Origin of the sequence: Actinoplanes sp. NPDC051470, from assembly GCF_040682035.1 — a bacterium.
Taxonomy (GTDB): Bacteria; Actinomycetota; Actinomycetes; order Mycobacteriales; family Micromonosporaceae; genus Actinoplanes.
In genome coordinates this window covers 1-49317 of sequence record NZ_JBFBAA010000020.1, presented here as the reverse complement: position 1 = coordinate 49317, position 49317 = coordinate 1, and the positions used below count along the sequence as shown (strand labels likewise).

At 71.4% G+C, this 49317-nt stretch carries 42 protein-coding genes; 20 read left to right on the top strand and 22 right to left on the bottom strand.

The window, feature by feature from the left end; genetic code table 11:
* Positions 1 to 1143: 1143 nt before the first annotated feature.
* Entirely contained in the window at positions 1144 to 1878 is a 735-nt protein-coding gene (locus AB0M54_RS30340) for a hypothetical protein (protein ID WP_364475067.1), read from the top strand.
* A 40-nt stretch (positions 1879 to 1918) separates the two neighbouring features.
* On the opposite strand, the gene AB0M54_RS30335 is transcribed toward AB0M54_RS30340, so the two are convergent.
* Genes AB0M54_RS30335 through AB0M54_RS30320 form a run of 4 tightly spaced genes read right to left on the bottom strand, consistent with a single transcriptional unit; the run spans position 1919 to position 6879 of the window.
* On the bottom strand, positions 1919 to 2749 hold the full coding sequence (locus AB0M54_RS30335) for a carbohydrate ABC transporter permease (RefSeq protein ID WP_364475194.1): 831 nt from the start codon (positions 2747 to 2749) through the stop codon (positions 1919 to 1921).
* Between the two features lie 50 nt (positions 2750 to 2799).
* Positions 2800 to 3705 (bottom strand): sugar ABC transporter permease, encoded by a 906-nt coding sequence (locus tag AB0M54_RS30330; RefSeq protein ID WP_364475065.1) that lies wholly within the window; start codon positions 3703 to 3705, stop codon positions 2800 to 2802.
* Positions 3705 to 5117 carry an N-acetylglucosamine/diacetylchitobiose ABC transporter substrate-binding protein gene (gene ngcE / locus AB0M54_RS30325; protein ID WP_364329025.1) on the bottom strand — a complete coding sequence of 471 codons (1413 nt, stop codon included), beginning with the start codon at positions 5115 to 5117 and terminating at the stop codon, positions 3705 to 3707. Before ngcE ends, AB0M54_RS30330 begins: the two co-directional genes overlap by 1 nt.
* A gap of 10 nt (positions 5118 to 5127) precedes the next feature.
* On the bottom strand, positions 5128 to 6879 hold the full coding sequence (locus AB0M54_RS30320; RefSeq protein WP_364475063.1) for a serine hydrolase: 1752 nt from the start codon (positions 6877 to 6879) through the stop codon (positions 5128 to 5130).
* A 244-nt stretch (positions 6880 to 7123) separates the two neighbouring features.
* On the opposite strand from AB0M54_RS30320, the gene AB0M54_RS30315 reads away from it, so the two are divergent.
* Positions 7124 to 8287: a DUF1343 domain-containing protein gene (locus tag AB0M54_RS30315; protein WP_364475061.1), complete on the top strand. Its 1164-nt coding sequence runs from the start codon at positions 7124 to 7126 to the stop codon at positions 8285 to 8287.
* A 107-nt stretch (positions 8288 to 8394) separates the two neighbouring features.
* Here the strand turns inward: AB0M54_RS30315 and AB0M54_RS30310 are convergent, their stop codons facing one another.
* Positions 8395 to 9537, bottom strand: a complete 1143-nt coding sequence (locus AB0M54_RS30310; protein ID WP_364475059.1) for a BadF/BadG/BcrA/BcrD ATPase family protein — start codon at positions 9535 to 9537, stop codon at positions 8395 to 8397.
* A 38-nt stretch (positions 9538 to 9575) separates the two neighbouring features.
* Between AB0M54_RS30310 and AB0M54_RS30305 the strand changes: the two genes are divergently transcribed.
* From AB0M54_RS30305 to def, 4 genes are all read left to right on the top strand, one after another.
* Positions 9576 to 10454, top strand: a complete 879-nt coding sequence (locus AB0M54_RS30305; RefSeq protein ID WP_364329013.1) for a MurR/RpiR family transcriptional regulator — start codon at positions 9576 to 9578, stop codon at positions 10452 to 10454.
* Positions 10451 to 11350 carry an N-acetylmuramic acid 6-phosphate etherase gene (gene murQ / locus AB0M54_RS30300; protein ID WP_364475057.1) on the top strand — a complete coding sequence of 300 codons (900 nt, stop codon included), beginning with the start codon at positions 10451 to 10453 and terminating at the stop codon, positions 11348 to 11350. Before AB0M54_RS30305 ends, murQ begins: the two co-directional genes overlap by 4 nt.
* Positions 11351 to 11481: 131 nt before the next feature.
* Positions 11482 to 12042, top strand: a complete 561-nt coding sequence (locus AB0M54_RS30295) for a DUF3455 domain-containing protein (RefSeq protein ID WP_364329007.1) — start codon at positions 11482 to 11484, stop codon at positions 12040 to 12042.
* Positions 12043 to 12254: 212 nt separating this feature from the next.
* Positions 12255 to 12788: a peptide deformylase gene (gene def, locus AB0M54_RS30290; protein ID WP_364329004.1), complete on the top strand. Its 534-nt coding sequence runs from the start codon at positions 12255 to 12257 to the stop codon at positions 12786 to 12788.
* On the opposite strand, the gene AB0M54_RS30285 is transcribed toward def, so the two are convergent.
* Together AB0M54_RS30285 and AB0M54_RS30280 are read right to left on the bottom strand one after the other, a co-directional pair.
* The gene (locus AB0M54_RS30285; RefSeq protein WP_364475055.1) at positions 12775 to 15570 is read right to left on the bottom strand and encodes a BTAD domain-containing putative transcriptional regulator; all 2796 of its coding nucleotides are present in this window, start codon (positions 15568 to 15570) and stop codon (positions 12775 to 12777) included. The two genes, def and AB0M54_RS30285, sit on opposite strands and share 14 nt — an antisense overlap.
* A 74-nt stretch (positions 15571 to 15644) precedes the next feature.
* A complete protein-coding gene (locus tag AB0M54_RS30280; RefSeq protein WP_364328998.1) occupies positions 15645 to 16106 on the bottom strand; it encodes a MarR family transcriptional regulator in 462 nt (153 codons plus the stop codon).
* A gap of 314 nt (positions 16107 to 16420) precedes the next feature.
* On the opposite strand from AB0M54_RS30280, the gene AB0M54_RS30275 reads away from it, so the two are divergent.
* From AB0M54_RS30275 to AB0M54_RS30265, 3 genes are all read left to right on the top strand, one after another.
* Positions 16421 to 16867, top strand: coding sequence for a YciI family protein (locus AB0M54_RS30275; protein WP_364328995.1), 447 nt, complete (start codon positions 16421 to 16423; stop codon positions 16865 to 16867).
* 10 nt (positions 16868 to 16877) lie between these two features.
* The gene (locus AB0M54_RS30270) at positions 16878 to 18149 is read left to right on the top strand and encodes an RNA polymerase sigma factor (RefSeq protein WP_364475053.1); all 1272 of its coding nucleotides are present in this window, start codon (positions 16878 to 16880) and stop codon (positions 18147 to 18149) included.
* A 66-nt stretch (positions 18150 to 18215) separates the two neighbouring features.
* Positions 18216 to 21386, top strand: a complete 3171-nt coding sequence (locus AB0M54_RS30265) for an RHS repeat-associated core domain-containing protein (RefSeq protein ID WP_364475051.1) — start codon at positions 18216 to 18218, stop codon at positions 21384 to 21386.
* Here the strand turns inward: AB0M54_RS30265 and AB0M54_RS30260 are convergent.
* On the bottom strand, positions 21383 to 22639 hold the full coding sequence (locus tag AB0M54_RS30260) for an MFS transporter (protein WP_364328986.1): 1257 nt from the start codon (positions 22637 to 22639) through the stop codon (positions 21383 to 21385). The two genes, AB0M54_RS30265 and AB0M54_RS30260, sit on opposite strands and share 4 nt — an antisense overlap.
* 11 nt (positions 22640 to 22650) lie before the next feature.
* Entirely contained in the window at positions 22651 to 23361 is a 711-nt protein-coding gene (locus AB0M54_RS30255; protein WP_364328983.1) for a laminin G domain-containing protein, read from the bottom strand.
* 349 nt (positions 23362 to 23710) lie between these two features.
* Between AB0M54_RS30255 and AB0M54_RS30250 the strand changes: the two genes are divergently transcribed.
* On the top strand, positions 23711 to 28060 hold the full coding sequence (locus AB0M54_RS30250; RefSeq protein WP_364475049.1) for a S8 family serine peptidase: 4350 nt from the start codon (positions 23711 to 23713) through the stop codon (positions 28058 to 28060).
* A 79-nt stretch (positions 28061 to 28139) separates the two neighbouring features.
* Here the strand turns inward: AB0M54_RS30250 and AB0M54_RS30245 are convergent, their stop codons facing one another.
* Positions 28140 to 28403 (bottom strand): DUF6343 family protein, encoded by a 264-nt coding sequence (locus tag AB0M54_RS30245; protein WP_364328977.1) that lies wholly within the window; start codon positions 28401 to 28403, stop codon positions 28140 to 28142.
* A gap of 118 nt (positions 28404 to 28521) precedes the next feature.
* Between AB0M54_RS30245 and AB0M54_RS30240 the strand changes: the two genes are divergently transcribed.
* Positions 28522 to 29307 (top strand): S1 family peptidase, encoded by a 786-nt coding sequence (locus tag AB0M54_RS30240; RefSeq protein ID WP_364328974.1) that lies wholly within the window; start codon positions 28522 to 28524, stop codon positions 29305 to 29307.
* 51 nt (positions 29308 to 29358) lie between these two features.
* Here AB0M54_RS30240 and AB0M54_RS30235 read toward each other — a convergent pair whose 3' ends face one another.
* From AB0M54_RS30235 to AB0M54_RS30215, 5 genes are read right to left on the bottom strand one after another with little or no spacing between them, the layout of a single operon-like run.
* Complete coding sequence (locus AB0M54_RS30235) at positions 29359 to 30303, bottom strand: ABC transporter substrate-binding protein (RefSeq protein WP_364329328.1); 945 nt, start codon at positions 30301 to 30303, stop codon at positions 29359 to 29361.
* A gap of 8 nt (positions 30304 to 30311) precedes the next feature.
* Positions 30312 to 30914, bottom strand: coding sequence for an ATP/GTP-binding protein (locus AB0M54_RS30230; protein ID WP_364328971.1), 603 nt, complete (start codon positions 30912 to 30914; stop codon positions 30312 to 30314).
* Positions 30898 to 31230, bottom strand: coding sequence for a DUF742 domain-containing protein (locus AB0M54_RS30225; protein WP_364329325.1), 333 nt, complete (start codon positions 31228 to 31230; stop codon positions 30898 to 30900). The genes AB0M54_RS30230 and AB0M54_RS30225 overlap by 17 nt, the downstream gene beginning before the upstream one ends.
* A gap of 47 nt (positions 31231 to 31277) precedes the next feature.
* On the bottom strand, positions 31278 to 31703 hold the full coding sequence (locus AB0M54_RS30220; protein WP_364328968.1) for a roadblock/LC7 domain-containing protein: 426 nt from the start codon (positions 31701 to 31703) through the stop codon (positions 31278 to 31280).
* The gene (locus tag AB0M54_RS30215) at positions 31693 to 34152 is read right to left on the bottom strand and encodes a nitrate- and nitrite sensing domain-containing protein (protein ID WP_364328965.1); all 2460 of its coding nucleotides are present in this window, start codon (positions 34150 to 34152) and stop codon (positions 31693 to 31695) included. The genes AB0M54_RS30220 and AB0M54_RS30215 overlap by 11 nt, the downstream gene beginning before the upstream one ends.
* Positions 34153 to 34798: 646 nt before the next feature.
* Here AB0M54_RS30215 and AB0M54_RS30210 point away from each other — a divergent pair.
* Positions 34799 to 35560 (top strand): hypothetical protein, encoded by a 762-nt coding sequence (locus AB0M54_RS30210; RefSeq protein WP_364475048.1) that lies wholly within the window; start codon positions 34799 to 34801, stop codon positions 35558 to 35560.
* Between the two features lie 9 nt (positions 35561 to 35569).
* Positions 35570 to 36226, top strand: coding sequence for an NAD(P)H-binding protein (locus AB0M54_RS30205; RefSeq protein ID WP_364475046.1), 657 nt, complete (start codon positions 35570 to 35572; stop codon positions 36224 to 36226).
* Here the strand turns inward: AB0M54_RS30205 and AB0M54_RS30200 are convergent.
* Together AB0M54_RS30200 and AB0M54_RS30195 are read right to left on the bottom strand one after the other, a co-directional pair.
* Positions 36219 to 36947 (bottom strand): FAD-dependent oxidoreductase, encoded by a 729-nt coding sequence (locus AB0M54_RS30200; RefSeq protein WP_364475044.1) that lies wholly within the window; start codon positions 36945 to 36947, stop codon positions 36219 to 36221. The two genes, AB0M54_RS30205 and AB0M54_RS30200, sit on opposite strands and share 8 nt — an antisense overlap.
* On the bottom strand, positions 36883 to 37791 hold the full coding sequence (locus tag AB0M54_RS30195) for an FAD-dependent oxidoreductase (protein WP_364475042.1): 909 nt from the start codon (positions 37789 to 37791) through the stop codon (positions 36883 to 36885). The genes AB0M54_RS30200 and AB0M54_RS30195 overlap by 65 nt, the downstream gene beginning before the upstream one ends.
* A 77-nt stretch (positions 37792 to 37868) precedes the next feature.
* Between AB0M54_RS30195 and AB0M54_RS30190 the strand changes: the two genes are divergently transcribed.
* From AB0M54_RS30190 to AB0M54_RS30170, 5 genes are all read left to right on the top strand, one after another.
* On the top strand, positions 37869 to 39206 hold the full coding sequence (locus tag AB0M54_RS30190; protein ID WP_364475040.1) for an acyl-CoA synthetase: 1338 nt from the start codon (positions 37869 to 37871) through the stop codon (positions 39204 to 39206).
* Positions 39207 to 39210: 4 nt separating this feature from the next.
* Complete coding sequence (locus AB0M54_RS30185) at positions 39211 to 40902, top strand: acyl-CoA dehydrogenase (RefSeq protein ID WP_364328950.1); 1692 nt, start codon at positions 39211 to 39213, stop codon at positions 40900 to 40902.
* Positions 40903 to 40957: 55 nt separating this feature from the next.
* Positions 40958 to 41686 carry an alpha/beta fold hydrolase gene (locus AB0M54_RS30180; protein ID WP_364475039.1) on the top strand — a complete coding sequence of 243 codons (729 nt, stop codon included), beginning with the start codon at positions 40958 to 40960 and terminating at the stop codon, positions 41684 to 41686.
* A 346-nt stretch (positions 41687 to 42032) separates the two neighbouring features.
* The gene (locus AB0M54_RS30175; protein ID WP_364328944.1) at positions 42033 to 43061 is read left to right on the top strand and encodes a HAMP domain-containing sensor histidine kinase; all 1029 of its coding nucleotides are present in this window, start codon (positions 42033 to 42035) and stop codon (positions 43059 to 43061) included.
* Positions 43058 to 43741 (top strand): response regulator transcription factor, encoded by a 684-nt coding sequence (locus AB0M54_RS30170; RefSeq protein WP_364475037.1) that lies wholly within the window; start codon positions 43058 to 43060, stop codon positions 43739 to 43741. Before AB0M54_RS30175 ends, AB0M54_RS30170 begins: the two co-directional genes overlap by 4 nt.
* Before the next feature lie 350 nt (positions 43742 to 44091).
* Here the strand turns inward: AB0M54_RS30170 and AB0M54_RS30165 are convergent, their stop codons facing one another.
* Positions 44092 to 44940, bottom strand: coding sequence for a class II fructose-bisphosphate aldolase (locus tag AB0M54_RS30165; protein WP_364475035.1), 849 nt, complete (start codon positions 44938 to 44940; stop codon positions 44092 to 44094).
* Between the two features lie 10 nt (positions 44941 to 44950).
* Complete coding sequence (locus tag AB0M54_RS30160) at positions 44951 to 46000, bottom strand: 1-phosphofructokinase family hexose kinase (protein ID WP_364328936.1); 1050 nt, start codon at positions 45998 to 46000, stop codon at positions 44951 to 44953.
* A 142-nt stretch (positions 46001 to 46142) separates the two neighbouring features.
* Here AB0M54_RS30160 and AB0M54_RS30155 point away from each other — a divergent pair, with 142 nt between their 5' ends.
* On the top strand, positions 46143 to 47045 hold the full coding sequence (locus AB0M54_RS30155; RefSeq protein ID WP_364328933.1) for a sugar kinase: 903 nt from the start codon (positions 46143 to 46145) through the stop codon (positions 47043 to 47045).
* Positions 47046 to 47195: 150 nt separating this feature from the next.
* Here the strand turns inward: AB0M54_RS30155 and AB0M54_RS30150 are convergent, their stop codons facing one another.
* The gene (locus AB0M54_RS30150) at positions 47196 to 47666 is read right to left on the bottom strand and encodes a DUF1772 domain-containing protein (RefSeq protein ID WP_364475033.1); all 471 of its coding nucleotides are present in this window, start codon (positions 47664 to 47666) and stop codon (positions 47196 to 47198) included.
* Positions 47663 to 48085 (bottom strand): ester cyclase, encoded by a 423-nt coding sequence (locus AB0M54_RS30145; RefSeq protein ID WP_364328927.1) that lies wholly within the window; start codon positions 48083 to 48085, stop codon positions 47663 to 47665. Before AB0M54_RS30145 ends, AB0M54_RS30150 begins: the two co-directional genes overlap by 4 nt.
* 110 nt (positions 48086 to 48195) lie before the next feature.
* Here AB0M54_RS30145 and AB0M54_RS30140 point away from each other — a divergent pair, with 110 nt between their 5' ends.
* Positions 48196 to 48777, top strand: coding sequence for a helix-turn-helix domain-containing protein (locus AB0M54_RS30140; RefSeq protein WP_364475031.1), 582 nt, complete (start codon positions 48196 to 48198; stop codon positions 48775 to 48777).
* Here the strand turns inward: AB0M54_RS30140 and AB0M54_RS30135 are convergent.
* A complete protein-coding gene (locus AB0M54_RS30135; RefSeq protein ID WP_364475029.1) occupies positions 48709 to 49200 on the bottom strand; it encodes a hypothetical protein in 492 nt (163 codons plus the stop codon). The two genes, AB0M54_RS30140 and AB0M54_RS30135, sit on opposite strands and share 69 nt — an antisense overlap.
* Positions 49201 to 49317 lie beyond the last annotated feature (117 nt).

The following is a 49317-nucleotide window of genomic DNA, read 5'->3' as shown; positions in this document are numbered from 1 at the left end:
TGGCCATCCGTGCTGGCCATCCGTGCTGGCCATCCGTGCTGGCCATCCGTGCTGGCCATCCGTGCTGGCCATCCGTGCTGGCCATCCGTGCTGGCCGGGCTGCGCTGGTGCCCGTCGTCGTTGTGGCCGGCGGAGTGTCGGCGCTCGCTGCGTGCCCGCCCTCGCGTCGGTGCCTCGCGCTGGTCATGGGAAAGCTGGGCTGCCAGGCGCCCGGACTGCCCACTCACGCCCGCTGCCGCCACCCACCCAAGACGCCCCAAGCAGTGGTAGGTCCTGCGGTGTCCTGGTGAGATCGGCGCGTTCATGTCCGGCCCGTGGGGCGGCGATGCCGTGCTGGGCTACCGCCGTTCGTGGCGGTGGTAGGCCTGGGCGGTATTCGGGGCCGCGATGCCGTGCTGCTCTACCACTGTTCGCGATGGTGGTAGGCAGGACGGCGCGCCGCTCGCGTGTCTGTTGTTGCGTGCCAGGCCTCGCGAGTGAGCGGCGGCAGCGAGGACGGGCGGGCAGCTCGGGCGCCTGGTGCGCTCGAAGCTCAGCGGCCGGCGGCTTCGAGGTGGCGAAGCAGCGCGTGGACGACGCGCGGCGCCCGACGGTGTTACCGCCCGGCAGGGTCCGCTCGCTGATCGCTGTCGAACGGCCGCGGCAGGGTAGGTCCGCGAATAAATCTGTGCCAACTTCCGGAGGCGCTTCACGGCGCGATTCACCCCGGGGAAGCCGAGTACCGCGTGTGTTGCCGATGTCGCGCGCGGTGGGAATGGTCTTGATTACAAGGTTGTGTATTGCACGTAACATCGTGATCGATTACTGAGCGTTACCGCATAACGCGTTATGCAGATCACGTCGGATGGGGCCGTTAGACATATCACTTTCGCGACCGTGTGCGTTTGTGCGCGTCGCTTTGGGTCACCGGGGCAGGCCTCCGGCCGGGGCCTTGCGGAGGGTGATTCAAGCATGGTGAGCTGCTCAAACGCGCCTTTCGAGTGGGCCCGCGACGCGGTTTTCGGCATCGACCGGCAGAAATTCGGGGGTGATGCGAAATCGGTCCGGATGCGGTTGGATAAGCGTACTTACCGGTGAGTACTGAACCAGTCACGGCTGTTATGCGTGATCACTGAGAGGTACAGCGAAGGAGGAGGGGACTTGATGTCGGACTCGTTCGGAGGGTTCGGGCCCGGCCCAGTGTCCAGGCCGGAACCGGTCGAGCCGCCGCAGCGGTCGGGCGGGGCTCGTGTCCTGCTGTGGATTCTCGTGATCGTGGTGATCGTGGGCGTGGCGCTGACCGGTGGGGCGTACGCCGCGGGTCTGATCGGCGGTGACGATGACCCGGCGGCCGCGCCGAGCAGCCCGGCGCCCACCGGCGTCGCGTCGGCCAAACCGGGCAGCGGCGGCACGGCGGCCAGCACGTCCGGCGCGGGTGACAACGCGAACGGCACGATGACGGTGGCGCTGCCGGCCACGCTGGGCGGCGTCAAGCCGTCGCGGGCCGGCGACAAGGGCAAGAACAAGCCGGCCGCGTCGCCCGACCTGTTCCCGGTCACGGCGCGGGCCGAGGGTGTGTTCGGCGACGACGCGCAGCGCAACATCGTCTACGTCTGGGCCGTGTCCGGCTCCAGCACGTCCGAGGCGGAGCGGGGCGCGCTGTTCAGCTCCGAGATCGACAAGCGCTTCAAGACCGGCACGATGCTGTCGGTCGAGCCGGGCCCGCTCGGTGGCACCGCCCAGTGCGCCGACGGTAGGTGGAACGGGCGCGCGGCCGCCGTGTGTGTCTGGTCGGACGGCTACTCGAACGGCGTCCTGGTCGACAGCCCGGGCAATCCCGAGTCGCTGGCCGGCAAGCTTCCGGCCCTGCGCGCCGAGGTGGAGCGCCCCGCGGCCTGACCGGTGAGACCTGCCGCGGCGGGTCGGATGCGCGGCGGTCTCAGCGCATCTGGCCCGCCGCGAGTCCGTTCTGGACCTGGCGGTGGAAGATGACGTACCCGATCAGGACCGGAAGCATCGCGATCGTCATGCCGGCGAACAGGCCGCTGTAGTCGCCCTGGTAGCCCTCGTTGACCGCCAGCGCGGTCAGCCCCTGCGCCAGCACCCAGCGCTTCTCCGCCCCTTCGCCCTGCATCAGCACGATCGGCAGCACGTACTGATTCCACTGGAACAGGAAGGTGAAGATGGCCACGCTGACCAGGCCGGGTCGCGCCATCGGCAACATCACCTGGAAGAACAGCCGGAAATGGCCGCAGCCGTCGACCATGGCGGCCTCGGCGACCGAGGTAGGCAGGGTACGGAAGAACGCGGTCAGGAAGAACACGGTGAACGGCAGCGAATAGGCGGCGTACACCAGGATCAGCCCGGGAAGCGTGCCCAGCAGACCCAGATTGCGCACCACGAAGAACAGCGGCACCAGGGCCAGGAAGACCGGGAACATCATGCCGCCGACGAACACGAAATAGACCAGCCGCGCCCCGCGGAATCGGTAGCGCGCCAGCACGTACGCCGCCATCGCCCCGAACAGCATGGTGAGCACGAGCGCGCCGGACACGACGATGGCGCTGTTCAGGAAATAGCGCCCGATGTGCGCCGCGCCCCACGCCCGCGCGAAATTCTCCCAGCGCAGGTCGGACGGCAGCCCCCACGGGTCGCTGAGGATCTCGCTGTCACTCTTCAGCGAGCTGACCAGCGCCCACGCCAGCGGCAGGGTGGTCAGCACCGCCCAGCCGATCAGAAATCCGTGCGACAGAATCGAAAGACCGGCGATCCGAGGGGTACGCCGGGAAGGCGCCGAAGTGGCCGGAGGGGAATGGGCCGTCACAGTTCCACCCGTTCGCGCCGCGTCACTCGCAGGAAGACCGCCGCCACCGACAGCGTGAGGAAGAACATCGCCACGCCGATCGCCGAGGCGTACCCGAATTGGGATTCGTTGAACGCGGTCTTGTAGAGCCGCAAACCCACCACGTCGGACGAATAGCCGGGCCCGCCGTTGGTCACGATCTGCGCCACCGCGAACGCGTCGATCGCCAGGATCGCGAGATAGACCCAGGCCACCTGGATGCTGTCCCAGACCAGCGGCACCGTGACGCGGAACAGGGTGGCCCCGCGGCCGGCGCCGTCGAGCAGCGCCGCCTCGTAGATGTCCCGAGGTATCGACTGCATCGCGGCGCTGAACAGCACCACGTAGAAGCCGACGTTGCTCCACAGCAGCACGACGGCCAGGCACCAGAACGAGAACCGCGGGTCGCCGAGCCACGGCTGGGCCAGCGCGTCCAGCCCGACCGCCCGGAGCGCGCCGTTGATCAGGCCGCTGTTCGGGGCGTACATCTCCTTCCACAGCACGCCGACGATGGCCACCGACAACACCTGCGGGAAGAAGTAGACGATGCGGTAGAGGCCCGCGCCGCGTACGCCGTGCACCCCGGCCCGGTCCGTGCGGCCGCCCACGCTGATCATCGAGGCCAGGAACAGGCCCAGCACGATCGTCGCCACGGGCAGCAGCGCCAGCAGGATCGCGTTGTGCCGCAACGCGTTCCAGAACGTGCCGTCACCGATCAGCCGGCGGAAGTTGGCCAGGCCGACGAAGTCGAAGTCGGGCGCCAGGCCACCCCAGTTCGTCGCCGAGATCTGGAAGGCCTGGGCGTACGGCGACACCACGAAGATCGCGTACAGCAGCAGCGGCGGGATCAGGAAGGTGGCGATGAACAGGCGCTTGCCGCGCATCAGGCCCGCTTGTACTTCTTGATGGACGAGTCCTTCGCGATCGAGTCGGCCGCCTGCTGGCACTTGTCGACCCACTGGGCGGCGGTGACGCGCTTGGCGAACAGGTCGGCGGTGGCGGCGTTGACCAGTTCGCGTTCGAGCTTGCGGTAGAACGCGTTGTACAGCCAGTTGAACGTGCCGGTGTCGCCCGCCGTCTCGATCATCTTGGTCACCGAGGTGAGGCCGGGGCCCAGTTCGATGCCGTCGCTCGACCCGGCGACCACGGTCAGGCTGCTGACCTTCTTGGTGAAGTCGGCGGCGCCCTGCTTGGAGAGCATCACGCGCAGGTACTCCAGGCCGCCGCGCGGGTTCTTGGCCTTGGCCGGCACCACGAACGGCTCGCTGCCCGTACCCCGGAAAGCCTCGAAAGGCAGTTTGTCGGCGGACGAGAGGCTGGGTGTGGGGTGCGCGGACATGGCGAAGCCGGGCGGCGTGACCTTCTTCTGCTCGTTCTCCAGCCACGAGCCGCACGAGATGAACGCGGCCTTGCCGTTGCACCACTCGGTCTGCGCCTGGATGTGGTCCATGCCCTCGGCGCCGGCCTGCACGAACCCGTCGGCCGCGAGCTGCGACCAGGCGTCGGCGGCGGTCTTCACGGCGTCGTGCTTCCAGGCGTTCGGCTCGAGGTTGTCGATCGCCTTGAGCACCTCGACGCCGCCCAGCTTGGCCGCCGAGGCGAGGATCGGCCAGCTCATGTAGCGCGCGTGCACGCCGGTGTAGGTCCACGGGGCGATCCCGGCCTTCTTGATCTCCCGGCACAGCGAGATCATCTCGTCCCAGGTCTTCGGGTACTGCCAGCCCCGGGCCTGGAAGAGCTTGTCGGACTGCCAGATCGCGTACGCCGAATAGGCGTAGTTCAAGGACAGGAACTTCCCGTCGTACGAGCCCAGCTCGGCGATCCCCGGCCGCAGCGTGTCCTTGACCTTCTTGGCCGGGTCGTCCAGGCTCGGCGCCTCGAGCAGGTCGCCGAGGTCGGTCAGCGCGCCCTGGGACACCAGCCCGTTGAAGTCGATCTGGTTGCCGCCGGAGTTGTTGACCACGTCGGGCGGGTCACCGGCGACGAACCGCGGCTGCAACGTCTGCGAGATCTGCTGGGTGGCCGAGTGCTTCACCTTCGACCGCGGGTGCCGCTGCTCGTACATGGTCTCGTGGGCCTTGGCGTACTCCTCGCCGAAGCCGCCGTTGAAGATCACCACCTCGAGCGGCAGATCCTCCTTGACCCCCAGCGGGTTCTGCGAGTTGACGTCGCCCTTCTCGCCGCCGCCGGAGTCGGAGTCCCCGCCGCCCATCGCGCAGCCGCCGAGCAGGCCCAGCGCACCCGCCGCGGCACTGCCCCGCAGCAGCCCGCGCCGGCCGAAAGTCGTCCCTGACATATCGCCGCTCCTAGGAATTCGTGAGGGCCCATCCGTCCGCGCGGAAGCCGTCGCCCCGGAACAGCGTCGCGCCGTGATCGTCGACGAGCACGCGGTCGACGTAGACGCCGCGGCCCTGTGAGCTGACATCGGTGGTGTAGCCGAACCGCACGTGCGTCACGCCGGCCGGGAGGGTGGCGACCAGCTGCCACCAGGTCCGGCCGCCGAAGCCGGTGATCGTGCCGGTGCTGTCGTACCGACCCTTCTCGCTCCGGAGGCGGGCCGGCAGCGGCGTCCAGGTGGCCCCGTCGGCGGAGGTCTCCACCCGGACGACGTCGCTGCGCGGCTCGGTGTCGTACCAGAGCTGCGCGCTGAGGACGGCGCCGGCCCGGGACGGGCTCTTGAGCGGCGCTACGAGAGTGGTGGTCGTCAGGTCCTTGTTGAAGGCTCGCCACGATGTGCCGCCGGACGGCGGCCGGACCGGATTCGCATCGGCGAACGCCGCCGCCAGCGCCCGCCGGGCCACGTTGTTGCTGCCCCAGTTCCGGTCCGGGTGCACCCGGTTGCTGAACACGATCAGGAACGAGTGGGCCAGCGGGTCGATCACGATGGTGGTGCCGGTGAACCCGGTGTGCCCGAAGGCCACCGGCGACGACAGGCCGCCCATGTACCAGTGCTTGTTGAGCTCGAAGCCCAGCCCGCGGTCGCTCTCCGGGTAGGCCGTCTCGAGCCCGGCGTTGTAGTTGACCAGCGCCGCCCGCACGGTGCTCTCGGCGAGGATCCGCTTCCCGGCGTACGTGCCGCCGTTGAGCAGCATCTGGCAGAAGACCGCCATGTCGTCCACGGTGGAGAACAGGCCGGCGTGCCCGGCCACGCCGCCGAGGCTCCAGGCGTTCTCGTCGTGCACCTCGCCCCAGACCATGCCGCGGTTCACGTACGGCTCGTATTCGGTCGCGGCGATCCTCGGCTTCTTCGCCTCGCCCGGGTTGTAGCCGGTGTCGGTCAGGCCCAGCGGCGCGATCACGGCGTCCTGGACCGCGGTGGCCAGGCCCTTGCCGGTGACCCGCTCGACCAGCACGCCGAGCACGATCAGCCCGATGTCGGAGTAGACGTACTGCCCGCCCGGCGTCGTCCCGGCGGTGACCGGCGTGGTGATCGCGGCCCGCAGGCGGGTCTCGGGCGTGGGGTACGAGCTGTAGAACGGCAGGAACGCCGGCAGCCCCGAGGTGTGCGTGAGCAGATTCCGTACCGTGATGGTGGGTTTGCCGAACTCGGGCACGTAGGCCGAGACCGGCGCGTCCAGCGACACCCGGCCCGACTCCACCTGCTGCAGCAGCGTGACCGTGGTGAACAGCTTGGAGATCGACGCCAGGTCCCAGATGGTGTCCGGGCGGGCCGGGATGCGCTGCTCCGCCGGCAGTTCGACGCCCTCGCGCGCGGGCGCCGGCCCGACGGCCGAGTAGCGGACCGCGTCACCGACCGCGAAGCGCGACACGATCACGCCGTGGTGGGCCGCGAGCACCGACGCGCCGGCGTACGCGGGCCAGGTGGGGTGATCGAGGGTCGGCGTGAGGTAGGAGGCGGCGATGGCCGGCATCGCGGCCACCCTGTCGGGTATCAGACCGACCTGCCGCGCGGTCCCGGTCCGCAGCACGTCGTCGCGGAAGTCGAGGTCGGCGGGCGTCACCGTGGGCGCCCCCGTGGGGTCGGCCGCCGCCGCAGGTCCCGCCGCGCTAACCATGGCGACGATCAGGCTGAGGGTCAGGGTGGTCGCTCGCCTCATCATTCACACCTCTCCATGCGTCGATAGGATGGAGCTTTCCTTCGGATTCTTCAAGTGGGGCGAAGGTTATTGCCATCAAAGCGAGACGAGGGGTACGGTCGCGGCCATGCGGTGGGGTGTCCAACTCGGCAGGCGCCGTCTGCTTGCAGCCGCCGGCGCGGGGGTGGCCGGTGGAGTGGCGGCGGGGTCCTCGCCTGCCGAGGCCAGACCCGGACTGATACCTCGGATACCGGTCCGGACCGGCATGGACCGCCTCGCCGCATCGGGTTGGGACGCCGTCCGCGGCGAACGCATCGGCGTGATCTCCAACCCCACCGGGGTCGACCGCGGATACCGGCACCTCGTCGACCGTATGCACGCCGATGGCGTGACGATCGGGGGCGTGTTCGGCCCGGAGCACGGCTTCCGCGGTTCGGCCCAGGCGGGCGGCAGTGAGGGCACGGGCATCGACGCCCGCACCGGCCTCACCGTCTACGACGCGTACGGCGCCACGCAGGCCAAGTGGGGCGAGATGTTCACGGCGGCCGGCGTCCGCACGGTGGTCTTCGACATCCAGGACGTCGGCGCGCGCTTCTACACCTACATCTGGACGCTGTACGACGCCATGTGCGCGGCCGCCCGCCTCGGCCTGCGGTTCGTGGTCCTCGACCGGCCCAACCCGATCGGCGGCCGGGCCTACGGGCCGATGATGACGCCCGGCTTCACCAGCGGCGTCGGGCGCAAGGAGATCGTCCAGCAGCACGGCATGACCGTGGGCGAGCTGGCCCGCTACTACAACGGCGAGCTGCTGCCGGCCGAGGCCGGGCGCCCGGTCCGCCTCGACGTGGTCGCCTGCCTCGGCTGGACCGGGCGGCTCCGCGCCGGCGACACCGACCTGCCCTGGGTGCTGCCCAGCCCGAACATGCCGACGCCGGACACCGCGGTGGTCTACCCCGGCACCGGGATGTTCGAGGGCGTCGCGTCGCTCTCCGAGGGCCGGGGCACGACCCGGCCGTTCGAGCTGATCGGCGGGCCCGGCTTCGACTACCACTGGTGCGACCTCGCCTCCTCCTACAACCTTCCCGGTGTCGAGTTCCGCGAGGCGTACTTCGTGCCCACCTTCAACAAGTTCGCCAACCAGACCTGCGCGGGCATCGAGGTCAAGGTCACCGACCAGGGCGCCTTCGACCCGATCCGGACAGCGGTCACGATGCTGGTCGCGGCCCGGACGTTCCCGGCCTTCGCGTGGCGCAACGACGGCGGCGCCCGGCCGTTCTGGATCGACCTGCTGACCGGCTCGACCCGGCTGCGCACCATGATCGACGCGGGCGCCACGCCGGACGAGGTCGTCGGGGCGTGGGGGCCCGAGCTGCGGGCGTTCGACGCGCGGCGGCGGCACTATCTGCTCTATTCGCGGCTGGGCTCGTGACCACGCCGCATCGCGGTTGTGGACAGGCGCCGGAAAACGTCGTACCCCCACGCTACTTTTGCGCCCACCCAGTGCCGGGGTGGGGGCGGGGGCGGCGCGCGCGAGGCTCAAAGTTGATCTTGGCTGGTCAGGCGGGCGTGGACGGCTCTCGGGGCGGGGGCGCCGGTCAGATGCGCGATCGCCATGGCCGCGGCGCCGCCGGCGCCGTCGCGGGCTTCGGACGGCTCGGTCGTGGTGCGGCGGCGGAGTCCTTCGCGCACGGCCCGCGCGACCGGGCCGGGGGAGAGCAGGACCGAGCCGGCCAGCACGACGGCGCTCTTCGGCGGGGGTCCGACCGAGTCGAAGGTGTGCAGCAGGCGGGCGGCCGCGTCGGCGCAGATCTGCCGGGCGACGGGGTCGCCCCGGTCGGCGAGAGCGCTCACCGCGGGCGCCAGGCGGCCGAGCTCGGCGGGTGGCCGGCGGAAGGCGTCGGCCAGGATCGCCTGGGCGAGATCCTCACGGCCGTCACGACCGGCGTCGACAGCACCCGGCGCGGCGGCGGGGTCGAGCGGGCCGGGCAACGCGTGGTCGGTGTCGAGCGGGTCGCGCGATGGGTCGGCGGCGTCGAGCGGGGGAAGCGGCGCGGCGGTTGTGATGAGCGGGGCGGGCGGCGCGGCGGCGCTGGTCAGCGGGTCGCGTGGTGGGGTGGTTATGGCGAAGAGGTCGCGGGTGGCGGGGAGCAGGGCGGTTTCGGGGCCGCGGCCGTCGAGGGCGGCCAGGCAGGCGCGCAGGGCGCGGAGGGCGATCCAGACGGCGGAACCCTCGTCGCCGAGCAGCCAGCCGTAGCCGTCGCAGCGGTGGGTCAGGGCGCCGGACTCGAAGCGGGCCGCCAGGGCGCCGGTGCCCGAGAGCAGCAGGGTTCCCTGCTGCTCCCAGGTGCCGGCGGCGAATGCGACTTCCAGGTCGGTGGTCGTAACCGGGACTCCCGGAAGGCCCATCGTGCGCCACGCTTCCACTGCGGCCGTACCGAAGACTCGTCGCCCGGCTCCGGCCGAACCGGCCGCGCCGAGAACGCCGAGCCGGACCATCGACGGGTCGGCGCCGGCCACGGCCGCGCCCAGCGCGCGCCGGAGGGTGTCGGCCAGGTCGCGGCCGCTGCTGTTGAGGTTGGCGCCACCGGCCCGACCCCGGCCGATCACGTGGCCGTCGGTCGTGGCCAGCACGCTGCGGGTGGTCGTGGCGCCCGCGTCGACACCCAGCACGAGGTCCATAGACTTCCGAACCTACCGACCGAAGGAAATCACTGTCCATGACCGACCGCTCACCCACCGCGGTGCGGGCGCGGGGCCTGCTGCCGTCGCTGTCGCCGGCCGAGCGGCGGGTCGCCGAGGTGATCATCGAGGAGGCGGCCACCGCGGCCCGGCTGACCATCAGTGACCTGGCCGCGCGGGCCCGGTCGTCGGAGACCACGGTGATCCGGTTCTGCCGGGCGATGGGCTTCAGCGGCTACCCGCAGCTGCGGCTGACGCTGGCCGCCGAGGCCGGGCGCGCCGCCGACCTGGCCGCCGACGAGGAGGCCATCGGCGGTGACATCAGCGAGACCGACGACCTCGGGCAGGTGGTGAAGAAGATCGCGTTCGCCGACGCCCGGGCCGTCGAGGAGACGGCCACCCAGCTCGACGTCGCGGTGCTCGAGCAGGTGGTGGCGCTGGTCGCGGTGGCGCGGCGGGTGGACATCTACGGTGTGGGGGCGAGCGCGTTCGTCGCCGCCGACTTCCAGCAGAAACTTCATCGGATCGGCCGGATCGCGTACGCCTGGAGCGACATGCACATGGCCCTGACCAGCGCGGCGCTGCTCGACGAGCGGGATGTCGCCTTCGGCATCTCGCACACCGGCACGACCGTGGACACGATCGAGGCGTTCGCCGAGGCCGGCAAGCACGGCGCCCGGACGGTCGCGTTGACGAACTTCCCCAAGTCGCCGATCACCCGGGTGGCCGACCTGGTGCTGACCACGGCCGCGCGGGAGACCACGTTCCGGTCGGGCGCCATGGCCAGCCGGCTCGCCCAGCTCACCGTCATCGACTGCGTCTTCGTCGGCGTCGCGCAGCGCACCTACCCGGAGACCCGGGCCGCGCTGGACGTCACGTACGAGGCGGTCCGTGGCCGGCACGTGAGGCGCTCATGACCGACCTGTCCCGCACCGAACAGCGGAACCCGCGCAGCATGGCCCTCGACCGGATGTCCACGGTCGACCTGCTGGCCCTGATCAACGCCGAGGACCGGACGGTGCCGCTCGCGGTCGCCGCGGTGCTCCCGCAGCTGGCCGACGCGGTCGACATGGCGGTGGCCGCGCTATCCGGTGGGTGCCGCATCCACTATGTGGGCGCGGGAACATCCGGCCGGATCGCCGTGCTGGACGCGGCCGAGCTGATCCCCACGTTCGGTGTCTCACCGGACCGGGTCGTCGCGCACATCGCCGGTGGCGTGCCGGCGCTGACCCGCCCGTCCGAGGCGGCCGAGGACGACGAGGCCGCGGGTGGTGCGGTGGCCGCCTTCGCCGCCGGCGAGGTGGTGGTCGGTGTCACGGCCAGCGGGCGTACGCCGTACGTGCGCGGCGCCCTGATCGCCGCCCGCGCCGCCGGCGCCGGCACCGTGCTGATCTCGGCCAACCCGGCGTCGCCGCTGGCCCCGCTGGCCGACGTGCACGTGGCGCCGGACACCGGTCCCGAGGTGCTGACCGGCTCGACCCGGATGAAGGCCGGCACGGCCCAGAAGCTCATCCTGAACGCCTTCTCCACGGCCACCATGGTCCGGCTGGGCCGCACCTACTCCAACCTGATGACCGACATGCTGGCCGCGAACGCCAAGCTCCGCGACCGCCGGCTCCGGATCCTGGTCGAGGCCACCGGCGCCGACGAGGAAGCCTGCCGGCGGGCGCTGACCGAGGCCGGTGGCGACGCCAAGGTCGCCGTGGTGACGCTGATCGCCGGGACCACGGCCGACCAGGCGCGGCAGGCCCTGGCGGAGACGAGCGGGCACGTCCACGCCGCCCTGACCTCCCTCAACGGCCACCACGCCTGACGTCTTCCATCAGATGTTGATTCACAGCGCGATCGGATCAACGGTGAGACAAGGATCGCGCTGATCGAACCTTGACGGGCCGCCGCCGTCGGTGGGGATCGCACGGGCAACCGAGAAACAAGGAGCACCCCATGACCCCAGGCCGGAGCACGGTACGTCGGCTCAGCCTCGCCGGCGCCGCCACAGTCGTGGTGGCGGCGGTCACCGCGGTCACCTTCAACGCCTCCGCGGCCGAGACCACCGCCCGACCGCGGCCGCACCCGACCACCACCCACGCCGCGTCCCCGATCGACCCGCCGGCCGGCCTCAAGCGGCTCAGCTCGTTCGACGTCGCCCGGGGCACCCAGACCTACACCTGCACCGGCGGCGTCTTCACCGGCGCCTCCACGCCGGAGGCGGTGCTCGTCGGCCGGACCGGGCGGCTGCACCACTTCGCCGGCCCGAGCTGGCAGTCGGAGCGGGACGGCTCGCTGGTCACCGCGACCAAGGTCGGCGAGCAGACGCGGCCCGGCACCATCAACGAGCTGCTGCTCCAGATCAACAGCCACAGCGGCGCGGCCAACGGTCAGCTCGCCAAGGCGCAGTACATCCAGCGGCTGCGCACCTCGGGCGGCGTGGCGCCGGCCGGGGCGTGCACCGACGGCGCCAAGGCTTCGGTGCCGTACAAGGCGACCTACGTCTTCTGGGGCTGAGAACGGGCTGAGAAGCCGGTTTGAACGATCACGGTCGCCGGCCGTTGTACCAGGATGCCGAGTCCCAATACGGCCCAGCTTCGGCTGGTGGGCTCGGCGCGCCGCCGACCGGCTGTCCGAAAGTCCGGCCGGCGGTCCTCCCGCCCGGCGTCTTTGATGTGCCCCAGGACGCCGGGCGGTCTCCATGTCCGAGACGACCTATCGTGGTGACCATGACGGTGCTTCCCATTCGGCTCATCGGCGACGAGGTCCTGCGGGCCAAGGCCGAGCCGGTTACCGACTTCGACGCCGAGTTGCGTACGTTGATCGGCGATCTGACCGAGACCCTGGAGAGCTCGGGCGGCGCCGGGCTGGCCGCACCCCAGCTCGGGGTGAGCCTGCGGGTCTTCGCGATCAGCCCGAAGATCACCGACGGCGAGATCCACCACCTGGTCAACCCGGTGCTCGACTTCCCCGACGAGGAAGAGCAGGACGGCCCCGAGGGCTGCCTCTCCATCCCGGGGGTCTACCTCGACACCCGCCGGCGCCAGAACGTGATCGCCAAGGGCTTCAGCTCACACGGCGACCCGGTGCAGATCGTCGGGGAAGGTCTCGTCGCGCGGTGCGTCCAGCACGAGAACGACCACCTCGACGGGGTGCTCTTCGTCGACCGGCAACGCCCCGAGCAGCGTGAGCGGCTGCTGGCGACGCTGCGCGAGGCGACCTGGTGGGACGCGATGCCCGACGTGCGGGTCAGCCCGCACTAGCCCGGATCAGCAGGCCACGCTGGATCCGCTCGATGATCCGCCGGGCCAGGGCCGGGTCGGCGCGGTCGATGTCGCCCAGGGCCTCGCGCCACAGGTGGCGGGCATTGTCGGGCTGCCCGTCGGCCCACAGCGCGTCGCCGATCAGGGTCAGCGTCTCGGCGGCGTTCATCGGCGACTCGGCCAGGCGGAACGCGGCCACACCCTGGTAGAGGCTGGCGAGGCGGCGGTCGTGGTCGTTGAGGTGGCCGTACGCCTCGCCCGACCAGGCCAGCGCCGTGCCCACGCCGTGCAGGTCGTCCACGCTCTCGTAGAGCCGCCGGGCCTCGTCGAACAGGGTCAGCGCCCGCTGCGGGTCGCCCGCCGACAGCGTCGCCTTGGCGATCACCATGAGCGCGCCGCCCTGGCCCCGCCGGGAGTCGCCGGCCCGGAACAGCTCCAGCGCCGTCCGCCCGTGGCCGATCGCCTCGGCGTACCGCTCCTGGTCGAAGACGATCTCGGCGATGTTGGTCTCGACGTGGGCCTGCCCGATCGGCCGGCCCAGCCGCTCGAACCCGGACCGGGCCTGTTCCAGATGGGCCAGCCCGGTCTCGAAGTCGGACCGGAAATAGCAGACCCCGGCCAGGCTGCGGTGCATCAGCGCCTGCCCGAGCAGGTCGTCGCCGGCCGTCGCCAGCCCCACCCGGGCCGCCGTGGCCCACGCGTCGATCTGGCCGGTGTACTGCAGGAACGTCTGCAGCGTCAGGGCCGTCTCCCAGGCCGGCTGCGGCGCGCCCGCGGCCTGCGCGATCTCGACCGTGGCCAGCACGTTGTGCTGTTCGGCCAGGAACCAGCTCATCGCCTCGTGCTGGTCGGCGAAGACGCCGGGGATGACCCCGGCCGGCGGTGGTTGCGGCGGGGGAGCGGGTAGCTGGGGGTGCAGGGCGAGATGACCCGCGTACGCGGTGTGATGGAAGTACGCGAGCAGGCGGTGCTCGGCCGCGCGCCGCGCCGCCGGTCCGTCGTGCTCCTCGCCGAGTTCGGTGGCGTACGCCCGGAGCAGATCGTGCATCCGCCAGCGGTCGCCGATCGACTGGACCAGCAGATGCGACCGCAGCTCGGCCAGCAGCGAGGCGGCGGCGTGCGGGGGCACCCCGGCCAGCGCGGCGGTGGCGGCGGTGCCGAACTCGACGTCCGGGTGCAGCGGCAGCAGCCGGAACAGGCGGGCGGCCCGGTCCGAGAGCGCGTGGTACGACCACGAGAAGATCGCGTTCAGGTCGAAGACCGCGTCGCCGAACCCGTCCAGCCGGCCCGACGCGGAGTCGAGCGCGTCGGCGATGCCGCCCAGCGTCAGCTCGGGGTGGATGGCCGACCGGGTGGCGACCAGCGCCAGGGCCAGCGGCAACCGTCCACACCGGTTGATGATCTTGTCGATGGCCTGCGGCTCGGCGGCCGCCCGGTCCTCGCCCAGCCGCTGCGCCAGCAGCTCACGCGCCTCGCCGGCGGGCAGCGGGTCGAGCGACAGCGGGTGGGCCCCGGCCGAGGTCAGCAGCCCGGTGATCGACCGTCGGCTGGTGGTGATGACCAGGCTCTCGCCGCTGCCCGGCAGCAGGTGCCGGATCTGCTGCCAGTCGCTGCAGTTGTCCAGCAGGATCAGCACCTTGCGCCCGGCCAGGACGCTGCGCAGCAGGCCGGCCTGCGCGTGCAGCTCGGCCGGGATCGCGGCCGGCGCCACGCCCAGCGACCACAGGAAGCCGCGCAGCGCCTCGCCCGGCGTCATCACGTTCTGGTCGGCGGCGAACCCGCGCAGGTCGGCGTAGAGCCGGCCGTCGGGATAGCCGGGCGCCAGGTGATGGGCCAGGTGGACGGCCAGCGTGGTCTTGCCGACCCCCGGCATGCCGTCGATGACCAGGGCCCGGGTCGGCCGGCCGGCCCGGCGGTCGTCGGCCAGCAGCCGGTCGGCGCGCCGGATGTCGTCGCGGCGGCCCACGAAGTGTGGATGGTCGGGCGGCAGCTGGGACGGCACCGGGGCGTTCGTCGCCGCCGGCAGCGGGGCGGCGTCCGGGTGGAGCAGGCGGGCGTAGGCCTCCCTCAGCTCGGGGCCGGGCTGGATGCCCCGCTCGTCGGCCAGCCGCCGCCGCACGGCGTCGTAGCAGGCCAGCGCCTCGGCCGTCCGGCCCGTGGCGGCGAGCACCAGCACCATCCGGGCCTGGAGCGCCTCGTCGAGCGGCTCCAGCTCCACGCATCCGCGTACCGCCTCCTCGACGGCCCGGACCCGCCCGCACCGCAACGCGGCGTCGACGGCCTCGCGCATCGCGGCCAGGCCCTCGCCGTCGATCGCGACGAAGTCGGGGTGGACCGGCCCACCGGTCCGCAGCTCGAACGCGCAGCGGTTCTGCCACAGGCCGAGCCCCTGGAGGTACAGGTCGACCGCCTCGTCGTCGGCCGCCGCCCGGGCCCGCGCCACCAGCTCGCGGAACCGCACCAGGTCGAGGCCGTCGCCGACCGGCTGGATGCGGTACTGCGCGCCGTCGCGCAGCAGGTAGGAGCCGGCGGCCCGGGTCGGCAGGCCGGGCTCGAGGGCCCGGCGCAGGACGCCGACATGCCGGTGGACGACGTTCGGGGCGCTGGCCGGCGGATCGGCCGGCCACAGCAGGTCGACCAGCTCGGTGAGGCTCGCGCCCGCGCCGGACGCCGCGCGGGCCAGCAGCAGGGCCAGGATCAGGCGCGGCTGACGGGCGGCGCCGAGGTCGACCTCGTCGTCACCGCGCCACGCCCGGGTCGGGCCGAGGATGGAGAACCGCACCGCGCACACCGCTGCATATTAGGCGGATGGATCACCCGATCCGGATGTCAGGTAGCTGACCGTGCCCGGATGTATCAGCGTGCGGGTTCGGACGCCTCCGCGAGGCGGGCCATCAGCCCGGCGAAGGTGGCCGGGGTCAGGTCGGCGTCCGCCACCGGGCCGAGCAGGCGGCTCCGGACGGTGGTGGTGAGCCGGGACTGCACGGTCGCCACCCGGCGCCGGCCGCGCTCGGTCAGCACCACCTGGTAGACGCGCAGGTCACCCTCGTAGGCCTCGCGGGTCACCGAGCCGGTCGCCTCCAGGCGGTCGACGACCCGGCTCAACCGGCTGCGCGCGATGCCCGCCGCCTCGGCCAGGTGCGCCATCCGCATCCGCTCGTCCGGCGCGTCGGCCAGGACCAGCAGGGCGGCGTACATGGACAGGGTCAGACCCGACGCGAAGCGCAGGTCGCGTTCCACCGCGGTGGGCATCAGCAGCAGCGCGCGCACCGTCGCCCGCCAGAGCTGCTCCTCGCCCACGTCCAGCGTGTTCTGCATCGGACCCCCGCTCTCATCGTTCCGGCGCGGAAACGGAGAGGCCGCGCCGAGTCCCCAAAGTCCCGGCGCGGCCGCGGAAAGCGATGACGTCATCACCAGTCGCTGTACTCCGCTGGAGCGGCGGCGTCGTGGCCCCCCATCGGCAACCGCTCGGCTCCACTGGCATAGAACGGCCCGCGCCCGCCCTGGTTCAACGACGCTCGAAAAGTTTCCTGGCTCACACCGGCCCCGCAGAAACCTCCGGCCGGGTGTCGAGTGGGCCGATCGCCGTTCGACGCGTTGGTGACAAGGCACCCTGAGATGAGGAGACAGCGATGCGGTTCATGGTCATCACCAAGGCCACGGCGGAGAGCGAGGCCGGCCGGCCGGTCACCAGCGAGGAGATCGAGCGGATGGGCGGCTTCATCCAGGAGATGGTCGACGCCGGCGTGCTGCTGGCCGCGGATGGCATCCACCCCAGCGCCAAGGGCGCCCGGATCTACTTCGACGGCCGGGCCACCACCGTGGTGGACGGGCCGTTCACCGAGACCAAGGAGCTGCTGTCCGGCTTCTTCCTGGTCGAGATGAAGTCGCTGGACGAGTGCGTCGAGTGGTTCAAGCGCTGCCCGGTCCACGTCCCGGACGGGGCCGAGCCCACCAACATCGAGATCCGGCCGGTCATCTCGGCCGACGACCTCGGCGAGGAGCTGACCCCCGAGCAGCGTGAGGCCGTGGCCAAGCGCGAGGCGCAGGCCGCTCCCGGCCACAACTCATTGGGGTAGACATTGGCACGTGGTAACTGACACCCACCGCGCGATCGAGGCGGTCTGGCGGATCGAGGCGGCCCGGCTCATCGCCGGGCTGGCCCGGTTCGTCCGCGACGTCGGGCTGGCCGAGGAGCTCGCGCAGGACGCCCTGGTCGCGGCGCTGGAGCAGTGGCCGGGCGAGGGCGTGCCGCGCAACCCCGGCGCGTGGCTGATGACCACGGCCAAGCGCCGGGCCATCGACCGGATCCGGCGCGACGAGACCTTCAGGCGCAAGCTCCAAAAGCTCGGCCGCGATCTCGAGGAGTCGTCACCGGACATCGGCGCGGTGGTCGCCGACGACGACGGCATCGGCGACGACCTGCTGCGGCTGGTGTTCGTGGCCTGCCACCCGGTGCTGTCGGCCGAGGCCCGGGTCGCGCTGACCCTGCGGCTGCTCGGCGGGCTGACCACCGACGAGATCGCCCGGGCCTTCCTGGTGCCGGAGCCGACCGTGGCCCAGCGGATCGTCCGGGCCAAGAAGACCCTGGCCACCGCCCAGGTGCCGTTCGAGGTGCCGCGGGGCGCCGAGCTGGCGGCCCGGCTCGGCTCGGTGCTCGAGGTCGTCTACCTGATCTTCAACGAGGGGTACGCGGCCACCGCCGGCGACGACTGGATGCGGCCGGGGCTGTGTGCGGACGCGCTGCGGCTGGGCCGGGTCCTGGCCCAGCTGGCCCCGCGCGAGCCCGAGGTGCACGGCCTGGTGGCGCTGATGGAGATCCAGGCGTCCCGGGCCGCCGCCCGCACCGGCCCGGGTGGCGAGCCGATCCTGCTGGCCGACCAGAACCGGGCCCGGTGGGACCAGCTGCTGATCCGCCGTGGCCTGGCCGCGCTGGAGCGGGCCGAGACCCTGATCGACGGGCGGCCCGGCCCGTACGTGCTCCAGGCGGCCATCGTCGCCTGCCACGCCCGGGCCCGGCGCTTCGCCGACACCGACTGGGAGCGGATCGCCGGGCTCTACGAGCGGCTGGCCGAGGCGATGCCGTCCCCGGTGGTCGAGCTCAACCGGGCGGTGGCGCTGTCCATGGCGTTCGGGCCGGCGGCCGGGCTGGCCCTGCTCGACCAGCTGATCGCCGTCCCGGCCCTGCGGAACTATCACCTGCTGCCGGTGGCGCGGGGCGACTTCCTGGCCAAGCTGGGCCGGCCCGCCGAGGCGAGGGCGGAGTTCGAGCGGGCGGCGGCGCTGACCCGCAACGAGCGCGAGCGGACCGTCCTGCTGGGCCGCGCCGCCGCCTGTGAGCAGGAGATGCAAGATCGATAGGCGTGTATCCAATGTGTACTGAGACCCCCTAGGTTGCGATCCGCAACTGTTGACAGGGGGAAACTGATGAAGCTTCGCTGGGTGAGTCCGGTGGCCATCGCGGCCGTCGTGGTCACCACCACACTCGCGGCGCCGGCCGGCGCCGCACCGGCCGGCGGCACCGCGTCGGCCCTCACCGCCGACCGGGCACCGAAAGCCGACACGCCGGGAGCGGTCCGGCGTACCCCGGGGATCGGCGGCGACCCACAGGGCGCACGCCGGACGACCACCACGACCGACGACGTGCCGGCGCCGGGGCTGGGCATGCAGGAGTGGTACCCGATCGAGCTGCGCCAGCTCGCCGACCGGCTCCAGCTGCTGGTCAACACGGCCAACGGCAACGTCATCGTGCGCTACCAGGACCTGCGGGTCAGCGGAATCGGGTTCGGCACCGACGTGTCGCACGTCTACAACAACCTCACCCAGGACGACGAGCAGGGCGCGTTCGGGCGGGGCTGGACCATGTCGACCGGCCAGGACGTGTGGATCGACATCCAGTCGTCCAAGGTCGTGCTGCACGGGCCGACCGGCTACACCAGCACGTTCACCAAGAGCTCGAACGGCGCCTGGAAGACCGGCAGCGGCCTCAACGCCGAGCTCACCAAGAGGTCCGACGGGCAGTTCGAGCTGGAGTGGGACGACTCCGAGGACGTCTGGACCTTCCACAGCAACGGGTCGCTGCGGGAGATGCGCAACAACAACGACGTCAAGATCAAGCTGAACTACGACGCGGCCCACGACGATCGGCTGGCCGCCATCTACGACCCGCTCGGGCGGGTCACCACGATGAGCGAGTACGACGCCGGCAACCGGATCGTGCGGATGACCGACACGACCGGCGGCGTGCACGGGCCCTTCGAGTACGACGGCAGCGGCAACCTGACGTCGTTCCCGGACCGGCTCGGCAACCGGATCACGTTCGGCTACGACGGCGGCAACCTCACGTCGATCACCGACCCCAAGGGCAGCACCTATTCGCTGACGTACGACGACCAGCGGCGCGTGAAGACGATCAGCGAGCCCACCGGCGCGGCGCCGGCCGTCACCACGTACGACTATCCGGAGAGCAAGAAGACCACCGAGAAGGACCCCCGCGGCAACACCTCGACCTACCACTTCGACGACGAGGGCCGGCAGACCAAGGCCATCGACCCGAACGGCAACGAGCAGGGCAAGTCGTGGACGGCCAACAGCGACGTCGCCTCGACCACCAACGGGCTCGGCGCCAAGGTCACCTACGGCTTCGACGAGACCACCAACAACCCGACCAGCGCCACCCTGCCGACCGGGGCCAAGTCGGTGACCGGCTACACCGACGCCACCCATCCGTCGTTCCCGACCTCGATGACCGACCCGCAGGGCAACAAGGTCGCGAACACCTACGGCGCGGACGGCGACCTGCTCTCCACCAAGTCGGTCACGCTCAACAAGGACCTCTACAAGTACGACCACAACGACTGGGGCCAGGTCACCAGGTCGACCGACCCGGACGGCCGGGTCACCACCTACAAGTACGACGACGGCGGCCGCCTCACCAGCGAGTTCCCGCCCGGCGCGCTCCAGGAGCGGAGCTTCAAGTACGACGACCGCGACCGGATCACCGACACCACCGACGGCAACAAGAACAAGATCCATTACCGGTACGACGCCCTGGACCGCCTCGTGGAGGTCCAGCGGGTGGACGGCACCACCTACGTGCCGATCCAATACATCCAGTACGACGCCAACGGGAACCTGAAGAGCCGGTCGTTCGCCGACAGCTTCGCCGAGTTCGTCTACAGCCCCCGCAACCAGGTGACCGAGGCACGCAACACCCGCGGCGGTCTCCGGTACGACGTGTACTACCGGTACGACCTCAACAACAACCTGACCCGCATCCAGGACGACGGCGGCCTGGTCGACTACGAGTACGACAAGGCCAACCGGCTGGATTACCAGTCCGGCCCGAAGTCGGGCATGTGGGCCCGGTTCGGCTACGACAAGGCCGACCGCCGCACCTCGACCCGCTTCGCCAGCGATTTCCAGGTCACCGCCGAGTACGACAAGTCCGGCCGGCAGACGTCACTGGTGGCCAAGCGCCCGGACGGCACCAAGCCGATCGACCGCAGCTACGACTGGGAGGACGCCGACGGCGACACCTCGCTGCTCCAGTCGGAGAAGCGGGAGGGCGCGACGATCAGCTACCAGTACGACGAGCGCAACCGGCTGCTGCAGGCGGGGTCGCACAAATACAAGCTCGACGAGGCGTCGAACCTGAAGGAGGCCGAGGGCAGGACCTTCACCAACAATGACGCGGGGCAGGTGGCGTCGTCCGGCGGCGTGACCTACACCCACGACGGCAATGGCAACCTGACGATCGGCAGCGGCAGTGAGCTCAGCGCCACCTACAGCCCGACCAACCAGCTCACCAAGCTGAACGACATCGCAATCACCTACCAGAGCACCGACCAGACCCAGCGCGCAGTGATCAAGACCGGCGCCCGCGAGCAGGTGCTCACGAACACCGCGATCGGCGTCACCGGTGTGACCACCGACGGCAAGCGGTCGAGTTTTGTGCGGGACTCGGCCGGCAATCTGATCGGCCAGATCACCGAGGACGGCAAGCCGCTCTACGCGGTCACCGACTACCAAGGCTCGACCCTGCTCCTGGTCGACGCCAACCACGCCGAGGCGGCGAAGTACACCTACAAGCCCTACGGCGACACCACGAAGACGGGTTGGGCGGCCGCCGCCAACCCGTTCCGCTGGATCGGCGGGTGGCAGCTCGACGACGCTCACGGCACCTACCTGCTCGGGCACCGGCAGCACGACCCGAAGCTGGCCCGGTTCACCCAGGTCGACCCGTCGGGGAAGGAACTCAACCGATACAGCTACGGCATGGCCAACCCGGTCAGCAACACGGATCCGACCGGCCAGGCGGTCATTCCCTGGATCGCCACCCAGATCGTCAAGGCGGTCGACGCCGGCGGCAACGTCAAGAATGCCGCCGAGGCCACGACGAACATGAATCCGCAGGAAGCGTGGGCGGGTATCGCGGGTGTGGCCGCCAGCGTCGCCACCGGCGCGGCCTGCGGCGCGGTGATGGCGACCCTGCTCATTCCGACCGCCGGGGCCAGCGGCTTCGTCGGAGCGGGCGTCTGCTGGCTGGCCGGTGAGGCCGTCGGCACCGGCGTCAAACAGGCGATCGAGAACGCCTAGGCGACAGAGCTGGGTGGCCGATCGCGGGATGCGAAGGCCGCCCAGCCCGCCAGCGCCGTGCCGACGCAGAGGGCGGCCGCGCTCAGCGACAGCGACCAGTGCACCCCGATCGCCGCGCCCAGCACGCCCACGGTCAGGCCGCTGCCGAAGCGGAGCCCGTTGGCCGACATGTTGTAGACGCCGATCACCCGGCCGCGTTCGCCCGGGGGCGCCAGCAGCTGGACCACGGTCTGACCGATCGACATCGACGCGAGGTTGGCCACGCCGCCCACGAGCAGCAGGGCCACGGCGAGCGGATAGGAGGGCGAGACGGCGAAGAAGAGCGTGCTCAGCCCGTACACCATCGTGCTGGTGACCGCCGCCCCGACGGTCGCCTTGACGACGCCGGTGGCCTCCATCAGGACGCCGCCGAGCACGCCGCCGGCGCCGGTCGCGAAGAGCAGGATGCCGTACGCCGTGCCCGCGCCGCCGGCCCCGAGGTCCTGCGCGAAGATCGGCATGGCCGACTGCAGGGACGCGCCGACGAAGAACGAGCCCAGGCCGCCCAGGATGATCATGCTGACCAGGGTGCGGTTGCCGCTGACCTCGCGCAGCGTGCGGACCGCGCCGAGAAGACCCATGCGGCGGCGTGGGGACGCGTCGCGGGTGTGGCCGGTGAAGCGGGTGCGGAACAGGAAGATCGTCAGCGGCAGGTAGAACGCGATGTTGGCGACGATGCCCCAGGTCGGCCCGAGTCCGAGCAGCAGCGCCGAGCCGATCACCGGACCGAACAGGATGCCCAGGCTGCGGAACGTGGCGTTCAGGCGGACCGCGCTGGGCAGGTCGTCGTCGCCGACGAAGTCGTGCAGCATCAACTGCTCGGCCGGGCCCCACAGCGCGCCGGCCAGGCCGTGCAGCACCAGCAGCAGGCAGGCCGACCAGACCTGGAGCGTGCCGGTCAGGAACAGCACGCCCCACCCGGCCGAGACCAGCATGAACAGCGTCTGCGCGACCTGGATCACCCGGCGGCAGTCGAACCGGTCGGCCAGCCCGCCGAAATACACCGAGAACAGCAGGAACGGCACCCAGTGGCTGATCACCTGGAAGCCGGACAGCACCGGCGACCGGAACGTCTCCCACAGCACCCAGTAGGTGATGACGTGCTCGATGTTGTCGGCCATCATCGCCATCGCCGCCCCGAACAGGTAGGGGCGGCTGTCCCGGTTGCGGAGCGCGGCGAAGCGGCGGGGCCGGGTCACGTCTGGGGCGGGCATCGCCCGTTAATCTAGCCCGCGGTGATCTCCACCCAGTCGAGGTCGCCCACGTAGTAGTCGCAGCCCACCTCGATCTGGTCGCAGTCGAGCTTGCCGCCGATGGTCACCGCCCACGAGTTGGAGATCCGGCCGGTCCAGCCGATCCGCGACGCGACCAGGGCGCCGTCGGCGAAGAGATAGACCCCCTTCTGCGTACGCTCGCAGCGCGCCGTGTGCCAGAGGCCGTCGTTGAGCTTCCGTGGCGTCGACAGCAGGATCGCGCCGGCCGACCCGCGGTAGTAGCACTGCACGACGCCGTTCGGGATCTGCACCTTGAAGTTGCCGCCGGAGACGGTGGCCTGGCCCTTCTGCACGATGTTGCCGAACTTCCCGGTGGTCCGGAACCGGAGGGTCACCGCGTAGTTCCGGTTGCCGGGGTCGAGGTCCGAGCTGTCGGAGACCGTGATGATGTGCCCGGGGCGGGGCGGCGGGACGTCCGGCACGACCCGGGCGAAGCGGTAGCCGGTGACGCCACCGGCGCGCACCCCGGTGACGACCTCGCTGCCGATCTTGCCGCGGTGCCCGCGCCCGCTCGCGTCGACCATGGTCCGCGCGCCGGAAGACTCGTTCATCTTCCACTGGGCGACCAGGCTGCTCGCGGCCGCGTCGGCCGGCTGCCCGGCAGCGGTGGTGAGCAGGGCCGCGGTGACGACCGCGATGGCGATGGGGTGCGGGATTCTCACGGGCGGCCTCGGTTGAGTTCGGGATCAATCGGACAAACGCACTGTAGGTCTGGAGGCCTCCGGGGCGGGGGACGCGTGCCGGAGCGGCGGAGTTACCCATCGGAAACAATGTGGCTCATTCGCGCCGTGACGCATCCGCGCCATTGATAGCCGTCGTTGAATCAGCAAACAATTCCTCTCGACACTCCCTGGCCACGCATTGTTTCGGCGGCGTTACGGGGTGTGCCTGTCGGCGCCAGGACTACCCCTGGACGCCGTCGCTGCCGGGCGTGGACACCACCGCGTCCCGGCTGAGTGGGGGAGGAACCACATGTCAGGTACGCGCTTGAGACGCGTACGGTCATCCGCGGTGGGCGGGGCCCTTCTGGCCCTGGCCATCACCGCGGCGGGCTTAACCGCCCCGACCGCAGCCTCGGCCGCCGTTCAGCGGCCTTCGGTCAGCTCCGAAGTCCTGTCCACGGTCGCCGCCAAGGGCAGCGCCACCTTCTGGGTCTACCTGCGTTCGCAGGCCGACCTCGCCTCGGCCGCGAAGATCGCCGACTCCAACGTTCAGGGCGCCACGGTCTACCAGCGGCTGACCAGCATCGCCAAGGAGTCCCAGAGCGGCGTGATCGCGCTGCTCGACGCCCACAAGGCGAAGTACCGGTCGTACTGGATCAGCAACGCGCTGAACGTCACCGGCGACCGTGAGCTGCTCGACGCGCTCAGCGTCCGGGCCGACGTCGCCAAGATCGAGCCCACCTCGACCTTCAAGGTCATCGAGCCGGTCAAGAAGCGGTCCGCCGACAAGTCGACGCAGGCCACCGAGTGGGGCCTGAACAGCATCAAGGCGCCCCAGGTGTGGAGCGATTACGGCATCGACGGCAACGGCATCACGGTCGCCAACGTCGACACCGGCGTGGACTACACCCACCCGGCGCTCAAGAACAAGTACCGCGGCCTGCAGGCCGACGGGTCCTACGACCACAACTACAACTGGTTCGACCCGGCCAACATCTGCTCCGGCGACGCGCCCTGCGACAACAACTCGCACGGCACGCACACCATGGGCACGATGGTCGGCAGCGACGGCGGCGCCAACCAGATCGGTGTCGCGCCGGGCGCCAAGTTCATCGCGGCCAAGGGCTGCGAGACGAACGGTTGCTCCGAGGCCTCGCTGCTCGCCTCCGCGCAGTGGATCCTGGCCCCGACCGACTCCAACGGTCAGAACCCCCGCCCGGACCTGCGCCCCGACGTGGTCAACAACTCGTGGGGCGGCGGCCGCGGCAGCACCTGGTACCAGGACGCGGTCAAGGCCTGGGTCGCGGCGGGCATCTTCCCGGCGTTCTCCAACGGCAACTCCGGCCCGGGCTGCGGTAGCGCCTCGGACCCCGGTGACTACCCGGAGTCCTACTCCGCGGGCGCCTACGACTCGGCCGGCGACATCGCCGACTTCTCCAGCCGTGGCTCCTCGGCGTTCGACAACGCCGTGAAGCCGGACATCGCGGCGCCGGGCGTGGACGTGCGCTCCAGCGTCCCCGGCGGCGGCTACGACGAGTACAGCGGCACCTCGATGGCCTCACCGCACGTGGCCGGCTCGGTCGCGCTGCTGTGGTCGGCCGCGCCGTCGCTCGAGCGGGACATCGCCACCACCCGGACCCTGTTCGACGACACCGCGTCGGACACCCCCGACAGCCAGTGCGGCGGCACCGACGACGACAACAACGTCTTCGGCGAGGGCAAGCTCGACGTCTTCAAGGCCGTCACGGAGGCGCCGCGGGGCCCGATCGCGCGGGCCAACGGCACCGTCACCGACGAGGCCACCGGCCGTCCGATCACCGGCGTCACGGTGACCTCCGAGGGCCGTACGGTCCTCACCGACGCGCAGGGCCGCTACTCGCTGACCCTGGAGGCCGGCACCCATGAGGTGACCGCCACCAAGTACGGCTACGTCGCCGAGACGGTCACCGTCACGGTGGAGGAGGGCCAGCTCCTGGTCCTGAACTTCGCCCTGGCCCCGGCCCAGATGGTCAAGGTGTCCGGCAAGGTCGTCGACGGCTCCGGCCACGGCTGGCCGCTGTACGCCAAGGTCGAGGTGACCGGCCGGCCCGGCGCCCCGACCTACACCGACCCGCTGACCGGCACGTACTCGGTCGACCTGCCCGCCAACACCACGTACACGGTGAAGGCGACGCCGGTCTACCCGGGTTACCTCCCGGCCACCGGCGAGGTCGTGGTGGGCACCACGCCCGCCACCGGCGACCTGGACGCCAAGGTGACGCCGGAGTGCACCGCGACCGGCTACCGGGCGACCTACGGCGAGCCCAGCATCAGTGAGGACTTCACCGCCGCCAGTGCCCCCGAGGGCTGGGAGGTCGTGAACCGCACCGACAGTGGTGGCTGGGGGTTCACCGACGAGGGTCGCCGCGGCAACCTGACCGGTGGCAGCGGCAACTTCGCCATCGTCGACAGCGACCACCTGGGCAGCGGTAACACCCAGGACACCGACCTGATCACGAAGCCGCTCGACCTGTCCGGCACGGCCTCGCCGTTCCTGCGGTTCAACAGCGACTTCTGGTCGATCGGCAGCGGCAACCCGATCGACATCGACGTCTCCGCCGACGGCGGCGCGTCCTGGACCAACGTCCTGCACACCACGGACAGCCGTCGTGGCCCGCGGGTCGAGGAAATCTCGCTGGCCCCGGTCGCCGGTGACGCCGACGCCCAGGTCCGCTTCCGCTACAAGGGCTCGTGGGCCTGGTGGTGGCAGATCGACAACGTGCAGGTCGTGAACCGCGCCTGCACCCCGATCCCGGGTGGCCTGGTGGTCGGCAACACGACCGACTCCAACACCGGCGCCGCGCTCAACGGGGTCACCGTCACCAGTGACGACGTCCCGGCCGACAAGGCGGTCTCGGCCGTCACGCCGGACGACGCCAACCTGGCCGACGGCTTCTACTGGCTGTTCTCCACGGCCACCGGGTCGCACGGCTTCACCGCGGCCAAGTCGCCGTACACGCCGGCCAAGAAGACCGTCGACGTGCCGGCCAACGGTGTGGCCAAGGCCGACTTCGCCCTCGGGGCGGGCCGGCTGACGGTCACCCCGCCGGCGATCGAGTCGCACCAGGTCTACGGTTCGGCCCGGTCGGCCAACGTGACGGTCAAGAACACCGGTAACGCGCCGGCCACCATTCAGCCGACCGAGACCTCGAAGGGCTTCGAGGTGCTGAAGTCGGCCGAGGCCGCGGGCGTGGTGACCGTACCCGTCAAGGGCCTGAGCGTGGCCAACACCGGCCGCACCTACGCCACGGCGCCGAAGAGCAGCGCCAAGGCGGCGGACGCGTGGGCCGCGATCCCGAACGTGCCCAGCGCCATCATGGACAACGCCGCCATCACCGCCGGCGGCAAGGTCTACTCGATCGGTGGCGGCACAAGCTCGGGCAACGAGACGAAGCTGTTCGTCTACGACCCGGCCGAGTCGACCTGGTCGACGCTCGCGGCCATGCCGCACGGCCGGGCCAAGCCCTCGGTCGCCGAGTACAGCGGCAAGCTGTACGTCTTCGGTGGCTGGAGCGACGGTGGCGACCCGGCGACCTCGGTGGATGTCTACGACATCGCCGCGGGCACCTGGTCCACGCTGGACGCCACCAACCCGAACGCCCGCGCGGCGGCCGGCAGCGCGGTGCTGGACGGCAAGGTCTACCTGGTGGGCGGCTGCGTGGACGGCGGCTGTGCGCCGTCGACCGAGACCGTGGTCTTCGACCTCGCCTCGGGCACCTTCGGTGCGGCTGCCGCCTACCCGCACCCGGTCTCCTGGACCGGTTGTGGCGCGGTCGGTGGCCAGGTCGTCTGCGCCGGTGGCGCGGACGGCGAGACCGGCGTCTTCTACGCGGACACCCAGGTGTTCGACGGCAGTGGCTGGACCGCCGGTCCGAACCTGCCGCAGAACAACTTCGGTGCGGCCGCCACGGCGGCCGGTGGGGTTCTCGTGTACGCCGGCGGCGCGGTCAACAACGGCGCGTCGCTGACCAACGCGACCCTCGCGTACGACCCCGCCTCGGGCTCGTGGGCGAACCTGCCCGCGATGGCCGCTCCCAAGTACCGGGCCGCCGCCTCGTGTGGCGCGTACCGGCTGGGTGGCTCGTCCGGTGGCTTCACCGGCACGGCCGACGCGGCGTTCCTCGACGGCCTCGCCGACTGCGAGGGCGGCGGCGACATCACCTGGCTGACCACGGACGCGGACGAGGGCTTCACGCTGGCCCCCGGCGCGACCCGGAAGATCAAGGTGACGTTCACCGCGACCGCCGAGGCGGGCGTCCTGCAGCCGGGTACCTTCACCGGCCTGCTGGGCTTCCGTAGCGACAGCCCGTACGCCGTCCCGGCGATCGACGTGGAGATGAACGTGTCTCCGCCGGCCTCGTGGGGCAAGGTCGTCGGCACGGTCACCGGGGCGACCTGCTCCGGCGGCAGCGTGCCGCTGAAGGCCACCATCCGCCTGAACGGCGCGGCCGGCCACACCCTGGTCGCCGACGCCCAGGGCAAGTACGGCTGGTGGCTCCAGCGCGGCAACTACCAGGTCGTCGTGGCGAAGGACGGGTACATCCCGGAGGTCTTCACGGTGAAGGTCAACGCGGGCTTCGTCGAGACGGCGAACTTCGAGCTGGACCCGGTGGTGGCCTGCTCGACCCGGGCCGCCCTCGAGCGGCGCCTGGCGGTCTGAACGACAACTGAACAGGGGAGCGGCGGCCGCCTGGTGCGGCCGCCGCTCTCGTGTCCGCCGGCGGCCCGGATGGAGCAGGTCACTCGAACATGGAGTGGCCTTCGCCCTGGACGCGCCGGCGGGCGCGGCGGCGCCGCTGGATGACCACGATGTCGATGGCGGCGATCAGGGCGAGCACGACCAGGATCCACCCGCCGGCGGTCCAGCCGCCGCGGAAGGCGAGCACCCCGAGGGCGGCCGAGGTGATCAGGCCGAAGATCGCCAGGGCGAGCCGCAGGTTGAGGGGGCTGTACGGCCGTTCGACCGTTCCCTTACGCCCGGGCGGTTGCGGATGTACGGACACACCTCATGTCTACCCGAACGTCACCGAGTTACGCGGCGTCAGCGGCCCAGGTGGTCGAACTAGCGACCGATGTCTATGGTGAGCCGCAATCGCCTGACCTTCAGTGGAGGACGACATCGTGCGACGACGCACAGTAACGGCGGTCCTGAGCGGGGTGGTCGCCACGGCGGCGGCGGCCGTGTTCGCGATCGCCGGCACGGGGACTGCCAACGCCATCGCCAACGGTGAGCTGGTCCAGGAGGGTCAGTACCGGTTCTCGGTGCAGCTGGTCATGACCGGCATACCGACCCCGACCGGCGGCAAGCGCAACAGCGGCTGCTCCGGCGCGCTGATCGCGCGGCAGTGGATCATCACCGCCGGGCACTGCTTCCGGGACGCGAACGGCGTCCGGGTGGAGCGGCCGGTCGCCGACTCGACCGTGGCCACCATCGGCAAGGCCGACGTGAACGGCACCGGCAAGGGCTACCGCGGCGAGATCGTGGCGGTCCGCCAGTCGACCACCGCCGACGTGTCGATCGCCAAGCTGGCGTCCCCGGTCCGCGGCATCAAGCCGCTGGCCATCTCGGACGCCCCGCCCGAGGCCGGCGACGTGCTCCGGCTCACCGGCTACGGCTCGACGCAGAGCGCCAGCCCGGTGCAGGAGACCAAGCTGCGCACCGGCCAGCTGGAGGTCCTGAACGTCACCGGCACCACCATCGGCGTGGAGGGCTTCGCGCCCGCCGACAACACCACCCCGTGCCCGTTCGACTCGGGCGGCCCGTTCTTCATCGAGCAGCGCTGGCGCGCGCCCAAGCTGGTCTCCGTGGTCAGCGACGGCCCGTCCTGCCCGCACAGCGAGGAGGAGACCAGCGCCCGGGTGGACAACCTGAAGGACTGGATCGAGGACGCGATCGCCGCCTCATGATGGCGAAGGGGCCCTTCCCGGAAGAGAAGGGCCCCTTCTTCGTACGTGCGGTCAGCGCGCCGGGAGCCACTTCTCCCAGACCGCGCGGTTGTCGTCCAGCCACTTCTTGGCGGCGGCGTCCCGCGAGAGCTTGCCGACCGTGATGTCCCGGGCCACCTGGTTCTGGTCGGCGTCGGTCCACTTGAAGTTCTTCACCAGGTCGGCGGCCGGCGAGCCGCTGTCCACGAACGCCTTGCGGGCGACCTTGTCGAGGTCGTACGGCTGGTAGTCGCACTTGACGATCTTCGGGTCGGCGTCGCAGCCGGGCTTGTAGACCGGCAGGTTGACCTTGACCAGCGCGAGCTCGGCCAGCAGCCACTGCGGCGAGTAGAAGTAGCCGATCATCGGCTTCTTGTCCTTCTCGGCCTTGCGGAACGCGGCGATGAGCGCGTCCTCGCTGCCCGAGTAGACCACCTGGTAGTTCAGCCCGAGGTTCTTGATCAGCGACTCGTCGTTGGTGACGAAGGACGGGTCGCCGCCCAGGAACTGGCCCTTGTCGCCGGTCTTCTCGGTCTTGAACAGCTCGGCGTACTCGTTGAGGTTCTTGTAGTTCTTGATGTCCGGGTGTTCCTTGACCAGCCACGGCGGGACGTACCAGCCGAGCACGCCCTTGTTGCCGGTCAGGCCCTGCTCGACGGCCACCTTGCGGTCGTCGACGTACTTCTTCTTCAGGTCGTCGTGGCCCCAGTTCTCCAGGATCACGTCGACCTGACCGTTGGCGAGACCCTCCCAGGACGCGTCCTCGGTCAGGTCCTTCTCCACGACGTTGCAGCCCAGCTCGGTCTTCATCAGGTAGCCGACGACGGCGGCGTTCGCCTCGTACCCCACCCAGGGGTTGATCGCGACGTTGACCGTGCCGCAGCCGGTGCGGGTGACCCCCGGCGGGTCGGTGATCGCGGCGGCCGAGTCACCGCAGGCGGCCAGGGCCAGCACCGACGACAGCGCGGTGAGCTTCATCAGGATCTTCACGCGATCGCCGCCGACCGGCGCAGGAGCCGCTTGGCCAGCACCTCTTCGGTGAGGGCGACCAGCACGCTCTTCACCGACTCGCGGTAGCGCGCGTCGCACTCGACGATCGGCACGCTGAAGTCGAGGCCCAGGGCGTCCCGCACCTCCTCGGGGTCGTACCGCTCGGCGTGGTCGAAGTGGTTGATGCCGATCAGGAACGGGATCTCATGCTCCTCGAAGTAGTCGATCGCGGCGAAGCAGTCCTCGATCCGCCGGGTGTCCAGCAGCACGATCGCGCCGAGCGCACCGTCCACCAGGTCGTCCCAGAGGAACGAGAACCGGTCCTGCCCGGGCGTGCCGAACAGGTACAGCAGCAGCGCGTCGTCGAGGGTGATGCGGCCGAAGTCGAGCGCGACCGTGGTGGTGTTCTTGTTCATGACCGCCGAGGTGTCGTCCACGCCGATCGAGCGTTCGGTCATCTCGGCCTCGGTGACCAGCGGCTCGATCTCGGAGACGGCACCGACGAAGGTGGTCTTGCCGACGCCGAAGCCGCCGCTGATGACGATCTTGACGGACACCGGTGCCGGTGCCGCCGAGGGCTCACTAGAGCGCCCGAACACGATCCCTGATCCTTTCGATCACGCTGATGGGAAGCTCACCGAGCTGGTCCTCGACCCGCAGATAGCCCTCCGTGATGAGGTCCGCGACGATCACCCGGACCACTCCGAGGGGTACGCGCAGGGCGACCGCGAGGTCCGCGATCGACATCGGCGCCTGGCACAGCTCCACGATCCGCCGTGACTCGAAGCGCAGCGGCGCGGACAGCGCAGCCGGCGACGCGTGCAACAGCGTCTCGATGCGCAGGCCGTCCTGCAGCGGGCGGGTCCGTCCACCGGTCAGCATGAAGGGGCGGACGAACTGGTCCTCGCCGTCCATGTCCGGACGCACATGCCGGCCCGCGGACGGCCGGTCCCACGGGCCGGTCATCGCGGGAGGTATTGCCGGGACTCGGAGATCAGGGCCGGGGTGAGCAGGTCACCGAAGCGCTCGGCGAGCCGGGAGATCTCGTACCCGACCAGGCCGACATCGCTCTCGCCGCCGGCCACCACCCCCAGGCAGCTGCCGCCGGAGATGACCGACACCAGCAGGAAGCCCCGGCGCATCTCGATCATGATCAGCTTGAGGCCGTCGAAGTCGTACCGGCGGGCCGCGCTGCGGGACACGCTGGCCAGGCTGGACACGATCGCGGCCAGGTGGTCGGCCTCGGCCCGGCCCAGCCCGTCGGAGGCGGCGATCAACAGGCCGTCGGACGACACCGCGACGGCGTCGCGGACGCCGTCGGTCTGGTGCACGAAGTTGCCCAGCAACCAGTTGAACTGGTGCCGGTCCGCGGTGGTGTCAACGCTCATCGGAACCTTCTTCGGGGGGAGGGGAGCCGGCGCCGCGTTGGACGCCGCTGCGGAACGCGGTCAGCCGGGATCGGACCTCGTCGGGCGAGTCGACAACGGCGGCGGTGCGTTCGGCGGTGCGCGTGGTGGCGGCTACCGAGGTGGGTGGGGTGGTGCTGGCGGACTTCTTGGCACGTGGGGTGCGCTTCTTGAGTCCGTTGGGCGTGCGCTCGGTCGTCGTCTCCGGCGCGGGCGCGAAGGTGTAGAGGTCGAGGCCGAGCGAGGAGGAGGTCTTGGCCGATTCGTACGGCGAGGCCGCCCGCTGCGCCGGCACCGTGGGGGTGCCGGTCGCGGTGACGTACTCGATCGTGGTCGGCCGCAGCCGGCCGTCCGGGGTGGTGGCGGTGGACGGTTCGGGCGCGGCCGGCAGCGTCAGGACCTGGGTGTCGGCCAGGTCGGGACGCACGTCGGCGACGGGCTGGGGCGCCGGGGCGGGTGAGGTCGGCACCGGGGCCGGCGCCGGCGCGGACACCTCGGCCTGGAGCGGGGCGGGGGTCGGCGAGACCGCGGCCGGGCCCTCGGCCAGCAGGTGCGACGGCAGCGTGATGCGGGCCGTCACGCCGGTCACCGGGGACGGGGTCAGCTGCACCTCGAGGCCCATGTCGATGGCCAGCCGGCCGACCACGTAGTGGCCCAGGAACCGGGCCGGGGCGCTGATGAAGTCGCCCTCGCCGCGCAGCCGCTGGTTGGCCAGGTCCATGTCGGCCGCGCTCATGCCGATGCCCTGGTCGGTGACGGCGATCAGGTAGCTGTCGCCGATCCGGCGGCCCTGGATCTCGACGTCGGCGTCCGGCGGCGAGAAGGTCAGGCCGTTCTCCACCAGCTCGGCCAGCATGTGCGCGACACCGCTGACCACGGCGCCGGCGATCATCGTGTCGTCCACCCGGCGCAGCGTGACCCGGCGGTACTCCTCGACCTCGGACACCGCGGCCCGGATCACGTCGGCGATCGGCAGCGGCTCGGACCACTGGCGCAGGCTGGCCGCGCCGACCAGGACCAGCAGGCTCTCCGCGTTCCGGCGCATGCGGGTGGCGAGGTGGTCGAGCTCGAACAGGTTGGCCAGGCCGGCCGGGTCGGACTCCTCCCGCTCCAGGCGGGTGATGAAGCCGAGCTGGCGGCGGAGCAGGTTCTGGTTGCGGCGGCCCAGGTTGGCCAGCGACTCGGTGGTCGAGTGTCGCAGCGAGGCCTGTTCGGTGGCCAGCGCGAACGCGGTCGCCTGCACCCGGTCGAGCGCCGAGACCACCGACTTCACCTCGTCCGAGGCCCCGTCGGGTACGACCAGCTCGTGCGGCGCCGCGCCCGGATCACCGGCGGTGGCGCGCTGCACCGAGACCGGCAGCGTCTCGCCGGCCAGCCGGTTGGCCTCGTCGGCCAGGGTGGCGAGCGGCCGGGCGATCGACCGGGAGGCGACCGCGGCCAGGTAGACCGAGCCGGCGAAACAGGCCAGCGCGACCGCGCCGAGCACGATCATCCGCTGGGTCGCCCGGTCCTGCAGGTCGGCGGCGCGGGCCCGGATGACCGAACCCACGTGCTGTTCGAGGCGGAGCATGTCGTCCAGCACGGTGGTCAGGGCCGACCACCAGGACTGCGGGTTCACCAGCAGGTACGAGCTGCCGCCGGCGGCCAGCGCGACCTGCTCGAAGTACGCCGCGGTCTGCGCCGGGCCGGTGCTGAGCACGTAGTCCTTGGCCGCGAGCTGGGTCGGGGTGGCGTACCGCTGGAAGTCGGCCAGCGCCGCGTCCTTGCTCGCGCGCATGGTGACGAACTGCAGGAACTCACCCTTGCCGAAGCCGGTCGCGGAGAAGACGCCGTTGAGGAAGGCCCGCTCCTGGGCGGTGGCCTCCTTGGCGTCGCTGAGCGCCTGGAGGGCCGCGACGCCGCGGCGGAGCTCGGTGTCGGTGGACGCGTCCAGACCGAAGTCGACGTTGGTGAGGTCGGCGATGCGGTCGGTGTAGAACGTGAAGGTGGGCCCGCGACCGGCGGCGCTGGTGTCGGTGCCGGCGCGGACCCCGGCCAGCCCGTCCAGCTTGCGGACGGCGGTGCTGACCCGGTCCTCGACGTCGCCGCCGTCGGCGACCAGCGCCTCGACCGCGGCGCGGCGGTCGTCCACGCGCTGCCGCGCGGGCGCGAGCTCGGCCTTGAAGCCGACGTTGCCACCGAGCAGACCGGCGGTGAGACCACGCTCGGTCTGGAGTTCCTGAACCAGGTCCTGCACCGAGAGGACCAGGGTGACGGCCCGGGCCGAGGCCTCGGCGGTGCGGTAGCCGTCGACCTCGATGACCGTGATGACGCCCAGCAGTCCCAGCACGGCCGCGACCGGTAACGCCAGCGTGCGGACGATCCGGCGGCGGATGGTCCCGCCCGAGCGGGATGCGTTCAGGCTGATGGCCGGACGTCCTCGTGCGGACACGAGATCCTCTTCTCTCTGACTGGTCTTCAGGTGTGGGGCCGAACCCCGTGGCATCGCACGGTAGCGACGCGACTACAGCACTCGATCGGGCGCGGTGTCCGTCAACATGGGGTCACTGTCCGCACATGGCGGGGGACACTCTGCACTATCGATGCATAGTTGTCTACAGTGGATCTAGTCTGACGGACCCCGTGTCCGGCGGGACGGTGGGGGCTCGCGGTTCAGTTGGGGTCAGGGGGCGTACGCGGTGGCGCCGTCCGGTCAGCGGGAAAGGGTGCGCTCCCCGCGGCGCATTGGCAAGGATCATGCCTGAATGCGTGCGGGTCAACGCTCTCCGTTGATCTTTTACTTATGTGTAATCCGGTAACAACTGTCGGTGTATGCGTAAAACGCCTGCTCGGCGGCCCACCTGGGCGCTTCGGACGCAACCGGCGGCCCCGATTCGCCCGCCCCGGACGAATGTCCTGGTCGTTCGGCCCCTCGCGAGCGGCTTGGCGCACTTGATATCTTTCCGCGGTCACGGCCGGTGAGCCGGCCAGGACCGGCTCGGGACGGAGGTCTCGATGACACGAGTAGACGGCTCATGAGTCGCCACGCACGGAGGTCTCCGATGACGGACAACCGGATGAAGGATCGAGTCAAAGTGATGCTCGGAACACCAGCCGAGACCGAGACGTCGGAGCACGCCATGGTCGCGCCGAACAGCAACAACCCTCGCTTCCCGGACCAGGCCCTGCAGGTGCTCACCATGGCGCAGCGGACCGCCGAGGAGCACGTCGCCACCGCGCACCACCAGGCCGACAAGATCCGCACGGACGCCCAGGCGGCGGCCGAGCAGATCGCCCGGGACGCCCAGGTGCACGCCCACAACGTGCGCCGCGAGGCCGACAAGGTGCTGTTCGAGGCCCGCCAGGCCTCCGAGCAGATGGCCCGGGACGCCCGCGCCCGCACCGAGGAGGCGCAGCAGAACGCCGAGAAGATCATCAACGGCGCCCGCGAGCAGGCCGCGTCGGTCGGCAGCGAGGCGCACCAGGCCGCCGAGCAGCTCAAGGCGGCCGCCCAGCTGCGCTACGACGACGTGGTGGGCAGCCTCGGCTCCCGCCGCGAGTCGCTCCAGCAGCAGATCGAGGCGCTGGAGGCGTTCGACCGGGAGTACCGCTCCCGGCTGACCCACTTCATGCAGGGTCAGCTGCGCGCCCTCTGGGTCGACCAGCCGCAGGTCACCGGCGAGATCGAGGCGATGCCGGCCCCGCCGCCGCCGGCCCACGCCGCGGTCGAGCAGGAGCCGGCCGACGAGCAGCAGGCCGTCCCGAACGGCTTTGTCCCGGCCCAGCGCCCGGCGCACGACGAGGCCGGCGCCGAGGACGAGGAGCAGCAGGAGGAGGAGGACCACCAAGCCGAGCGGTAGTTTTGACGCATGGCGAAAGTGTTGATCATCGGAGGGCACGGCAAGGTCGCGCTGCTGCTGGCGCCGCTTCTGGTCGCCGCGGGCGACGAGGTGACGTCGGTGATCCGCGACCCGGCCCACAGCGATGAGGTGGCGGCCACCGGAGCGACACCGGTGGCCGCCGATGTGCAGGCGCTCGACGTCGCCGGGCTGACCTCGTTGCTCGCCGGGCAGGACGCGGTGGTGTGGTCGGCCGGCGCGGCCGGGCGCGAGCCGTGGCCCGACACCACCTACGCGGTCGACCGGGACGCGGCGATCCGCTCGATGGACGCGGCGTCGGCGGCCGCGGCCCGCCGGTACGTCATGGTCTCCTACTTCGGCGCCGGCAAGGACCACGGTGTCCCTGCCGACCAGCGCTTCTTCCCGTACGCCGAGGCCAAGGCGGCGGCCGACGACCACCTGCGCGGGTCGCGCCTCGACTGGACCATCCTCGGTCCCAGCGGGCTGACCCTCGACCCGCCGACCGGACGCATCGAGACCGCGGCCCAGGGCGCCACCAGCGGCCAGGTCGGCCGGGCCGACGTGGCCGCGGTCATCGCCGCCGTCCTGCACGACCCCGCGACAATCGGCCGGACGATCAACTTCAACAACGGCGAGACCCCGATCGCCGACGCGATCGCTAGGTGAGCACCCGCTGGTGCAGGGCCGTCACCACCGCGCGGGCCGAGACGAAGGCGCCGTGCTGCCAGGCGACCTCGTGGCTGAGCCAGTTGCCGGCGAAATAGACGCGGCCGGCCGGTTCGAGGAGCAGGCGGTACGGGGCGCTGCCCCACGGCGGTGACGTCCACGCGCCCTCGAGGTAGGGCGTGCGGTGCCACGCGACGGAGAACGCCGCCGCCAGCTCGGAGCGGTACTTCTCGCCGTGGATCTTGACGCCCTGGTCCACCGCGCGGGCGGTCCGTTCCGCCGGGGTCAGGGCGCCGTAGGCCCGGGCCGCGGCGCCGGTGTTGTAGTAGCCGACGATCAGGCCCCGGCGGGCGTGGAAGTCGTGCGACGGGTACCAGACGTGCGCCAGGTCGAGGTCGGTCTCGGTGATGCCGCCGTAGATCCGCAGGTCGGTCTCCCACCAGCGGCTGCGGTACTCGAGCCCGATCTTGCCGGAGGCGGTCGCCGGGAACGAGCCGAGCGCGGCCGTCACGTCGGCGCCCAGGTTGTGCGGGATCCGGGCCATCAGGTGCGGCGGCAGCGTCGCGATGCAGAAGTCGGCGGTGATCGCTCGCGTCCGCCCGCCCTGCCGGTAGGTCACCGTGACGTCGTGCGCCCGGTTCGAGACGGTCAGAACCTCAGACCCGAGGTGTACGCGGTGCCGGCCGACCGCCGCGGTCAGAGCGGCCGGGATGCGGTCCATGCCACCCACCGGCTGGAACATCATCATCGCCTGGTCGTAGCCGAACTCGAAGCTGAAGTACCGGCCCACGTTGCTGGCGAACACGTCGGACAGCCCCGGCGGTCCGGCCAGCGGGGGTGCCCGCGTCGTCGCCGGCGCCGGGATAGGAGGCGAAGCCGCGCCGGCTGCCACCGGTGTACGTGTGCGCCGGCCCGATCGCCCCGAAGCCCTCCAGGAACGCCAGCAGCCGCGCCCGGTCCGCCGCCGTCAGCCGGGCGTCCAGCGCGCCCTGGTCGGTGGCCTTGGCGAGCAGCTCGGAGACGTACCCGTAGACGTCGGCCTTGGCCGTGCGGTGACGGATCGGTGTGCCGGTGGCCTCGTTGTAGATGAGCGCGTCGGCGTTGGCGTTGACGAACGGCTGGATCTCGACGCCCAGCTCCCGGCAGTAGTCGAGGGTGACCATCCACTGGGCGATCCGGGCCGGTCCGGCGTTCAGGTGGACGCCGGGGGAGTAGCCGGCCCGCTGGGTGTGCCCGTCCAGGTCGGTCTGGGCGGTGCCGCCGCGGACGGTGAAGTTGCGGCCGCCGGTGACCCTGCGCGCCTCCAGGATCGTGCTGTCGTAGCCGGCCTTGCCCAGTTCGTAGGCGGCGGCCAGCCCGGCGATGCCACCGCCGAGGATGACCACCTTCTTGGCGGCGCGGCCGGTCAGGTGGAAGTCGGAGGGGCGCGGCGCCCGGAAGCCGGGGGCGGTGGCGTGGGCCGGGGCCAGGCCGAGCGCGCCCATGGTGGCGAAGAGCGCGCCGGCGCCACCGCTGACGCCGACGGACTGGAGGAAACGACGACGGCTCAAAGCTGCATCACGCATGTGGTCGATCCTGTGTTCACAGTGTTACATCGACATCGGTCAAAAGTTGCATAGGGGTTTCCGATACTGTCGGCGGTGTGCCGCTGCTGACGTCCCTGTACGGGCCCGACCGGGCCGCCGCCGTGACCGCGCCGGACGCCACGCTGTCCGGTCATGAGCTGCTCGAACGCGCCTCGGGAGTGGCCGCCGCGATCGCCGGCCAGAAGATCGTCGCGGTGGATGCGACGCCGACCGCCGCCACCGTCGTGGCGATCACCGGCGCGCTGCTGGCCGGTGTGCCCGTCGTACCCATCCCGCCCGACGCCGGGCACGTCGAGCGCGCGCACCTGCTCGCCGACAGCGGCGCCACCCTTATCCCGTCCTCGTACCCCAAGGGCGACCTGCCGCCGGAGCCCGGCCCCGACCGGCCCGCGCTCGTGCTCTACACCAGCGGCACCACCGGGCCGCCGAAGGGCGTCGTCATCTCGCGCGCGGCCGTCGCGGCCGGCCTCGACGCGCTCGCCTCGGCCTGGGAGTGGACCGAGGACGACACGCTGGTGCACGGGCTGCCGCTCTACCACGTGCACGGGCTGGTCCTCGGGGTGCTCGGCGCGCTGCGCGTCGGGTCGCCGCTGGTGCACACCGGAAAACCCACCCCTGACGCGTACGCCGCGGCGGGCGGCACCCTCTACTTCGGTGTGCCGACGGTGTGGTCGCGCGTCGTCGCCGCGCCCGCCGCGGCCCGGGCGCTCAGCCACGCTCGCCTGCTCGTCTCCGGGAGCGCCGCTCTGCCCGTAGGAGTGTATGAGGGTTTGGAAGAGCTGACCGGGCAGGCGCCGGTCGAGCGGTACGGGATGACCGAAACGCTGATCACGGTCAGCGCGCGTTCGTCCGGCGAGCGGCGGCCCGGACATGTCGGCACCCCGATCGACGGTGTCCAGACGCGGCTGGTCGACGAGCGCGGCGCTCCGGTGGCCCCGGACGGCGCCACGATCGGCCACCTCCAGGTGCGCGGGCCCACGCTGCTCGACGGCTACCTGCGCGACGGCGCGGTCGTGCCGCCCGACCTGGTCGACGGCTGGTATCCGACCGGGGACGTGGCCACGATCGGGCCGGACGGGTGGCACCGGATCGTCGGGCGCGCCTCCACCGACCTGATCAAGACCGGCGGCTACCGGGTCGGCGCCGGCGAGGTCGAGGACGCGCTGCTGGCCCACCCGGCGGTGCGGGAGGCGGCGGTGATCGGCACCCCGCACGACGACCTGGGGGAACAGATCACCGCGTTCGTCGTGCTCACCGGTCCGGTCGACTCCTCCGCGTTGATCAACTTCGTGGCCGGCCGGCTGGCCGCGCACAAGCGCCCGCGGGAGATCCGGCCGGTCGGCGAGCTTCCTCGCAACCCCATGGGCAAGGTGCAGAAGAGTCGCCTACGGTGAGAATGTGTCGACGATCCTGAACCGCCGCGACCTCGACTTCCTCCTGTACGAGTGGCTCGACGTCGAGTCGCTGACCGCCGACCCGCGGTTCGCCGACCACGGGCGCGAGACGTTCGACGCCGCGCTCGACCTCGCCGCCGTCCTGGCCGAGCGGGAGTTCGCCCCGCACAACCGCCGCAACGACCTCGAGGAGCCGACCTTCGACGGCACGACCGTCACGGTCATCCCCGAGGTGGGCAAGGCGCTGCGGTCGTTCGCCGACGCCGGGCTGCTGTCGGCCACCTTCCCCTCGTCGGTCGGCGGCATGGACCTGCCCCACGTGGTCGGGCGGGCGTGTTTCGCGTGGTTCCAGGCGGCGAACATCGCCACGTCGGCCTATCCGATGCTGACCATGGGCAATGCCGCGTTGCTCCTCCGGTACGGTTCGCCGGCCCAGATCTCTTCCTACGTGCGACCGATGCTTTCCGGCCGCTTCACCGGCACGATGTGCCTTTCCGAGCCGCAGGCCGGGTCGTCGCTCAGCGACGTTGTTTGTAAAGCGGCTCGTCAGGACGACGGCACGTACTCCATCACCGGGTCCAAGATGTGGATCTCGGGCGGCGACCATGAGCTCACCGAGACCATCGTCCACCTGGTTCTCGCGCGCGTCGTCGGCGCTCCGGCCGGGGTGAAGGGCCTGTCGCTCTTCATCGTGCCCAAGCATGACGTCGAGACCGGCGAGCGCAACAACGTCACGCTGGCCGGGCTCAACCACAAGATGGGCTTCCGGGGTACGACCAACGCGGTGCTCGCCTTCGACGGCGCCACCGGCCACCTGGTCGGCGACGAGGGTCAGGGCCTGGCGCAGATGTTCCACATGATGAACGAGGCGCGCATCGGGGTCGGGGCGGGCGCCGTGGCCCTCGGATACACGGGGTATCTGCACGCTCTCGCGTACGCGCGGGAACGGCGCCAAGGTCGGCCACCCGCCGGGAAGGACCCGAACGCACCCGCCGTGCCCATCGTGCGCCACCCCGACGTGCGGCGGATGCTGCTGGCGTCCAAGAGCTACGTCGAGGGCGGCCTGGCGCTGATCCTCTACGCCGCCAAGCTCGTCGACCAGGGCAACGACCAGCTGCTGGACGTGCTCACCCCGATCGTCAAGGCGTGGCCGTCCCAGTGGTGCCTGCGCGCCAACGACCTGGCCATCCAGGTGCACGGCGGCTACGGCTACACCCGGGAATACCCGGTCGAGCAGTTCTACCGCGACAACCGCCTCAACCCCATCCACGAGGGTACGGACGGCATCCAGGCGCTCGACCTCCTCGGCCGGAAGGTGCTGCTGAACAATGGCCTCGACGTGCTTCTCTCGGCCATCCGAGCCTCCTGCGCCGCCGAGTCCGCCTATTCCACGCGCCTGCTGGCCCTCTGCGACCGCCTCGCCTCGGTCACGGCCGCGTTGTGGGCCTCGGGCGACCCCGGCCGGGCGCTGGCCAACGCCTCGACCTACCTGGACGCGGCCGGGCACATCGTGATCGCCTGGATGTGGCTGTCCCAGCTGTCCGCCGCCGGCGACCGGGCCGGCGCCTTCTACGACGGCAAGCGGCTCGCCGCCCGGTACTTCTTCGACCACGAACTCCCGCGCGTCGGCCCGTGGCTCGACCTGCTCGAATCCGGCGACACCCTGCTCCTCGACCTGGACGACTCGGTCCTGTGAGCCCGCGCCGTATTTCGCGGGCGCCGGTTCCCACTCGCCGCTAGCCTGCGGGGCGATGACTATCGCGCATGAGGTGACCGGCGAAGGTCCCACCGTCGTCCTGCTCCACTCGACGGTGTGCGACCGCCGCATGTGGACCCCGCTGGTCCCCGACCTGGCCGCCGCCGGCCACCGGGTGATCACCTGCGACCTGCCCGGCTTCGGCGACACCCCGGTGCCCGCCGAGCCCTACAACGACGCCGACGAGGTGTCCGCCCTCTTCGACCGGGCGGCGCTGATCGGCTCCTCCGGCGGCGGCGGGGTGGCCCTCGAACTGGCCGCCCGCTTCCCGTCCCGCGTGACGGCGCTGGCCCTGCTGTGCACGGCCTTGCCCGGCCACCCGCCCAGCGAGGCCCGCCGCGCCTTCGGCAACCAGGAGGACGCCTTCCTGGCCGCCGGCGACCTCGAGGCGGCCACCGCCCTGAACGTATCCACGTGGCTGGGCCCCGAAGCCTCCGCGGCGACCCGCGCCTCGGTCCACACCATGCAGCGCCACGCCTTCGACATCCAGCGGGCCGCCCCCGAGCCCGCCGAGATCACCCACCCCTACGACATCGCCGCGATCACCGCCCCCACCCTGCTCGTCTCCGGGGCCCACGACCTCCCCGAGTTCACCGACACAGCCACCCACGTGGCCGCCACCCTGCCGAACGCCGACCACCGCCACCTCGACTGGGCCGGCCACCTCCCCAGCCTCGAACGCCCCGACCTCATCAACCCCCTCCTGATCGACTTCCTCAGCTAGCCGCCGCACTCAACCTCACCGGCTCGGTGCCCGCTCTCGCTGGGTGCCGGCCCTCGCGGCGTGGCTGCTCTTGCTGGGTGCCGGCCCTCGCGCTGGTCATGGGCTGAGGTCGGTTGCCAGGCGCCCGGGCTGCCCGCTCACCCTCGCTGCCGCCCCTCACCCTGGTTGCCCGGCGCTGGTGGTAGGCCCTGACGGTGTTCGGGGCTGCGATGGCGTGTTGGCCCACCACTGGCGGGAGCGGTGGTGGCGCGGCACGGTATGGCCGGCCCGGTCAAGCCGATGCCCTGAAGCCGGCCGCGGCCGCGTTGTCATGCCGGTGTTAGGCGCCACGGGGCATGCTGGCGGGATGCGAGCCAAGGCGCGCTTCACGATTCTGTACGCCGGGGGGTTTCTCGCCTCCGGGGTGGTGCTGCTGGTTCTGACGTTCGCGCTGGCCCAAGGGCGGTCGACGGTGCCGGTGGGTGGGCCGCCGGCGGCGCCTGAGCCGGCCATTCACGCTCGGCAGCTGGTGGTGGGGGCGCTGCTGGCCCTGGTCGTCATGGCCGGGGCGTCGCTGGTGCTCGGGCGGTTGCTGGCCCGGCGGGTGCTGCGGCCGCTGCGGGACATCACGGACGCCACGCGGCGGATCTCCGCCGACAGCCTTGACCAGCGGCTGGCCGTGGACGGGCCGGCCGACGAGGTGAAGGATCTGGCCGACACGATCGACGAGCTGCTCGGACGGCTGGAAACCTCGTTCACCGCCCAGGGTCGTTTCGTGGCCAACGCGTCGCACGAGTTACGCACGCCGCTGGCCACGATGCGCGCCTCGCTCGACGTGGCGGTGGCCAAGCCCGCCGCGGCGGCGTCGACGGTGGCGCTGGCCGACCGGCTCCGCGTCCAGCTCGACCGGGTCGACCACCTGCTCGAAGGTTTCCTGGTGCTGGCCCGGGCCCAGCACGGCGCCCTGGCCGGCACCTCGCCGGTCGACCTCACCGCGCTGGTGGCGGCCGCCCTGCCCGCCGCCCGCCCGGCGACCACCCTGGATCTGCCCTCGTCGCTGGTCGTCCAGGGCAGCCCGCCCCTGCTGTCCCGCCTGGTCGGCAACCTCGTCGACAACGCCGTCACCCACAACGAGCCCACCGGCTGGATCAAGATCAAGGGCATGCGGGGGTACGCCGGGACGACGCTGATCGTCGAGACCGGCGGCCCGGTCCTCGACCAGCGCGAGGTGGACCGCCTGACCCAGCCGTTCGAACGCCTGGGCCACGAACGCACCGGCTCCTCCGGCCTGGGCCTGTCCATCGTGGCGGCGGTGGCCGCGGCCCACGGCGGCCAGGTCGGCCTGCTGGCCCGTCCCGGCGGCGGCCTCCGCGTGACCGTGGTGCTCCCGTCGTGAGGATCCTGGTCGTGGAGGACGACCCGGCCCTGGCCGAGGTGATCGCCGAGGGCCTGCGGGACCAGGGCCTGGCCGTGGACCTGGCCCACGACGGCCTGACCGCCGCCGCGAAACTGGACGTCACCACCCCCGACGTCGTCATCCTCGACCGGGACCTGCCCGGCCTGCACGGCGACACCCTCTGCCAGATGATCACCGAGGCTCCGCTCCGGGCCGGACGCCCCGGCCGTCCGATGGTCCTGATGCTCACCGCGGCCGGCGCCCCCGGCGACCGGGTCAGTGGCCTGACCCTGGGCGCCGACGACTACCTGTCCAAGCCGTTCCACTTCCCCGAGCTGATCCTGCGGATCCACGCGCTGGCGCGCCGCCGCCCCTACGCCCGCGCGAGAACCCTGTCGGTGGCCGGCATCGACCTGGACCCGGTTCGCCGGATCGCCACCCGGGACGGCCGCGGCCTGGACCTGTCGGTGAAGGAGTTCGCCGTCCTGGCGGCGCTGCTCCAGGCCAGCCCCGGCTTCCTGAGCGCCGAGGCCCTGCTCGACCAGGTCTGGGACGAGAACGCCGACCCGTTCACCAACACCGTGGCCGTCACCGTCGGCCGCCTGCGCCGCAAACTGGGCGACCCGCCCGCCATCGTCACCACGCCCGGGGTCGGCTACCGCGTGCCGCCGGCCGAGTGACCACCCGTTCTCAGCAGTTTCACACCCAAAATCAACGACCAATGCTGAGGTACGCGCACACCAAAGTCCCGCCATCCGGGCCCAGCCGCCGTCGCTGGTCCCGCTCCGCGCGCCCCCCGCCGGGTCGTCCCACCCGGTCCCGCCAGCATCCCCATACGGCCCAAAGCCCCGCCCGGCCTCGCCCCGCTGTGCCGCGCCCCGCCTCGCTGTGCCGTGCCGCGCCTTGCCGCGCCTCGCCCCGCCTCGATCCTGCTTGCCTTGACCCGCCTTGACCCGCTCGCCTCGGCTTGCCTCGACCCGCCTGGCCCTGCCCGGCGAAGTAGGCATGGGCACGCGCGGGGCCGGGGCGGCTAGGGCCGTGGTTCGGCGCCGGCCAGCAGGGTCAGGGCGGCTGCGACGGTGGCGGCCATGGCGTCTCGGGCGGGTGCGACGTACTTGCGGGGGTCGACCAGGGTGGGGTTTTCGGTGAGGGTGGCGCGTACGGCGCCGGTGAAGGCTGTGTTCAGGGCTGTGCCGATGTTGACCTTGAGCATGCCGGCGTGGACGGCCTGGGTCAGTTCGTGGTCGGGGACGCCTGAGGAGCCGTGCAGGACCAGGGGTACGGGGACGGCGTCGCGTAGGCGGGCGATCAGGTCGTGGTCGAGGGTTGCTGTGCGGGTGAGCATGGCGTGGGAGGAACCGACCGCCACGGCCAGGGCGTCGATGCCGGTTGCCGCGACGTAGGACGCCGCCTCGGTGGGGTCGGTGCGGACGCCGGGGGCGTGGGCGCCGTCCTTGCCGCCTACCTCGCCCAGTTCACTCTCCACCCACAGGCCCTGCGCGTGGCACCGTTTCGTGGCGGCGTGGGTCGCGGCCACGTTCTCGTCGAACGGGCGCTTCGACGCGTCGTACATGACTGAACCGAAGCCGTTGCCGGCCGCCTGGTCGAGCAGTTCGTCGTCCTCGACGTGGTCCAGGTGCAGCGCGACCGGGACGGTGGCGGCCTCGGCGATGCTCAGCGCGGCGGCGGCGATCGGGGCCAGGCGGCGGTGGTGGAACTTCACCGCGTTCTGGCTGATCTGCAGGATCACCGGCAGGCCGGCCTGCTCGGCGCCGGTGACGATGGCCTCGGCGTGCTCGATCATGATCACGTTGAAGGCGCCCGCCGCGCCGCCGGTCGCGCGCGCCCGGTCGATCAGCTCTCCGGTCGGGGTGAACATCTGGTGCTCCTCAGCATCGGGGTGGAACGGGGTGGCCGACCACGGCGGCGGCTGCTCGTAGCCGGTGGTAGGTGTCCGGGTCGAAGGATCCGGCGACCGGCGCGGCCACCGTGGCGCCGGACAGCGCGACGGCGTCGGCCAGCATCTCGGGCCAGGGGGTGCCGTCCCGCAAGCCTCGCGCGAGGGCCGCGACACAGGCGTCTCCCGCGCCGGTCGGGTTGCCGGCCACGACCTCGGGCGGGGGCGCTTCCCAGCCGCCGCCTTCCGCCACGGCCAGCAGGCCTTGCGGGCCCCGTGACACCACGACCGAGCGGGCTCCCAGGGAGCGAACGTGTTCGGCCCGCTCCCGCCACGCGCTGACGGTTGTCGGGGACGCGTCGACCGAGGAGCCGGTGGGGGGAGGGGAGGACGCGGACGCGGTGGGGGGAGGGGAGAGCGCGGAGGTGGCTTGGGGAGGGGAAGGCGCGGCGGTGGCTGGGGGTGGGGCTTTGCGGTGGGCCAGGAGGTCGGCCAGCTCGGCCGCGTTGGGTTTGGCTATGTGGGGGCGCGCGGCCAAGGCCTCGTGCAGGGCGGGGCCGCTGGTGTCGAGGACCACGGGTACGTCGTGCTCGGCGGCCAGGAGGGTCAGGGTCGCGTAGCCGTCGGTCGGGATGCCGGGCGGGAGGGAACCGCACAGGGCCACCACCGTGGCCCGGGGGAGCAGGGTTCGGAAGTGGCTCATGAAGGCCGACCACGACTCGGCGGTGATCTGCGGGCCGGGCTCCCAGAAGCCGGTGGCATCGGTCCCGTCGGCGACGGTGACCGTGCGGCGGGATTCGATCGGGGCGGTCACGAACGATGACGGCAGGCCCGCCGTACGGAGCAGGTCGGTGATCTGGGTGCCGACGGCACCGCCGACGATGCCGGTCGCCAGCACCGGCTCGCCCAGGGCGTGCAGGACGCGGGCCACGTTCAGGCCCTTGCCGCCGGCGCGGGACCGCACCGACGAGACCCGGTGGGTGGCGTGCGGGATCAGCGCATCGACCGTGTACGTGAGGTCGAGCGCCGGATTCAACGTCACCGTGACGATCATTCTGAGGCCGAGTCAACTGATCGAACGCGCAGCTGTCAACAGCCGTTTGTGCGCGTATGGTGCTCGCTGGCACGGCAATGTGGCAATCGTGCATTCCAGAGTGAGCGTTTGAGCATTTCTAGGAGCGAGTGTGGACGTACTGGTCGTCGGCGACGCCAACCCCGACCTGATTCTGCGCGGCGACGTGCGGCCGCGGTTCGGGCAGGCCGAGCAACTGCTGACCGGGGCCGATCTGGTGCTCGGCGGGTCGGCGTCGATCACGGCGGCGGGTCTGGCCAGGCTCGGTGTGCGTACGGCGCTGCTGACGGCGATCGGCCACGACGTCTTCGGCGACGTGACCCGGCGGGCGATCACCGGCCGTGGCGTCGAGCTGCGTGAGGTCGAGCGGGCCGACAACACCCCGACCGGCCTCAGCGTGATCCTCTCCGAGCCGGGCGACAAGGCGATCCTCACGCTGCCGGGCACGATCCCGGCGCTCCGCCCCGACGACATCACCGACGAGCACCTGGCCGGCGTACGCCACCTGCACGTCTCCAGCCTCTATCTCCAGCCCGCCCTGGCCGCCGGGCTGGCCCCGGTCTTCGCCCGGGCGCGGGCCCAGGGCCTGACCACGTCGCTGGACACCAACTGGGACCCGGCCGAGAAGTGGGAGTCGATCGGCGCGATCCTCGAGCACACCGACGTCTTCCTGCCCAACGCCAACGAGCTGCGCGCGGTCACCGGGGTGACCGACCTGGACGCGGCGGCCCGTTCCCTGGGGAGCACCACGGTGGTGATGAAGGACGGCGAACACGGCGCCCGCGCCTGGTGGACCGGCAACAGCGCCACCACCCCCGGCCACGCCGTCGAGGTCGTCGACACCACCGGCGCCGGTGACAGCTTCAACGCCGGCTTCCTGGCCGCCCGCCTCCAGGATCAAGGCATCGAAGAGGCCCTGCGCTGGGCGGTCGCGGCGGGTTCCCTGAGCACCCGTGCCGCCGGCGGCACCGCGGCCCAGGCCACCCGCGACGACGTCCTCGCCCTGACGCGCTAGGAACTGCTCCGCGCGGCGGCGCTCGGGGCGACCGACGCGCTGTGTGTGGTGACGCCGAAGGACCGCAGAGGCGTGGGGCTTGGGGCGCGGCTATCGGATGAGGATTGCGCCCGGGGCGAGAGCGGCCGGGTTCAAGGCGTGGGTGGCGGGTCAGCTGATGAGGCTCAGGCCCAGGGCCAGGACGGCCAGGCCCTGCAGGATGGCTCGGGGGGCGATGATGCGGTCCCAGTTCTGTTGCAGGGCGCGGGCGTCGGCGGGGGTTTCGTGGGCGGCGGCGGCCGCGGTGAGTTTGCGGTTGATGGGGGCGCTGATCCGCAGGTAGAGCAGAATCCAGACGGCCAGCAGGACGAAGGCCGCGCCGGCGGTTGCCGCGGCGGTGGGGCGGCCGGCCAGGGCGGCCAGCACGGCAGCGACGGCGGCGGCGATGATGCCGATGATTCCGGGCGCGGGCATGCGCCGGTCGGCCACGCGTTGGACGTTGCCCATGACGGCGGTGAGGGTGGCGTCGTCGACCCGGGCGAGGGCGGGTCGCTGGACGAGCGCGAAGAAGGCGTCGGCGCCGTAGACGATCGCGGTGCTCACGATCGCCACGAGCGCGGCCAGCTGGGCGAGCAGCGTCATGCCTGGAGCCCGCCCAGCTGCGGCAGGGCGCCGATCTGCTGGAACATCTGCATCAGGTTCAGCTGGTCCCAGTGCTCGACGAACAGGCCGTCCTGGACGCGCCAGATGTCGATGCTGCGCATCTCGACGGGTTGGCCGCTGGCGGGGATGCCCAGCAGGTCGCCGGTGTGGGTGCCCCGGTAGACGAAGCGGCCCACCACCCGGTCGCCGGCGATGATCAGGTCTTCCATCGTGACGGTGACGTCGGGGAGGCCGGTGAAGAACGCGGCCCAGAACTGCCGGTTGGCCTCGCGGCCGTCGGCGACGAAGTCGTTGTGGTTCAGGTAGTTCTCGGCGACGAACTTCTCGACCAGGTCGGGGTTGTGGGTGTTGGTCATCTCGACGAAGAGGTCGGCGAGCTGGCGTCCGGGTGTGGTCATGTCGGGCTCCTCCAACAGGGGTTAGCGTTGCTACCGTTAGCGACGCTAACCCCTCCCGGACGCTCGCGTCAATAGCGTTGCTAGAACGGGTAGCAGTGCTACAGTCGGGTGTGGCAATCGAAGACCGCCGGCAACGCGAGCGCCTCGCCCGTCGCCGGCTCATCACGGCAACGGCGCGCGCCCTGGCCGAGAGCGAGGGCTGGGACGCGGTCACCACGCGCCGGTTGTCGACCGAGATCGAATACAGCCAGCCGGTGCTGTACAAGCATTTCGGGTCGATGGACGACATCGTCGAGGCCGTCGCCGTCGAGGGCTTCGGCGAACTCGCCGAGACGCTGCGCGCGGCCCGCCTCGGCAGCCCCACACCCGCCGACGAGCTCGGCCGGGTCGCCGCCGCCTTCAACGCCTTCGCCGCGGCGAACCCCGCCCTCTACGACGCGATGTTCATCCGGTCGACGCGGCTGCACTTCGGTGCCGACGACACTCCGGCGCCGCTGATCGAAGCGTTCACCGCACTGCGCGAGACCGTCGCCACGGTCGCCGCCGATCGCGACATCGACACCCTCACCGAGGTCTTCTGGGCCGCCCTGCACGGCTTGGCCACCCTCGGCCGCACCGCCCGCCTACGCCCCGACCACGACACCGCCCGCATCAACCTGTTGGTAACCCAGTTCCAGGCGGCTGCCTTCTGACAGTAGCGCTTCGATGTCGCTGGCCACACCCGAGGCCCGATCTCCCATCTGGGAGTTACGGGCGAACCAGGCGGGCAGTTCTCTGGTTGGATCCGGCCAGAATTGGATCAGCCAGTAGTACCCGTCGCCGTCAGCCGGCCGGCGTGCGACTCGTACACGGAACCACTCCGTGTCGCCGAGGTGAAGGTCGGCCTCACCGTAGCCGCCGGTCAGGTCCGTCAGGGCCAATTCGCCCGAGCTTGATCGGAACGGTGTCTCCAGGATCTCATCGAAGTGTGCGCGCTCCGCCGCGGGCGGCACGTCGTGCAGCTCAATACGCACTGTGTGGTCGGACAGGTCAGGGGCCTGAGCAGCGATCCAGCCGGCGCCCGATCCGGCGAACGCCCCGGTCGGCATGTCTCCGCGGTCGCGGTGATGCGGCATTTGTGGGTCCTCGTTCGGGTCTCACGCCTGGTTCGTGTCCGCGAGGATCAAGATCCCGTAGTCCGGATGGTAGTCGTCAGTTTCGAACGCTCGCATCACAGCCACGAGGCCCAGGCT

Excerpts from the sequence above, each read along its gene's own strand:
- AB0M54_RS30340 (WP_364475067.1), top strand. The coding sequence starts at position 1,144 with ATGTCGGACTCGTTCGGAGGGTTCGGGCCCGGCCCAGTGTCCAGGCCG.
- AB0M54_RS30330 (WP_364475065.1), bottom strand. The coding sequence starts at position 3,705 with ATGCGCGGCAAGCGCCTGTTCATCGCCACCTTCCTGATCCCGCCGCTG.
- ngcE (WP_364329025.1), bottom strand. The coding sequence starts at position 5,117 with ATGTCAGGGACGACTTTCGGCCGGCGCGGGCTGCTGCGGGGCAGTGCC.
- AB0M54_RS30320 (WP_364475063.1), bottom strand. The coding sequence starts at position 6,879 with ATGAGGCGAGCGACCACCCTGACCCTCAGCCTGATCGTCGCCATGGTT.
- AB0M54_RS30315 (WP_364475061.1), top strand. The coding sequence starts at position 7,124 with ATGGACCGCCTCGCCGCATCGGGTTGGGACGCCGTCCGCGGCGAACGC.
- AB0M54_RS30310 (WP_364475059.1), bottom strand. The coding sequence starts at position 9,537 with ATGGACCTCGTGCTGGGTGTCGACGCGGGCGCCACGACCACCCGCAGC.
- AB0M54_RS30305 (WP_364329013.1), top strand. The coding sequence starts at position 9,576 with ATGACCGACCGCTCACCCACCGCGGTGCGGGCGCGGGGCCTGCTGCCG.
- murQ (WP_364475057.1), top strand. The coding sequence starts at position 10,451 with ATGACCGACCTGTCCCGCACCGAACAGCGGAACCCGCGCAGCATGGCC.
- AB0M54_RS30295 (WP_364329007.1), top strand. The coding sequence starts at position 11,482 with ATGACCCCAGGCCGGAGCACGGTACGTCGGCTCAGCCTCGCCGGCGCC.
- def (WP_364329004.1), top strand. The coding sequence starts at position 12,255 with ATGACGGTGCTTCCCATTCGGCTCATCGGCGACGAGGTCCTGCGGGCC.
- AB0M54_RS30280 (WP_364328998.1), bottom strand. The coding sequence starts at position 16,106 with ATGCAGAACACGCTGGACGTGGGCGAGGAGCAGCTCTGGCGGGCGACG.
- AB0M54_RS30275 (WP_364328995.1), top strand. The coding sequence starts at position 16,421 with ATGCGGTTCATGGTCATCACCAAGGCCACGGCGGAGAGCGAGGCCGGC.
- AB0M54_RS30265 (WP_364475051.1), top strand. The coding sequence starts at position 18,216 with ATGAAGCTTCGCTGGGTGAGTCCGGTGGCCATCGCGGCCGTCGTGGTC.
- AB0M54_RS30260 (WP_364328986.1), bottom strand. The coding sequence starts at position 22,639 with ATGCCCGCCCCAGACGTGACCCGGCCCCGCCGCTTCGCCGCGCTCCGC.
- AB0M54_RS30235 (WP_364329328.1), bottom strand. The coding sequence starts at position 30,303 with ATGAAGCTCACCGCGCTGTCGTCGGTGCTGGCCCTGGCCGCCTGCGGT.
- AB0M54_RS30225 (WP_364329325.1), bottom strand. The coding sequence starts at position 31,230 with ATGGACGGCGAGGACCAGTTCGTCCGCCCCTTCATGCTGACCGGTGGA.
- AB0M54_RS30220 (WP_364328968.1), bottom strand. The coding sequence starts at position 31,703 with ATGAGCGTTGACACCACCGCGGACCGGCACCAGTTCAACTGGTTGCTG.
- AB0M54_RS30210 (WP_364475048.1), top strand. The coding sequence starts at position 34,799 with ATGCTCGGAACACCAGCCGAGACCGAGACGTCGGAGCACGCCATGGTC.
- AB0M54_RS30205 (WP_364475046.1), top strand. The coding sequence starts at position 35,570 with ATGGCGAAAGTGTTGATCATCGGAGGGCACGGCAAGGTCGCGCTGCTG.
- AB0M54_RS30200 (WP_364475044.1), bottom strand. The coding sequence starts at position 36,947 with ATGGACCGCATCCCGGCCGCTCTGACCGCGGCGGTCGGCCGGCACCGC.
- AB0M54_RS30195 (WP_364475042.1), bottom strand. The coding sequence starts at position 37,791 with ATGCGTGATGCAGCTTTGAGCCGTCGTCGTTTCCTCCAGTCCGTCGGC.
- AB0M54_RS30180 (WP_364475039.1), top strand. The coding sequence starts at position 40,958 with ATGACTATCGCGCATGAGGTGACCGGCGAAGGTCCCACCGTCGTCCTG.
- AB0M54_RS30175 (WP_364328944.1), top strand. The coding sequence starts at position 42,033 with ATGCGAGCCAAGGCGCGCTTCACGATTCTGTACGCCGGGGGGTTTCTC.
- AB0M54_RS30165 (WP_364475035.1), bottom strand. The coding sequence starts at position 44,940 with ATGTTCACCCCGACCGGAGAGCTGATCGACCGGGCGCGCGCGACCGGC.
- AB0M54_RS30150 (WP_364475033.1), bottom strand. The coding sequence starts at position 47,666 with ATGACGCTGCTCGCCCAGCTGGCCGCGCTCGTGGCGATCGTGAGCACC.
- AB0M54_RS30145 (WP_364328927.1), bottom strand. The coding sequence starts at position 48,085 with ATGACCACACCCGGACGCCAGCTCGCCGACCTCTTCGTCGAGATGACC.
- AB0M54_RS30135 (WP_364475029.1), bottom strand. The coding sequence starts at position 49,200 with ATGCCGCATCACCGCGACCGCGGAGACATGCCGACCGGGGCGTTCGCC.